This window comes from Halobacillus sp. A5, assembly GCF_024189315.1.
Classification (GTDB): Bacteria; Bacillota; Bacilli; order Bacillales; family Halobacillaceae; genus Halobacillus_A.
The window spans coordinates 403,699-461,369 of record NZ_JAIZEO010000004.1 but is presented as its reverse complement, the minus strand read 5'-3'; the positions used below and the strand labels follow the sequence as shown (position 1 = coordinate 461,369).

The 57,671-nt window shown below is 36.5% G+C and carries 54 protein-coding genes and 8 pseudogenes (1 of these 62 running past the window's edge); 40 read left to right on the top strand and 22 right to left on the bottom strand.

Going from position 1 to position 57,671, the window contains the following annotated elements; translation table 11 throughout:
* The 5 genes and pseudogenes from LF822_RS17445 to LF822_RS17430 all read right to left on the bottom strand — a co-directional run.
* Nucleotides 1-146 carry the 5' portion of an HMA2 domain-containing protein gene (locus tag LF822_RS17445; protein ID WP_253925354.1) on the bottom strand. 184 nt of this gene lie to the left of the window's left edge, so only the first 146 of its 330 coding nucleotides appear in the window; it begins with the start codon at nt 144-146; its stop codon lies beyond the left edge, outside the window.
* Nucleotides 147-1,004: 858 nt separating this feature from the next.
* Nucleotides 1,005-1,190, bottom strand: a complete 186-nt coding sequence (locus LF822_RS17440; RefSeq protein ID WP_253925353.1) for a hypothetical protein — start codon at nt 1,188-1,190, stop codon at nt 1,005-1,007.
* A gap of 98 nt (nt 1,191-1,288) precedes the next feature.
* Nucleotides 1,289-1,516 (bottom strand): annotated as a pseudogene (locus tag LF822_RS23165) (molybdopterin-dependent oxidoreductase); the annotation flags it as partial.
* Between the two features lie 70 nt (nt 1,517-1,586).
* Entirely contained in the window at nt 1,587-1,748 is a 162-nt protein-coding gene (locus LF822_RS17435) for a molybdopterin-binding protein (protein WP_253925352.1), read from the bottom strand.
* Between the two features lie 261 nt (nt 1,749-2,009).
* Nucleotides 2,010-2,366, bottom strand: coding sequence for a hypothetical protein (locus tag LF822_RS17430; protein ID WP_253925351.1), 357 nt, complete (start codon nt 2,364-2,366; stop codon nt 2,010-2,012).
* A gap of 247 nt (nt 2,367-2,613) precedes the next feature.
* Between LF822_RS17430 and LF822_RS17425 the strand changes: the two genes are divergently transcribed.
* The 6 genes from LF822_RS17425 (at nt 2,614) to LF822_RS17400 (ending at nt 8,246) form a co-directional block, all read left to right on the top strand.
* A complete protein-coding gene (locus LF822_RS17425) occupies nt 2,614-3,522 on the top strand; it encodes a S66 peptidase family protein (RefSeq protein ID WP_253925350.1) in 909 nt (302 codons plus the stop codon).
* A gap of 686 nt (nt 3,523-4,208) precedes the next feature.
* Nucleotides 4,209-4,733, top strand: coding sequence for a hypothetical protein (locus LF822_RS17420; protein ID WP_253925349.1), 525 nt, complete (start codon nt 4,209-4,211; stop codon nt 4,731-4,733).
* A 204-nt stretch (nt 4,734-4,937) separates the two neighbouring features.
* Entirely contained in the window at nt 4,938-6,734 is a 1,797-nt protein-coding gene (locus LF822_RS17415) for a M3 family oligoendopeptidase (protein WP_253925348.1), read from the top strand.
* Between the two features lie 205 nt (nt 6,735-6,939).
* On the top strand, nt 6,940-7,455 hold the full coding sequence (locus LF822_RS17410; RefSeq protein WP_253925347.1) for a hypothetical protein: 516 nt from the start codon (nt 6,940-6,942) through the stop codon (nt 7,453-7,455).
* A gap of 213 nt (nt 7,456-7,668) precedes the next feature.
* On the top strand, nt 7,669-8,079 hold the full coding sequence (locus tag LF822_RS17405; protein WP_253925346.1) for an NUDIX hydrolase: 411 nt from the start codon (nt 7,669-7,671) through the stop codon (nt 8,077-8,079).
* A 38-nt stretch (nt 8,080-8,117) separates the two neighbouring features.
* Entirely contained in the window at nt 8,118-8,246 is a 129-nt protein-coding gene (locus LF822_RS17400) for an acetyltransferase (protein WP_253925345.1), read from the top strand.
* 151 nt (nt 8,247-8,397) lie between these two features.
* Here the strand turns inward: LF822_RS17400 and LF822_RS17395 are convergent, their stop codons facing one another.
* Nucleotides 8,398-8,532, bottom strand: coding sequence for a BA3454 family stress response protein (locus tag LF822_RS17395; protein WP_253925344.1), 135 nt, complete (start codon nt 8,530-8,532; stop codon nt 8,398-8,400).
* A gap of 643 nt (nt 8,533-9,175) precedes the next feature.
* On the opposite strand from LF822_RS17395, the pseudogene LF822_RS17390 reads away from it, so the two are divergent.
* From LF822_RS17390 to LF822_RS17370, 5 genes and pseudogenes are all read left to right on the top strand, one after another.
* Nucleotides 9,176-10,005 (top strand): annotated as a pseudogene (locus tag LF822_RS17390) (GNAT family N-acetyltransferase).
* Nucleotides 10,006-10,211: 206 nt separating this feature from the next.
* Entirely contained in the window at nt 10,212-11,048 is an 837-nt protein-coding gene (locus LF822_RS17385; RefSeq protein WP_253925343.1) for an aminoglycoside 6-adenylyltransferase, read from the top strand.
* Between the two features lie 51 nt (nt 11,049-11,099).
* Nucleotides 11,100-11,540 carry an NUDIX domain-containing protein gene (locus LF822_RS17380; RefSeq protein WP_253925342.1) on the top strand — a complete coding sequence of 147 codons (441 nt, stop codon included), beginning with the start codon at nt 11,100-11,102 and terminating at the stop codon, nt 11,538-11,540.
* Nucleotides 11,541-11,611: 71 nt separating this feature from the next.
* Nucleotides 11,612-12,062, top strand: a pseudogene (locus tag LF822_RS17375) (GNAT family N-acetyltransferase).
* Between the two features lie 1,287 nt (nt 12,063-13,349).
* Nucleotides 13,350-13,811: a hypothetical protein gene (locus LF822_RS17370; protein WP_253925341.1), complete on the top strand. Its 462-nt coding sequence runs from the start codon at nt 13,350-13,352 to the stop codon at nt 13,809-13,811.
* 43 nt (nt 13,812-13,854) lie between these two features.
* On the opposite strand, the gene LF822_RS17365 is transcribed toward LF822_RS17370, so the two are convergent.
* Nucleotides 13,855-14,028, bottom strand: a complete 174-nt coding sequence (locus LF822_RS17365; protein WP_253925340.1) for a hypothetical protein — start codon at nt 14,026-14,028, stop codon at nt 13,855-13,857.
* Nucleotides 14,029-14,530: 502 nt separating this feature from the next.
* Between LF822_RS17365 and LF822_RS17360 the strand changes: the two genes are divergently transcribed.
* Together LF822_RS17360 and LF822_RS17355 are read left to right on the top strand one after the other, a co-directional pair.
* Nucleotides 14,531-14,818, top strand: coding sequence for a zincin-like metallopeptidase domain-containing protein (locus LF822_RS17360; protein WP_371925952.1), 288 nt, complete (start codon nt 14,531-14,533; stop codon nt 14,816-14,818).
* Nucleotides 14,761-15,019: pseudogene (locus tag LF822_RS17355) on the top strand (P-loop NTPase family protein); the annotation flags it as partial. The gene LF822_RS17360 and the pseudogene LF822_RS17355, both read left to right, overlap by 58 nt.
* Nucleotides 15,020-15,123: 104 nt before the next feature.
* Here the strand turns inward: LF822_RS17355 and LF822_RS17350 are convergent.
* Together LF822_RS17350 and LF822_RS17345 are read right to left on the bottom strand one after the other, a co-directional pair.
* On the bottom strand, nt 15,124-15,375 hold the full coding sequence (locus LF822_RS17350; RefSeq protein ID WP_253925338.1) for a ribosomal protein L7/L12: 252 nt from the start codon (nt 15,373-15,375) through the stop codon (nt 15,124-15,126).
* A gap of 18 nt (nt 15,376-15,393) precedes the next feature.
* Complete coding sequence (locus tag LF822_RS17345) at nt 15,394-15,840, bottom strand: hypothetical protein (RefSeq protein ID WP_253925337.1); 447 nt, start codon at nt 15,838-15,840, stop codon at nt 15,394-15,396.
* A 448-nt stretch (nt 15,841-16,288) separates the two neighbouring features.
* Between LF822_RS17345 and LF822_RS23160 the strand changes: the two genes are divergently transcribed.
* The 6 genes from LF822_RS23160 to LF822_RS17320 all read left to right on the top strand — a co-directional run bounded on the left by LF822_RS23160 (nt 16,289) and on the right by LF822_RS17320 (nt 20,690).
* On the top strand, nt 16,289-16,624 hold the full coding sequence (locus LF822_RS23160) for a Spo0E family sporulation regulatory protein-aspartic acid phosphatase (protein ID WP_371925951.1): 336 nt from the start codon (nt 16,289-16,291) through the stop codon (nt 16,622-16,624).
* Between the two features lie 103 nt (nt 16,625-16,727).
* Nucleotides 16,728-17,186, top strand: coding sequence for a hypothetical protein (locus LF822_RS17335; RefSeq protein WP_253925336.1), 459 nt, complete (start codon nt 16,728-16,730; stop codon nt 17,184-17,186).
* A 465-nt stretch (nt 17,187-17,651) separates the two neighbouring features.
* Nucleotides 17,652-17,936, top strand: coding sequence for an aminoglycoside 6-adenylyltransferase (locus LF822_RS23155; RefSeq protein WP_371925950.1), 285 nt, complete (start codon nt 17,652-17,654; stop codon nt 17,934-17,936).
* The gene (locus tag LF822_RS17330) at nt 17,900-18,535 is read left to right on the top strand and encodes an aminoglycoside 6-adenylyltransferase (RefSeq protein ID WP_371925949.1); all 636 of its coding nucleotides are present in this window, start codon (nt 17,900-17,902) and stop codon (nt 18,533-18,535) included. The genes LF822_RS23155 and LF822_RS17330 overlap by 37 nt, the downstream gene beginning before the upstream one ends.
* Before the next feature lie 344 nt (nt 18,536-18,879).
* Complete coding sequence (locus LF822_RS17325) at nt 18,880-19,260, top strand: hypothetical protein (protein WP_253925335.1); 381 nt, start codon at nt 18,880-18,882, stop codon at nt 19,258-19,260.
* 530 nt (nt 19,261-19,790) lie between these two features.
* A complete protein-coding gene (locus LF822_RS17320) occupies nt 19,791-20,690 on the top strand; it encodes a PhzF family phenazine biosynthesis isomerase (protein WP_253925334.1) in 900 nt (299 codons plus the stop codon).
* A 144-nt stretch (nt 20,691-20,834) separates the two neighbouring features.
* On the opposite strand, the pseudogene LF822_RS17315 reads toward LF822_RS17320, so the two are convergent.
* Nucleotides 20,835-21,312 (bottom strand): annotated as a pseudogene (locus tag LF822_RS17315) (ATP-binding protein).
* Nucleotides 21,313-22,063: 751 nt separating this feature from the next.
* On the opposite strand from LF822_RS17315, the pseudogene ltrA reads away from it, so the two are divergent.
* The 3 genes and pseudogenes from ltrA to LF822_RS17300 form a co-directional block, all read left to right on the top strand.
* Nucleotides 22,064-23,864 (top strand): annotated as a pseudogene (gene ltrA / locus LF822_RS17310) (group II intron reverse transcriptase/maturase).
* A gap of 481 nt (nt 23,865-24,345) precedes the next feature.
* Entirely contained in the window at nt 24,346-25,137 is a 792-nt protein-coding gene (locus tag LF822_RS17305) for a class I SAM-dependent methyltransferase (RefSeq protein ID WP_253925333.1), read from the top strand.
* A gap of 338 nt (nt 25,138-25,475) precedes the next feature.
* Nucleotides 25,476-26,024, top strand: a pseudogene (locus tag LF822_RS17300) (collagen-like triple helix repeat-containing protein); the annotation flags it as partial.
* Nucleotides 26,025-26,922: 898 nt separating this feature from the next.
* Here LF822_RS17300 and LF822_RS17295 read toward each other — a convergent pair.
* Nucleotides 26,923-27,252, bottom strand: coding sequence for a hypothetical protein (locus LF822_RS17295; RefSeq protein ID WP_253925331.1), 330 nt, complete (start codon nt 27,250-27,252; stop codon nt 26,923-26,925).
* Nucleotides 27,253-27,571: 319 nt separating this feature from the next.
* Between LF822_RS17295 and aac(6') the strand changes: the two genes are divergently transcribed.
* The 4 genes from aac(6') to LF822_RS17275 all read left to right on the top strand — a co-directional run bounded on the left by aac(6') (nt 27,572) and on the right by LF822_RS17275 (nt 29,491).
* Entirely contained in the window at nt 27,572-28,006 is a 435-nt protein-coding gene (gene aac(6'), locus LF822_RS17290) for an aminoglycoside 6'-N-acetyltransferase (RefSeq protein ID WP_253925330.1), read from the top strand.
* Nucleotides 28,007-28,100: 94 nt separating this feature from the next.
* Entirely contained in the window at nt 28,101-28,544 is a 444-nt protein-coding gene (locus LF822_RS17285) for a pyridoxamine 5'-phosphate oxidase family protein (RefSeq protein ID WP_253925329.1), read from the top strand.
* 349 nt (nt 28,545-28,893) lie between these two features.
* Nucleotides 28,894-29,061 carry a hypothetical protein gene (locus LF822_RS17280; protein ID WP_253925328.1) on the top strand — a complete coding sequence of 56 codons (168 nt, stop codon included), beginning with the start codon at nt 28,894-28,896 and terminating at the stop codon, nt 29,059-29,061.
* A gap of 130 nt (nt 29,062-29,191) precedes the next feature.
* Nucleotides 29,192-29,491 carry a hypothetical protein gene (locus LF822_RS17275; protein WP_253925327.1) on the top strand — a complete coding sequence of 100 codons (300 nt, stop codon included), beginning with the start codon at nt 29,192-29,194 and terminating at the stop codon, nt 29,489-29,491.
* Nucleotides 29,492-29,572: 81 nt separating this feature from the next.
* On the opposite strand, the gene LF822_RS17270 is transcribed toward LF822_RS17275, so the two are convergent.
* The gene (locus LF822_RS17270; protein WP_253925326.1) at nt 29,573-29,755 is read right to left on the bottom strand and encodes a hypothetical protein; all 183 of its coding nucleotides are present in this window, start codon (nt 29,753-29,755) and stop codon (nt 29,573-29,575) included.
* A 548-nt stretch (nt 29,756-30,303) separates the two neighbouring features.
* On the opposite strand from LF822_RS17270, the gene LF822_RS17265 reads away from it, so the two are divergent.
* The 3 genes from LF822_RS17265 (at nt 30,304) to LF822_RS17255 (ending at nt 32,646) form a co-directional block, all read left to right on the top strand.
* A complete protein-coding gene (locus LF822_RS17265) occupies nt 30,304-30,957 on the top strand; it encodes a class I SAM-dependent methyltransferase (protein WP_253925325.1) in 654 nt (217 codons plus the stop codon).
* A gap of 47 nt (nt 30,958-31,004) precedes the next feature.
* Entirely contained in the window at nt 31,005-31,748 is a 744-nt protein-coding gene (locus LF822_RS17260; RefSeq protein WP_253925324.1) for a DUF5694 domain-containing protein, read from the top strand.
* Nucleotides 31,749-31,875: 127 nt separating this feature from the next.
* Nucleotides 31,876-32,646 carry a phosphotransferase family protein gene (locus tag LF822_RS17255; protein ID WP_253925323.1) on the top strand — a complete coding sequence of 257 codons (771 nt, stop codon included), beginning with the start codon at nt 31,876-31,878 and terminating at the stop codon, nt 32,644-32,646.
* A gap of 153 nt (nt 32,647-32,799) precedes the next feature.
* Here LF822_RS17255 and LF822_RS17250 read toward each other — a convergent pair whose 3' ends face one another.
* The 4 genes from LF822_RS17250 to bla all read right to left on the bottom strand — a co-directional run bounded on the left by LF822_RS17250 (nt 32,800) and on the right by bla (nt 37,793).
* Nucleotides 32,800-34,002 carry an IS110 family RNA-guided transposase gene (locus tag LF822_RS17250; protein WP_253925322.1) on the bottom strand — a complete coding sequence of 401 codons (1,203 nt, stop codon included), beginning with the start codon at nt 34,000-34,002 and terminating at the stop codon, nt 32,800-32,802.
* A gap of 617 nt (nt 34,003-34,619) precedes the next feature.
* The gene (gene blaI / locus LF822_RS17245) at nt 34,620-35,003 is read right to left on the bottom strand and encodes a penicillinase repressor BlaI (protein WP_253925321.1); all 384 of its coding nucleotides are present in this window, start codon (nt 35,001-35,003) and stop codon (nt 34,620-34,622) included.
* A 21-nt stretch (nt 35,004-35,024) separates the two neighbouring features.
* Complete coding sequence (locus LF822_RS17240) at nt 35,025-36,791, bottom strand: BlaR1 family beta-lactam sensor/signal transducer (RefSeq protein WP_253925320.1); 1,767 nt, start codon at nt 36,789-36,791, stop codon at nt 35,025-35,027.
* Nucleotides 36,792-36,929: 138 nt separating this feature from the next.
* Complete coding sequence (gene bla, locus LF822_RS17235) at nt 36,930-37,793, bottom strand: class A beta-lactamase (RefSeq protein ID WP_256522313.1); 864 nt, start codon at nt 37,791-37,793, stop codon at nt 36,930-36,932.
* A gap of 858 nt (nt 37,794-38,651) precedes the next feature.
* Between bla and LF822_RS17230 the strand changes: the two genes are divergently transcribed.
* The 4 genes and pseudogenes from LF822_RS17230 to LF822_RS17215 all read left to right on the top strand — a co-directional run.
* Nucleotides 38,652-39,488: an aminoglycoside 6-adenylyltransferase gene (locus LF822_RS17230; protein WP_253925318.1), complete on the top strand. Its 837-nt coding sequence runs from the start codon at nt 38,652-38,654 to the stop codon at nt 39,486-39,488.
* Between the two features lie 64 nt (nt 39,489-39,552).
* Nucleotides 39,553-39,954: a GNAT family N-acetyltransferase gene (locus LF822_RS17225; RefSeq protein ID WP_256522258.1), complete on the top strand. Its 402-nt coding sequence runs from the start codon at nt 39,553-39,555 to the stop codon at nt 39,952-39,954.
* A gap of 127 nt (nt 39,955-40,081) precedes the next feature.
* Nucleotides 40,082-40,657 carry a uridine kinase family protein gene (locus tag LF822_RS17220; protein WP_253925473.1) on the top strand — a complete coding sequence of 192 codons (576 nt, stop codon included), beginning with the start codon at nt 40,082-40,084 and terminating at the stop codon, nt 40,655-40,657.
* Between the two features lie 21 nt (nt 40,658-40,678).
* Nucleotides 40,679-41,038: pseudogene (locus LF822_RS17215) on the top strand (HI0074 family nucleotidyltransferase substrate-binding subunit); the annotation flags it as partial.
* A 111-nt stretch (nt 41,039-41,149) separates the two neighbouring features.
* Here LF822_RS17215 and LF822_RS17210 read toward each other — a convergent pair.
* From LF822_RS17210 to LF822_RS17185, 6 genes are all read right to left on the bottom strand, one after another.
* Nucleotides 41,150-42,199 (bottom strand): FUSC family protein, encoded by a 1,050-nt coding sequence (locus tag LF822_RS17210; RefSeq protein ID WP_253925315.1) that lies wholly within the window; start codon nt 42,197-42,199, stop codon nt 41,150-41,152.
* Nucleotides 42,200-42,437: 238 nt separating this feature from the next.
* Entirely contained in the window at nt 42,438-43,565 is a 1,128-nt protein-coding gene (locus LF822_RS17205) for a toxic anion resistance protein (protein ID WP_253925314.1), read from the bottom strand.
* 70 nt (nt 43,566-43,635) lie between these two features.
* Complete coding sequence (locus LF822_RS17200; RefSeq protein ID WP_253925313.1) at nt 43,636-44,487, bottom strand: hypothetical protein; 852 nt, start codon at nt 44,485-44,487, stop codon at nt 43,636-43,638.
* Nucleotides 44,488-44,709: 222 nt separating this feature from the next.
* On the bottom strand, nt 44,710-45,663 hold the full coding sequence (locus tag LF822_RS17195) for a calcium/sodium antiporter (protein ID WP_253925312.1): 954 nt from the start codon (nt 45,661-45,663) through the stop codon (nt 44,710-44,712).
* 264 nt (nt 45,664-45,927) lie between these two features.
* Entirely contained in the window at nt 45,928-46,197 is a 270-nt protein-coding gene (locus LF822_RS17190) for a hypothetical protein (RefSeq protein ID WP_253925311.1), read from the bottom strand.
* A gap of 264 nt (nt 46,198-46,461) precedes the next feature.
* Nucleotides 46,462-47,466 carry a tRNA dihydrouridine synthase gene (locus LF822_RS17185; RefSeq protein WP_253925310.1) on the bottom strand — a complete coding sequence of 335 codons (1,005 nt, stop codon included), beginning with the start codon at nt 47,464-47,466 and terminating at the stop codon, nt 46,462-46,464.
* Between the two features lie 382 nt (nt 47,467-47,848).
* On the opposite strand from LF822_RS17185, the gene LF822_RS17180 reads away from it, so the two are divergent.
* From LF822_RS17180 to betB, 7 genes are all read left to right on the top strand, one after another.
* Nucleotides 47,849-48,364, top strand: a complete 516-nt coding sequence (locus LF822_RS17180) for a pyridoxamine 5'-phosphate oxidase family protein (RefSeq protein ID WP_253925309.1) — start codon at nt 47,849-47,851, stop codon at nt 48,362-48,364.
* 301 nt (nt 48,365-48,665) lie between these two features.
* Entirely contained in the window at nt 48,666-50,324 is a 1,659-nt protein-coding gene (nagZ, locus tag LF822_RS17175; RefSeq protein ID WP_253925308.1) for a beta-N-acetylhexosaminidase, read from the top strand.
* A 240-nt stretch (nt 50,325-50,564) separates the two neighbouring features.
* Complete coding sequence (locus LF822_RS17170) at nt 50,565-51,545, top strand: aspartate aminotransferase family protein (RefSeq protein WP_371925948.1); 981 nt, start codon at nt 50,565-50,567, stop codon at nt 51,543-51,545.
* Between the two features lie 16 nt (nt 51,546-51,561).
* Nucleotides 51,562-52,425 (top strand): MurR/RpiR family transcriptional regulator, encoded by an 864-nt coding sequence (locus LF822_RS17165; RefSeq protein WP_371925947.1) that lies wholly within the window; start codon nt 51,562-51,564, stop codon nt 52,423-52,425.
* A gap of 550 nt (nt 52,426-52,975) precedes the next feature.
* Nucleotides 52,976-54,424 carry a CDP-glycerol glycerophosphotransferase family protein gene (locus tag LF822_RS17160; RefSeq protein ID WP_253925307.1) on the top strand — a complete coding sequence of 483 codons (1,449 nt, stop codon included), beginning with the start codon at nt 52,976-52,978 and terminating at the stop codon, nt 54,422-54,424.
* A 39-nt stretch (nt 54,425-54,463) separates the two neighbouring features.
* Nucleotides 54,464-55,867: a hypothetical protein gene (locus LF822_RS17155; protein WP_253925306.1), complete on the top strand. Its 1,404-nt coding sequence runs from the start codon at nt 54,464-54,466 to the stop codon at nt 55,865-55,867.
* 288 nt (nt 55,868-56,155) lie between these two features.
* The gene (gene betB / locus LF822_RS17150) at nt 56,156-57,628 is read left to right on the top strand and encodes a betaine-aldehyde dehydrogenase (RefSeq protein WP_253925471.1); all 1,473 of its coding nucleotides are present in this window, start codon (nt 56,156-56,158) and stop codon (nt 57,626-57,628) included.
* Nucleotides 57,629-57,671: the final 43 nt, after the last annotated feature.

The window sequence follows — 57,671 nt, the reverse complement described above, 5'->3', positions numbered from 1 at the left end:
TGTGATACAATTTTGGAATTGCCTTCCCAGTAAGGAGATGAAATACGGACCCTTCCAGGTATGAAGTGCATTATTTTTATTTGGTATGTAGCTAACATTTTCTCTAATCGTTTCATAAAGATTATTTTTTTTACTTTTGTAAGCATAGCAAGCTCCTTTTCAGAAAATAAAAAAAGACACCTTGTAAGTTATGTTACTTTTAGTGGTAAATTATTACAAGTTAAATAATACCTATAACTCTCAATTTAAAAAGGACATTCTTCGGGGGTTTTCGACGAAAAAAGAAAAAACATTGCAGGAACTTTTGTGTTTTGTAGTTCTTAAGGCACAGCGTAAAAAGAGCTTTAAAAACTTATTTTTTTTAGAGAAGGAATTCGATTGTAGGCTGGTTTATAGTGGGGTTTTTACAATCAGAACACCATCTGAAAATTACTAAAATAAGCTCCCCAAAGCAATATATGTGACTGGATTTTGACTGGATGTAATTCTTGATTATTGATATCTTATTTAACCACAAGTTAATACTATCAAGTCGAGATATTGTTATATAGGTGCTACTAAATTATGTTCGTTAGTATTTAATACACCCAGGGTATGGGCGGCATGATGTGATAGTGCCCCAAACCCTTTTAACATAGGGTTTGAGAACAATTTGACTGGACTTTGACTGGTTTTTAAAATCGATTACTAAAAATTAACAGGCCTCTCAAGAGTTTATAAACTTTTGAGAGGCTTTTCTTTTATTGTAAGAGATGCATGTGGCAAAGGGCTGATTTTGAAATAATTGCTATTAAGTGACAGGGCGATTATCTCGAGATCGAAAGATTGTGTTGGTCATAAAAATTCTAGGATTAGTTTAATAAGACAATATTAAAAATGAACTTCCAAGGATATGGAAGTTCATTTTTCTACTATCAATAATGAGCTTTAATATAACTTTTTTTATTTCTACTATCAATAATGAGCTTTAATATAACTTTTTTTATTTCTAATAGCAAGCAGGGTTATTCTTCGCTTTCCGTGTCAGATCCTTCAGAACCAGAATCGCCTTCCATGTCACTGTTTTCACCAGAGTCTTGTTCTTCTGTTTGGTCCCCATTCTCCATGTCTTCCTCATCTTCACCGTCGCCACAAGCTCCCAATGTAAGTACTGAAGTCAAACCTAGAGCTAACATCCATTTTTTCAACATATAGAAAGTCTCCTTTCAAATAGGGTACACTGCATATATACCTTGTACATGTAAAGGAGGGATAAACAGAAAATAAATAATTGGTAAATTAATTAAAATTATGATTTAATCCAAGCATTTTTACTATATCCTCTTTGTTCCCAATACTCTGTATGTTCATAATCAATTAACTCTATATGGTTTAACGATTTAACTGATTTATACGCATACATGTCAAGAACAATGAGGTGTATGGGTCCTCTGTTCCGGTTTTCAATCAGTTCGCCGTCAATCAGCATCGCGACCATGACATTTTGTCCATGGCCTGTTAACTCGAAAGAGTGTGTAAACGCCGTCTTGAGAGTTTTACTTGCTTTACCTCATCATTAATTCCCGCTGATCAAGCAAATCTTTAAGTTAGATCCCTTCCCATGTAACATCATATACACTCCAGCCGGTCACACAATGAAAGTTGGAAACTTGCACATCACGCTTCAAGTTGATAAATTGCTTCCAATTCCAAGATTGCGGCTGGTCCACTATACCATCAACATCTGTAACATTAGGCATCGTAGTCACAGATCAGTGCCTGGTCCCCAATTCGCTATCTCTTTAGCTTGGTTCAGGCAATTTCTATATAGTTTTCTTCTATAATTGAAGCAAGGCTATCAGGCTTTACTTTCCTCTATATCCTCTAAGAGATGCATGTGGCAAAGGGTTGATTTTGAAATAATTGTTATTAAGTGACAGGATGATTATCTCGACATTGAGTCTTCAAGAATAGGGCAGATTTGCTGAAGACTTGATTTCGAGATATATTGAGGTGAATTGAATTTGATTTCATGCATTTTTGCATTTATACATTTTTTTCTGACTTTGTCTCTTATTATATTTTTTGATACTTTCATCAATTAAGAAAAATGTAATTGCAATTGGAAGTGCAAAGATCAAAAAAGGTGGGATTATAGCAACAGGAATTAAAATCAAAAGGTGAAATACAAACCTCAACCAGAATTTTTTCACGTAGATTTCAATAATTAATGATAATGATGCACCAAATAAAATTCCGATAGACATATATATTAAATAAATCATAAAACTTGATGAAAAGTCCCCCATGATAGGCAATACAATGGATGAGATCGTTACAAATAACATTAATGTTAACAAACTCGATTTGAATTTTCGCTTAAGCATATTTTCCTCCTGAAAACTAAGTATGTTAAAAGGTTATCAGAAAACCATCTAAAGTTCGAAGAGAGTTAGGTGGATACAGTTTAACTTAAATCCGAGGTTCTTTCTCACTGTTTTGATAATAGTTGAAACATATATTGTTTCTATTCGTTATTACGTTAATTGGGGCTATTCTTTAAGATAGTAATTCAAGTTGAAAGAGTACTATAACGACTACAAATTTCAGAAATAAAGAAAGCGAGGAAAGCTTATGATTAAACCAAGTGCTTTACAGAAGGGGGATAGGGTAGCAGTTATTGCCCCGGCCGGACCACCAGATAAAGAACACCTTATTCAAGGAAAACGTGTATTAGAAAAAATGGGTCTTGAAGTCGTCCTTGGACGCCATGTGTTCGATTTAGAAGAAGATTTTACAGCTGTCGATCAAAAGCGAGTGGCTGACTTACATGAGGCTTTTTGTGATCCTATTATCCGCGGTGTTTTTTGTGCAAATGGAGGGTTCGGAACAGCAAAAATTGCTCCTATGATCGATTACGAAAAAATACAAAGTAATCCTAAAATATTCTGGGGATATAGTGACATTACATATCTGCTAAATGCCATTCAAAAATCGACAGACCTGGTTACTTTCCACGGTCCGATGGTGGCTTCCGATCTGAATGACGAACAAAGAACAAAGGAGACAGAATCCTCTTTTTCACCTTTGTTCACAAAAGTAGGGATGACCTATGATTCTCACAAATCGGCTCTAAATACGCTAGCTCATGGTACAGGAGAAGGTCATTTAGTAGGAGGGAATTTAACATTACTAACTAATGGATTGGGTACACCTTATCAAGTAGATACACATGGGGCAATTCTACTATTAGAGGAGGTTGGAGAACCAGCGTTTCTTGTTGATTTGAAGCTTACTCATCTGCAACAGGCAGGTGTTTTCGATGAAGTCCAAGGTGTAGTCTTAGGTAACTTTCAAGTGGAATCAGATGGAGATTTGAAATTAAGAAAAGTGCTTCAAAACTTCTTCGCAAGTGCTCCTTTTCCTGTGGTTGGGAATTTTCACTTTGGTCATTGCCAGCCAAATTATGGTGTACCGATTGGGGTAAATGCAAAACTCACAACTTCTCCGCCTCAATTGGTTCTGGATTCGGGGGTAATGTAAATAATCTATAAGGTTGAACTCATGTTTAACAACTGAAATGCCTTTCATCTAAGTGATAGACTTTAAATAACCTATCTCGAATTCGAATCTTCAACAATTGGGAGCTATTGTTCAATAATGATAACCAAAGACGTTTTGAAATAACTGGAATGATATAGTTGTTATTATTTAAGTCAGTGATTTACCGCATTTATTAGCATATGAGGTGAGAATTGTTATGTGGAATATTATTTATTTTTTATTTTTGGTTGCAATCTTATTTTTCATTAATCTAATAGTGAATGAATATTTTAGTAAACACAAAAAAGCTTCTAAGAATTTGCTTGTTATTTCATTAATACAAGGGGTAATTATAAGTGGAATACTTTATGGTTTCCAATTAATCAATAACTTTACCTAACTGTTTGAGTAGATTAATGTTTCATAAAAAAGATGATTGGACACTGTGCTCTTATTATATAGTGGCCTAGCCAGTTGCTTATCTCGAAATCAAGTCTTCACGTATCTGGGGAGAATCTTAAATAAAAGATTCGCTTTTTTATATGTTTTTTTAAGGGGATTTCTAAAGATCAGCTTAAATAAAATACACAGAAATAAATATATTTAATAATGTATTGCTTTAAAGTTATAAATGTACTAGATTTTGTATGTGTTAGGAATTATTACTAATAAAAAGAGGAATGAAGTTGGAAGAGATAAATCAACGGGTTATATATTCAGTGAAAAAAGGAAATAGAAAAGCTTTCAAAAGAATTGTTAATTTCTATAAACATACAGTATATGAAATATGTATGACTGGTATCAAAGATGTGGTCTTGGCAGAAGAAGTGTCAAAAAAAGTTTTTCTTTATGTTCATTACAACATTAATCAATACGATACAAATGAAAATTTCTCGCTTTGGCTTTATCTTATTACTGTCAAGCATGCCCTTGACTATAGGAATGAAGTTAATCAGAATAAATTAAATATACAATCCGATTCTGTGTTACAAGAAAAGGTTAATATTAATGAAACTAAAGAGACGTTAAACACCCAAGAACGACTTCTTTTATTACTAAGATATAGGTTATGCATACCAATAGATGAGCTTTCCCAAATATTTGATATTCCAAAGACCATACTCAAACCAACCTTAAGAGATTTATTAGAGAAGATATCGTGGAATAATTCAAAAGTAGATAACGAGCTTTTAAATACTGGTTTTTTATGAAAAATATTTTGAAGTTGAATCTTACGCAAACTGGGGCGATTGTTCAATATGGACGGTCTCTCTTGTAATTAAAAAGTAGCCAAAAGAGGCATTGATTTTGTTAGCCAATGTTCTTTTAATTTATAAATTTTTCTTCTATGATATGTTAATATAAGAACATGCGTTTGTGTTTAGCGGTTTTAATACATATATCAGGGGGATTTTTTGGAGAGAGCCAATTATCCAAAAGTGTGGTACTTAGATAATCTTTTTCAGGGAGAAGGAAAATCAAGTCAATTTTCAGATCATATCAATCGTTTAGAGGATCTTGTACATAATCTAGAAAAATGTGTTATATCTTTAACTACTCTCCTGGATACAAATGAAGGAATTAAAGTTTTACAGGTAGTAGAAATTATCGGTAACATTCGCTTGAACCTATCGCAAGCTAATTCGTTTATCACTTGTCTTCTTGCACAAAATCCAAAGGATCAAGAAGCTGCAATTCTACGAGGAAAAGTTGCACAAATAGACTCTCGTTTTGAAAATGAATTATCTAAAGTAAAGAAAATATTATCAAATACAAAGGAAGATATATGGGGAAAGTTATTAGAAAACAAAGCATTACAAAATTATAAATTTATTCTAAACGAATGGCGGGAAAATGCAGATGGGAATTTGTCAGAAGAGGAGCTAAACTTAATTTCTGACTTAATGGTTGATGGTTACCATACTTGGGGGGATTTCTACAATGAGCTAGTAAGTAGTCTTAGCGTAAATATTAAGATTAATGGAAAACAAGAAAATCTATCTGTTGGACAAGCCATTAACTTGCGGTCACACCCTAAAGAACAAGTACGTAAGGAAGCTCATTATGCATTAGAATCTATATGGAAAGAGAAAGAAGAATTATTTGCTAAAATAATAAATCATATTGCTGGTTTTCGTTTAAAAGTAAATAATAAACGTGGGATACAAAGTGTAATAGAAGACCCTTTGAAAAAGAACAGGATGAAGGAAGAGACGCTACATACGATGTGGTCAGTAATCAGTAAATATAAACAACCATTCTCGGATTATCTGGAACGAAAAGCTGAAACGTTGGGCGATTCTCACATGAAGGCTTATAACTTTTGGGCACCGATAACAAAGAGTAAGCAAAAAATAAAATACGATGAAGCTGTTACTTTCATAACCGAACATTTTATCCAGTTTGGAAGCGAATTAGAAGGATTCGTTAGCCATGCTTTTAATAATGGCTGGATAGAGGCGGAAGATCGTCCCAATAAGTCTCCTATTCCGTTTTGTGCGGGTTTTCCCATTACGGGTGAATCTAGAATTTTTGTGACATTTACCGGAACTTTTTTAAATGTGTTAACTCTTGTTCATGAATTGGGTCATGCTTTCCATAATCACGCCATGAAGTCTGTGAGCGGTTTAAATAAACGTTATCCTTTAAGTATTGCTGAAACGGCTTCAACCTTCGCAGAAATGATTATTTTTGATGCATCTATGGAAAAGGCGAGTACAAAAGAAGAAAAAATATTTATACTGGATGAAAAATTAAAACGCAGTGTAATGAACTTTATGAATATTCATTCAAGATTCTTATTTGAGCAAAGATTTTACGAAGAACGTATGGATGGTGTGGTTTCAGCAGAACGTTTAAATCAGTTAATGGAAGAATCAATAAACGACGCGTATGATGGTTCTCTAGAACAACCTTCTATATATTCTTGGGTTTGGACACCTCATTACTACATTACCCAATCACCTTTTTACAATTTCCCTTATACTTTTGGCTATTTATTTGCATTAGGCATTTATGCAAAGGCAAAAGAGAAAGGAAAAGAGTTTGAGGAAGATTACTTAAACTTACTTCGTGATTCTGGAAGTATGACTGTGGAAGATTTAGTTATGAAACACCTAGATGAAGATATTACTTCAGAGGAATTCTGGGAAAAAGGGATGGAATTATGCGTACAAGATGTAAAAGAGTTCATTAAATTAACTGAGTCTTAAAGTGGTGGATGGTTTAAATTAAGACCGTTACTATTCTATTATCTCGATGTCGAGTATTAAACAATCTGGGGCTAATGCTTAAAAGACTGATCCTCATATCTAATCTTTCCTATGTGTTTATAAAGCCTAATAATGAAAACGTCATATGATAAAATTTAATATATTGACCACAGGTGTACTTTATATCAATCTTACGGGAGGTCTTATGTCCATCAAATTAAACTACACTACCAATACCGAAGATATAGACCCATATATAGAAAATCTCTTAAAACATAGCAAGAACGAGCGAGTAAGGAAAATTTTAATTGTTATAGTGGGAATAGTTTTACTCACATCTTCTCAGGTATTTTATAAAATTATTAACCCTGAAGCACTAGTAAGTCCATTTGCATATATTTTTTTGTATACGTTTGGTTTAGGGTTCTATTTTTTTGCAACGTTCAAACTTATAAAAAAACGAAATAAAAAAGCACTATTAAAGAAAAAGGACGATTTTATAGGTGGAAAGGAAGCCTATTTAACTGATACTTCCATCCAAGTTATTCATAAGGAAAAAACTAAAAAAGAGAATGCTTGGGATGAAGTAACTTTCTTTGTAAGGAACGACCCTTACATCTATATACACAGTAATAAATATATCTATCAAATAAAGCCAAGCAGCAAAATAGATGAAGTACAAGACAACCTTAAACAAAAAGGTGTTAGAAAAAAGGTGTAGGGCCACCCTCTACACCTTTTTTACGCCGAACAACTCAACAAGGGAATGTACCAACCACTTTTATAATATGGATACTGAATAATTTTTATATGGATTTATGTACGAATATAAAACTTATCTCGAATTCAAGTCTTCAGCAATAGGGAGCGTTTGCTGAATATAAACAATCATTATTTAGCCGGAAACAGATGTATTAAGTAGGAGTGATTTGAAGTGAAACGAGTCGACGTAGCTTACGCCTTTATCTTTAATAGAATTGAACAGAAAGTTTTGATGGTGAAGAATAAAGGTAGTGGTTGGTCTCTTCCTGGCGGTGCTGTTGAAAAAGGTGAAACATTCGAACAAGCAGCAATGCGAGAAAGTAAGGAAGAAACAAATTTAACAATAAAAACTGAAAACATAGTCGCTGTAAATGAAGCGTTTTTTGAAAGCAAGGGCCATCATGCTCTATTCATTACTTACAAAGCGAAAATTGTAGAAGGTGCTATACAAATAATACATAAAGATGAGATAGATGATATTAAGTGGATGGATATAAATACCGCAAACCAACTAATGCCTTACCATGCTGGTGGGGTAGAAAGTTTGCTTAAATCGTCTGCTCCATATACCATCCAAGGTTAAGAGCGCTTTGGGGGATCTTAATATGAACGGGTGAAAGTATGGAAATGGAAGTTAAAAGTTATACAGAAAAACCAATAAAAGCAGCTGAACTTAAGAGGCTTTATAGTGAGGCAGGTTGGTGGGAAAATAGAAAAGAAGAGGATATAGAGAATATTTTAGAACGCTAAATATCCGTTTGTGCGTGGAATGGAGATCTTCTTATAGGCTTTGCAAGGGCTGTTTCAGACGGAAAGTTTAGGGCTTATTTAGAAGATGTTGTAATACATACCAAATTTCAAAAGTCAGGTATTCATAGAAATTAATAACCAATGTTACTGTTTAATTTGCCCATTGTTTCAAGACTTGTTCTTTTGCAATTTGATATACTTCTTTTTCTGAAGTGTTTTTGTAAGCTATTACATTGGTTTGATAAATTTTTCCCTTGATTGTTACGTTGATTATATACTCGTACATTTTGTTCTTCCTCCTTCCTTTATACTTATATTGTAAATGTGATTTTTTAATTTTTAATAGATTTTACGTAAAGGTTTATTGAAATTTACTGTTCAAAGTGTAATCTTCTTATAAAGAAGTTCGTTCATTGCATAAAATAAGAACATGTTTTTATGCTTTGTACATTTCACATTCCTTTTTAGGTATCTTTACTCGGGAAATGCCAAATTTTTGATCTGGCTTTAACTGTTGATTAAGTCGAAGGCAAAAATAGTAAGAATCGACTTCGGTTACCACGTAATAAGGGGAGCCTTTAAAACAAATTACTTTATTCAAAATCTTCACCCTTTCTTCATAAGCCGAAATTATCTTATATAGGTACCTTAAGCAATTTTATGGATCCACTATTCGTTTTGATCATACTAAACATTATTAATGGAAATCTATACCTTCTACAGAACATCTATTCAAATGGCATAAAATAACAATTTTTCCTCCTCTGAGGAGTATAGAGAGACTGTCAATGTATCTGTAAAACTCGGTATAAAGTAAACTAATTATCTTGATTTCGAGTCTTAAACAAACGGGAGCAAATCTTGAAAATGGTTGCCCCGTTTCATAATTACAGTGGTTGAAAACTAACGAAGGAGTAGGAGTGTTTGAAATGATTCGCGAACTTGAGAAAACTGAATTCTATAAATGCGAAGAGTTAATAAATGATAGGGGACATTTAGAAGTTAAAGCGGTAATAGAAGGGATAAACCCAGGTCGAATATTTGTAGATCAGACCGATTTTCCTAAAACAGGACTTATTTGGTTGGGTAATAATGATGGTTTTTTCTTTATTGGAGATGAAGAAAATGAGGTATTTAATAATTATATAAATGATTTTATTGATAAGCTAATTATTCCTGAAGCAAAGGAGCTGGGGTTAAATAATTTTATAGCCATTGGTAATCATTCTGGATGGGATAAGACGATAGAGATGGTTTTTGAACATCGTCACATGCAGAAATCGAATCAAAAGGTTTATACATTGGAAAATAATAGTCATTATAGAGATAATAATGAATCTTCGATTAGTCAAGATTATAATGTGTTAAAAATTAATAAAGAGCTTTTTGAGGATAAGAAAAATTCTTTTGAAAACATAGGCTTTTTACGCTCTAAAATATCAGAATTCTGGTCTTCTCCTGAGAGTTTTTTTCAAAAGGGAATTGGTTACTGTATTGCCTACGAAAATAAGATTGTGAGTTTATGTTTTTCGGGATTTGTAGCTGAAAATGTTCACGGTATAGATATAGAAACAATAGAGGAACATCAAGGGAATAAATTAGGTCAGAAGCCCACTTCGTTGTGAAAGATTGTGCGAGTAAGGGTATGATTCCATATTGGGATTGTGAGGAGGCAAATAAACCTTCCAATATAATTGCTAAAAATATTGGATTAGAGAATTATTTAAATTATTTCGTGTACATATTTCCGATTGATTAAGGTTAATGTGCTATTCAATTGACGGTTAATTAGTATAAAAGTGCTTTAATATCTCGAAATCAAGTCTTCCTGTAAATGGGGCGAGAGCTGAAGAGACCAGATAAGATTTAGCTCTTTCTAGTTTTAGTACGCCTGGTGAAGAAGGGATAACAGGACATTTTATTGAATATTACTTACAAGAGTAAAAAGGGAGTTGATTTTAATGTGTGGGATTTGTAAGTAAACATGAGGAAAGGGATAAAAAATTACCTAAATTTCGAAAGAATTTAATGGATTCTATCGAGAAAGATTTACTTAATGATGATCATGTCTTAACCCTTTTCTATGGGGGTTCTATAGGATCACGCAATACGGATTTATATTCAGATATTGATCTAAGAATAGTGGTGAAACCAGAAGAAATAGGGACTTACATTTCTAACAAAAAAACTCGCCCTCAAATGTGGGGGAATATTCTTTTTATTGAAGATGCTCACCCTTTATCAATTTATACTGTGGTCCACTATGATAGCTTCATAAAGGTGGACACTTTTTATTATAAGCCAAAGGATATTCAGCCTTCTGTGTGGTTGAAAAATATAAAGATTGTTAAAGATCACAACTCGATCATCTCGACAGTTCAAAAACAATCACTGGAAATGACTTATGAACCCTCGCTTGATGAATTTGAAGCTTGGAGAACTAAATTCTTCGCGAATTTACATGAGGCATATAGGCGGTTAATGAGAGGAGAGTATTATTACGCTCTTAAATGTATGGATAGTTTAAGAATTTCTATAGTTGTTGGTTGGTACATGAACGCAGGGATTCAACCAAACAATTTTGGGGATTGGACTAAATATGAAGGTGGTAGAGGCTGTTTAGAAAGTTGGCAGCTATCCCTTCTTAGAAGCTGGGATTGTGGAAGGGATTCAATAGAAATCATGAATGTTATCAATAATATTGTACGGGAGTTTAAAAATGTCCATAGCTCTATTTGTAGTAGGCTAGAAATAAGCGAAAACAATGATTGGATAAATAAAATTGTAGCCATGGTTTTATAAATATTACTTCGTTTTGTAGGGGGAAGGCCATTAACTGAAAAGAGGTGTCTGATGTATCCAAGGGCAAAATCTTTAGGGTTAGTAATTAAGGAAGATCTATTATTACTAGAGGAATTTAAAGGTAAGCATTCGAATGGAGAAGGGAAATTCTTTCGACCTTTAGGAGGGACGATTGAATTTGGAGAGCAGTCAGATATAACCCTAAATAGAGAATTTATAGAAGAATTAGGGACGGAAGTACTTAATCCACGTTATATAACCTGTCTTGAAAACATATTCAAAGTAAATGGTGAAGTTGGACATGAAATCTTCCAAATCTACCTTGTAGATTTAAAAGAGCAATGGATGTATGACAAACATTATTTAGAAGTGAAAGAAGGGTCGCAAACTTCTAAAGCTTTTTGGATTCCTATGAATAAATTTCTGCATGGAGATGAATTTATTTACCCAGATGGACTCACTCAAATAATTAGACAGTACCTGTTATCTTGAATTCAAGTCTTCCAAAAAAGGGAGCGTTTCTTTAAAAAGCTTAAGGTTTTTAAGTGAAAAGGGGGAAGGATATGTATCAATATTATAATGGTCTTGTAATTAGAGAAGGTGTAAAAGGTGTTCCTGGTAAATTTGTTGAAGAATTATTTAAAGGTTGGGTAAGAGAAACCCCAAGTTGGCAAAAGGAAAAATTCACTCTCATGTTTGATAATTCTACTTGGGCATTTACCTGTTTGGGATGACGATAAAATGATTGGAATGGTAAGGGTTATTTCTGACCAAATCATGGCGGCTAATATCATGGATTTAGTTGTTTCTTCAAATTATCGAGGTAAAGGGATTGGACAGAAACTTGTTGAACTATGTGTTCAAAAACTTCCCCATGGTGATTGGTTTGCCCATACCTCTTCTAATAATTTTAGTTTTTACAAAAAATGTGGTTTTGACGTTAAAGATTTATCTCAAAATGGAACATGCGCCTATTATGGATACATACAAGCTCGAGTAGATGGGCATCGGTAATTAATAACGATTTGATAATTATCTTGAAATCAAGTCTTCCTGTATCGGGAGCAAGTCTAAAACAAAAAGGTTTGCTCCTTTTACTTGTTTTTATGGGTAAAACCTATGTGTAGAATGAGAAGTTTCAATAGAGAAGAATGAGGTATTGCCCAGTCTTTATTAAATAATCCACTGAATTTTATTTTTCTTAAAAATAGTTTTTGATAGACTTTGCGTTAAAGGAGTTGGGTTTAATGGAAACAATATCCGGCAAAATACTATATTTTATAATTGCTTGTGTAGTGTTATACGGATTCTTTAGAATCATTAGATTTATTTATAACAAATTTATACCTTATAGTTTTGCTGCAGATGTAATTGGTTTAACAATATTTGTGATTTTTTGCCTTCCTGCCTCACTTGTAATAAGTCACAAATTGTTAAAGACAGCAGGAAAATAAAAACGTTAAGATATCTAACACATTGAAGTTGTATGGTAGTTCATTATCTATTTAAAACTACTTATCATCATTTTAGAGGGTAAAGAAAGTGTCTTAAAGAAGAAGGTACAAGAGATAGTGATGGAATATTACCTTGAATTTAAATCTTCCGTTATTGGGGGCAATTCTGAAACAGAAGAATTGCCCTCTTCTTAATGTTTTGGGCAGATTAGTGGAATTGAAGTCGAGATGATTTACTTTTTGAAACTAAAACTACCCATAATGCTTATCATATTGGCCAAATTATTTTTATTAGATAGCGCAAAAGAGCTGGAAACAAAAAAAAGAATAGATCTTTAAAATACACTCCTTTTAGCTATGTCACGTGTGTTCGTAGAGTCTGGAACATTAACTAACCATGTTAAATCCTTTTTCATCTTGGTTAATACTAAAAATAAATGGTAATATATCATAAATTAGAAAGGGTTAATTTGGGGTTGAGTCAGGTGTTCTTATTGTTGTAGGTTCGCATTTTACGCTTTCGAGTCCAAATAAAAAAATATGATCTAAAAATCACCGCAAGAGATAGGAAAACGAAAAAATAATTTCCATATAAAGGATGAAAATTAATGCTATTCTTACCAATCATGTTTCAAAAAATTTAATGTTTTTATTTTCTTATAAAAACCCCCCTAACTTATTCCTTATTTACTATTTTTGTAATGTTGATAAAATTTTAATTACAATTACAATTATTAACATTATTGGAGGGGAAATTTAATATAAAAATTATTATTATAGAGACCCGAATAAAATTGATACCAGAGTACATGTATTTATGATTACGTTTAAGTGTAGGAGGGATAAAATGCGAATATCTTTAAAGAGAACAACCAAAACATTATTTTTGCTTGTATTAGCATTAGGTTTTATAGGAGTAAACAGCGTAAGTGCCGCCCCAAGTTTGCATGACAAAAAAACAATAACAACTTATATTTCTGCAGAGGAAATTCAAAGCAAATTAGACACGGAAAAAAAGGCAACATCTTTAATTGAACCGTTTAGTATTTTTGCTTCAGGTGCAGTAGGGACAAAAGCTAAAAACGCTCTACAAGGTGGAGCATATGCAGTTAGTGTCTACGGATTAGGCACAGGTATAACTGAACTGGCTGAAAAAGATATGGCTGAGTTTGAAAGACAATTAAACACAATTGAGAAAAACAACGCTAAAGGTATCTATATCAAACAACCTTATTATTTTGGTTACATAGATAAAGGAGAAAAAGGCTGGTTACCTAATGGAAGTCCTACAGCCATGGGAACTTACTAAACTATAAAAACCCTACATACATTTTAGTATGCAGGGTTTTTATTTACTGTTTATTCTTTCGTTCAATAAAGTAAAACATAAATAACAAAACAACAAAAAATAAGAGATACTTTAAAAGATTACCTGTTGTGATAGCTTCTTTAAAAGACCAATCAATTAAAGCTGTAATAAAAAATGCTATAACCGTAAAAACAATTGAATAGAGCATCACCTTCAAAACCCATTACCCCTAACTATCTATAGATTTTACCTGTTATTGTATACAAGTATTTGAAGAAGAATAAATACCACGAGAGAACCATTGTGCTCAAATGAAAAAAACTTAAAACAAAGAAAGTTTACTTATTATCTGTAGTGATAGATTTTTATCCACTGTGGGATAAAATCAATACCATAATATCATATTTAGGTAGAGTCAGGAAAATAGGAATTAACAAGTCTAAAATCTATTTTCCTGACTTTATCCCTTTATCAAGATTTTCACGTTAATTAGTGCTACATGTTTTTTGTTTTTACTCACTTTCTAACCTAACCAAAACATTGATATGCCAATGTTTATAAACTCTCCTTAAAGGTGCACTTTCTTCATAATAAAGGCTATACACTACTGGGAGTGTATAGCTTGTTGTCTATCCTGCAAGTTTTTTCGTAAAAAGTTGTTAAGACCTTAATAACTATTATGCTCCATAAAGCTTTACCATTATATCCAACTACATAATATGATGGAGCTTCAGAACTTATATCCCAATTTCAAATCTTCAATATTTCATGAAATGGTACACAGCACAGGGCATAAAGATCGACTAGATCGAGAAGGAGTGACCGGAAAAATTAGTTTTGGCAGTCAGAACTATAGCAAAGAAGAATTGATTGCCGAACTAGGAGCTTCTATGTTGTGTGGAGTGACAGGCATTGAAAATCAAACGATTGATAACAGTGCCTCGTACATTCAGATACAATCATTTTCCTCGATATCCACAGAACAATCTGTGTGTACCGAGCTATGAAAAGAATGTTAGATTATCGAAACAAAACAAGGCCCGATATGGGAGAAGGTTTCAAAGAAAGATTTAATTTAGATTTTTAAAATGGATATGGGATTATCCTAAAACTAAAAGTCCAAAAACTTTAAAAAACTAGAACAATTGCCTGATAATAAACAAGTTATCATAACGGGGTGCGAGAGTCGCACTCTGGAGTATTTTTAAATTGTAATTAAGCTAATAAAAAGGCACCAAGTTACCTAACTAAATTATTAAGTAATCTTGCTGCCTTTTAATTTTATAAGTAATTTTCGCTACCCAAAAGTAACTTATTTTTTATGTTTTTCTACATATTGTTTTGCCTGTAGGAGACTTAAACCCGTTTTTTCCCTAACAGATTTAATAACCTTAACTTCACTTTCACTATTGCTAATCATGTTTTTTACATGAGATTCTAATTCGGATTCGATATTTATGTTCTCATAGGCCATTTTATTAAGTTTCTTATTCTTACTTAGCAGAACCCAAATAATAGCTACGGCACAAACTGTGATAATTAATATTGATACTTCCGTGCCCATAACTTCATCTCCTTTCAATTATAAATTACATGCCTTTTTAACATTTGTGAATCCTGTGAGCTCTGCTACTAATGCGGCTGTTTTTTCTCCAGGTGTTGTAGCTCCAACTAGTAACTTAGCAGTCTCTTTAACGCCTCCTAATGCTTTAACATATTGTTTTATCTTAACAAGCTTTGCAATAGGTATAGCATTCATAACAAGAATTTGGGAAATCGCTAAACTACATCCCCACCAACCTTGAGTCTGCATAATTACCGAAGCTTCATCTCCTTTTTCTGAATTATAGATGTGAGAGTCAATTCCTCGGTCAGCAAAATACTGATTGATAGCTTCAGAGTTACCTGATTCTAATAATTCATCAGGAATTTCCACTATTGCCTCTAAAGATGGTGTTAAATTTTCCATTTCTTCTTCTGTAAATACACCAGTCTCCTCTTCATTTTTCGCTTTAGCAATGCTTGGCATTACCATAATAAAAATAAGTACTAATGACAAGAGTAAATTAGAAGTTTCAGTGATTCATATTCCCCTGAAATAGAATGTATTAGTAATATTACCAAAAATAACCATAAGATTCCGAACCTTTTTAAATAAAATGTAATATTTTTACAATATTTTCCTTTAACAAAGTACTTTAGTGAATAACTTATAAAGAACAAATAAATAAGCGGTCTATCCGTAGGAGATTTTTCTTTATTTTTAATGATTTATTACGTTTGATGACCGCCAATTTTATTATTCCGTTCAGGTATAATTCCTCTTTTAAAATTACTTCTATGATTTTCAGGAAGGAATTTTCTATGATCTGATTTTGTCTAGTCATGACTAGTGTTGTCTAAGCTATTTCAATTAAAACTAAATCCCTTCATAATATATTTCATGTTATTTTAAGAAAACAGGAGGATTTTATATTTTGAAGAAAGTAGAAGAAAGGCTATTGCAGTATATAAATAAAAAAAGACAGAAAATGATCAATTTAGCTTTGAAAAAGGGATTCACAAGTAAAGAGGCTGTTAAATGTAGCCAAGAGTTGGATCAGCTATTGAATTTATACGAGTCCTTTAATCAAAATTTGCACATTATGAGTAGGCAAGCAGTAAAACGCAACTACATAATCTGTTTACTTGTCTATCTTAATTACAAAAGGCGTGAAGTAGGGAGGCTGCTCTTCGCCATGTTCACCTTCCTTGCTAGAAAAATAATAGTCTGTATCACACCTATTATGAACACTACCTCTATTAGAAAGTGAACAGTATAATTTCTAATAAATATTGCAACATAGATGCTCTGAGAAACAGTCAAATTTAGAACTGTAATCCAATTATTTTATATAGGAAAGGAGAAACATATTTATGAAAAGTAGAGATGAATGGATAGAGAAAACGATACCTGACGAATCTGTCATGGGGGAACCATTCTGGACAATTATGGAGAAGTCTTCAAGTTATGAACAGGGTGTGAACGGTAATTATCTTAGAATGGAGGGTCATGTTATCCCCTTATTTTTTTCTAAGAAAATGGCAATTGAGGCCTCTAAAAGGTTAAGAAAAGAAGGAGTAGTCAGGGGAGTTTCTCAATCACATTTGAAATATCTTATTGCACTATCGGAGGAAAGAATAGGAGACATAAAACTATGTTTAATATTATTGGAAGAAACAAAAGCGATGGTAGTAGAACCCAAGTTTCTAACTGATTATTTTTTGCTTGAGCAGCATGAAAGCTTTCAAAATTCCGCCTACCAATTCAAGAGAAGAGCTTCAAAACAAACACTCAAGGAAGAATATTGGTCTTTAAACCGAAAGTTTATCTAAACACTTAATAATATATAAGCTTTTTATCGATCACAAAATATAGATCCTCAAGAAAGTTACCACTCCTTCAAAAGACCCTAAACTCGGGTCTTCTTTTTGTTAGGAGGGGAGCATGGTAAATGGTAAATTGACCAATAGGTTTATTAAATCAATAATTTTATGAAAAGCTTACTCTCTAGCGGTTATAGATAAATTTGGATCCTGAAATTGCGAAATCAAACTCTTTTGTTACTCATGTTCAATCTGAGCCCAGTATAGCTGAACTACTTATAGTAAAGAAGGATTTTAGTTTTTTATATTGAAACCATTAAGTAGAGGGCGTAATTTTTTTAGAAAGGAAAATTTGGTATGAAAAAAAGATTTAATAATATTAAGAAAAAACTTATATCATTCACGAGATCCTCCATAAGGTAGGCTATGAATCTAATCACTCAAAAAAATAAAAACCTACGGAGGGGTAATGGATTGAGAAGAGAACAAGAGATGATGAAACTAATAATTAATATAGCAAAAGAAGATGAGAGAATTCGAGCTGCTTATATGAATGGCTCACGGACAAATCCGAACGTTCCAAAAGATATCTTTCAAGATTACGATATTGTTTATGTAGTTAAAGAGACCAAACCTTTTATTGAAGATAAAGGGTGGATACACAACTTCGGAGATATTCTTATCTTCCAGGAACCTGATAAAAAAATAGTCGTAACTTTGGAATGGAAGCTAATTTTGAGCAATCTTATGGTTACTTAATGTTATTTAAGGATGGTAACCGTATCGATCTTCATATCGAAACGAAAGAGCATATGAACCATAATTATCTGAGTGACAAATTAACTGTTCCTTTGTTAGATAAGGACAACTGTTTACCGACTATTCCTGCTCCTACAGATATTGATTATCATGTAAAGAGGCCAACAGAGGCTATGTATTTAAGTTGCTGCAACAACTTTTGGTGGTGTCAACAAAATATAGCTAAAAGTATATGGCGGGAGGAGTTACCATACGCAAAGTTCATGATGGACTGTGTGGTTAGACAGGAATTGAATAAAATGGTCGAATGGTGGATTGGAACGAATACTAACTTTGAACTATCCACTGGGAAAGTGGGAAACTATTTTAATAAACAGTTACCTGAGCCATATTGGGAGCAGTATAGAGCTACTTATTCTGATGATGGTTATGAAAATTTATGGGATTCATTATTTGAATCCGGGGAGTTATTTAGGAAAATAGCAACAGATATTGCAAAAAACCTTTCGTTTAGTTATCCAACTCATGAAGATTCAAATATGACCTCATATTTGATTCAAGTAAGGGCTTTACCATCAAATGCTAAGGATATTTTCTAGTAATTAATTCACCCTGCTAAATTTGCAGGGTGAATTAATTTTATAAGTTAAAACGAAAAGAGATTATCTTGATTTCAAGTGTTCCAGATAAGGGGGCAAGAGCTGAAGATCATATTAGTGAACTTCAGCCTTTCCTTTATTCATGATCTGGTCGGGGTAGCGTCAGGAAAACGCGGATTTACAATGGTAAGAGTTTTGAGACAAGCTGTATGAGACTTAAAAAGTCCTTATCTTGCACAATTTGTGTGCCTCAATAACCTACTCTCTATTGAGATTGTGAAGTGGCACACTTAAACTAACGCAGCAGGTTAGTAAAAGAAGACTTAAATAAAGGATGGGGATATATGAAGAAAAAGATTGTGCTTGCTTTATTGATAATAAGTTTAGGTGTAAATTTGTATATATTAGGAAAATGGCTTGTGATTGAACAATGGTATGAACCTTCCTCAGAAGAAAAGGTTATTTTAAGTGAAATGGTTCTAAAAACAATTGAAAGTGAAGATTATAAGAATATAGCAGAAAAAGAGAACATCATTGCTATTGAAACAGGTATTGATAAAAATAAAGGCGGAGTATTCCCTTACTATTTTGGGGTGAGTGTCCTTACTGAAGAGCAGACCTATATTTTTTCTTGCAATAATAACCAATGTTCAACAATGGAAAATGAAGGATGGACTTATTCCATATATGAAGACGAAAGTCCGAGGCTTCCGTTTAAAAAATAAAATAGCCTAAAAGCAACTTAAGATTGTGAATAATTTCACTTAAAGTAACGGGGGACTTTACTGCGGATACGGCTGGGTAGAATTAGTTTTAAAAAACTTTTTGTAAAAAAGGCTGCAACAGCAGCCTGAGTCATTCTTTTTTATTAATGTTGAATTCTCTTATTCCATTTGATATTTCTTTTAGGATATGGTTCTTCTCTTTTGTGTTTTAACTATAGTGAGCGCAAACCAAACTATAAAAATTAGGATAGCTATGTAAAAGATGATTGGAATAAAAGCAACTATTGGGAAGAAATTAACTGCTTCATTCATATTATACCTCCTCTCTGGGAGAGTTTACCATGAATTTAGTCTACTGAACATTCCGAAGAGCATACATAACATATCTTGAATTCAAGTTTTAAAGTAAATGGGGCAATTGCTCAATAGAGAGATTTAGCTTTTTTAACTGACAAAACAGGTTTGTGGAACAATAAATTTGGAATTACAATATAAAAATTCTTTTACTAGTATTGAGGGGGGCCCGGGTTATGGAATCTATAACGGTTTATCATTATGATGCTTTTAGTAAAGAACCTAATAAGGGGAATCCTGCGGGAGTAGTTTTAAATGGTGATGAATTAACAGATATAGAAATGCAAGAGATTGCTTTTGAAGTGGGGTTTAATGAGACAGCATTTCCAGTTAAATCGCATAAAGCCGACCTTAGAATAAGATATTTCACACCTGGACATGAAATGAATTTATGCGGCCATGCAACAATGGCAACAGTTTATGCGTTAAAAAGCAGAGGGCTATTAGGAGATAAAAAAGAGTTAACCATTGAAACAAAGGCTGGTATTCTACCGATAAAGATTAACACATCTGTTGCTGATGAAATATTGATAACTATGAATCAGACTTCCCCCCAATTCAAGCAATTTACAGGTTCCAAAGAAGATTTAGCTAACTCAATTGGATTGAAAGAATCAGATCTTCATGATGATTTACCGATACTTTATGGAAGTACAGGTGCTTGGACTCTACTCATACCGATAAAACAACTGGATGTCTTTAATAAAATGGAACCAAACAATAAACAGTTCCCAGAAATTTTAAAGGAAATGCCTAATTCATCTGTTCACCCTTTTTGTGTGGAGACTTATGATTCCAATGCTGATATGCACGCGCGACACTTCTCTTCACCATATTCGGGAACAATCGAAGATGCAGTAACTGGTACAGCTTCAGGGGTGATGGGGGCTTTTTATGCAAAATACATAAAACAGAATTCTAATGAATCTATAAAACTAATAGTTGAGCAAGGTCATGAAATTGGAAAAGATGGTCGAGTTATAGTAGATGTTTCAAAAAATAGCGAATCATTTGATGTTCAAATAATTGGAAATGCTGTTTTCGTTAAAGATTTTCAAGTTTTGTTAGAAAAATAAGTTTATGAATTCTCTTACTTAAAGCAACAGGTACGTTAGTTGTAGCTTCAATATACCTCGAAATCAAGTCTTCCGCTAACTGGGTGTCAAGGACGTTTAATTTTATACAAAATCGTCGGGTTAAAATTATACAAAGCTGCCACCTTATTTGGCAGCTTTGTTTTTCATTCTAAAACTTGGCCCATAAATAGAAAACACTCTTGAATGATGAAGTAACCGATCCAATATGGCCGTCGCAATAATTCCATCGCCTAAAACCTCTCCCCACTGGCTGAACGTCTTGTTCGACGTTAGAATAATAGAGCTATTTTCATACCTACGGCTAATTACTTGAAATAAGTAATGACCACCTTGGTCTGAGATTCAAATAGCCCATTTCGTCGATGATCAAGAGAGAAGGCTTAGCGATTCCTCTCATTTTCTTATCCAATTTCCCTTGTCCATCTGCTGTCTCAAGGGACGCAACGAGTTCCTGAGCTGTCATAAAATACGTTTTCAATCCTTTGCTTATGGCTTCTAGAGCGATTGAAACCGCAAGGTGTGTTTTCCCATTGGGACAATCCAGATATTGTAGTAAAGGAAATAAAGGGAAGGTGGCAGTAGGTTCACATGGATTATACATACTAAACTAAAAATACCTTGAAACTGAGTCTTCCACTAAATGGGGCGCGCGACAAGTTCTGCTATAAGCGCTTTTCAGCGCGAAAGGCAGGGAATCTGTTGGATTAAATTTGAACTGTACAACGGAGGATGGGAATGAAGGATCCATGTTTCCCGAAACCATCCCGTTAATACTCCTGCATGCGTTGAGACGGACAGGTCTCTTGGTATGAAGCACAGGTGAAGGCGGCAGAACAAAGGCTAAAGCCATTTGCAAAGAAAAGGTATGCTTGAGGATATGTCGGACGGCTAAAACCTAGTTAAGGTGAGAATCGTTCTTTGAGATAGGAACTGACGAACTTCCGAAGGTAAGGGTCTAAAGTTACGAACGTAAGGAAACTTACGTGTCATCTTACGAGGACGTGAGTGGTGTGGAGTAAAACTGCCCCATCTGAAAGACGCTATACCGAACCAAGGCGGTATCCAGCTCACAGGCTTACAGGAAGCACCTAATTCTAGTAATGATAGCTACGTTGTATGGTACTTGGAAAGCAAGGAACGTTGAATCAAGGGCTGTCACCCGAAACGGTTGCTATAAAGCCATGCTGAAAAGCATTTATCCTTGTGAGGGTAGGGGAATGACTGATGAAACTTCTGTAATAGAAGTGGAGGAATAGCCCCAAGTCTAGAGTATGAAACGATTATTTTCCTAACGTGAATGGCACCGATCGGGTAGGAACGTGGGAACATCACTCCAAAGGAGGGATGCCACAGTGTCAACGCTGCGAAACTGGGATTATTATAATATGACGGAGACCTTTACGGATCTTTATGAAAAAGCGAGTCAGGGACATACGTTTTCTTATCTATATGAAACCATCATATCGAGAGAAAACATCCTGCTCGCCTTTCGCATGATAAAAACCAATAAAGGATCTAAAACACCAGGCACCGATGGGAAAACTATCGATGACATGAAAGAGCTCTCCGAAAATGATCTGGTAAACGAAGTCCGAACGAAACTTAGAAACTATTGCCCGAAGAAAGTTCGCAGAGAATGGATTGAAAAAGACAACGGAAAATGGAGACCTCTTGGTATTCCGTGCATCCTGGATCGAGTGATCCAACAATGCTTTAAACAAGTTCTCGAACCGATTGTAGAATCTCAATTCTTCAAACATAGCTACGGATTCAGACCTCTCCGGTCTGCTCATCATGCTATGGCAAGGATACAGTTTTTGATTAATCATAGTCAACTTCATTACGTCGTTGATGTAGATATTAAGAGTTTCTTTGATAACGTAAATCATCGTCTATTAAAGAGGCAACTCTGGAACATCGGTATTCAAGACCGTAAGGTACTAGCCTGTATCTCAAAAATGATCACTTCGGAGATTGATGGAGAAGGAGTACCCGATAAGGGTTCGCCACAAGGTGGAATTTTATCCCCTCTTCTTTCTAATGTCGTCTTAAATGATCTAGACCAATGGGTTGCCGACCAGTGGGAAGTGTTTCCCTTGAAGAAATCTTACAGTTCAGATGATGCCAGAAGGCGAGCGAGAAAACAAACGAACCTGAAAAAGGGATACCTGGTCCGGTATGCTGATGATTTTAAAATCCTATGTCGGGAAGGAAAGACAGCGCAAAGGTGGTACCATGCGGTACGTCTGTACCTCAAAGAACGTTTGAAGTTGGACATCTCACCAGAGAAGTCCCAAATTGTAAACTTAAGAAAACGAGAATCAGAGTTCTTAGGGTTCACCATTCGTGCGAATAAAAAGGGTAAGAAACGAGTGGCCCATACTGGGGTCATTTCTTCAAAAAGAGAGAAAATCAAACAGGAAGCGAAGAATGAAAGCTTCGCCTTCTGCTGAGAATATTCATCGATACAATAGTTTTGTTTTAGGACTTCACCATTACTTTAACCGAGCGACTCATGTAAACCTTGTGTTCTCACGTCTTGCTTACGATCTTAAACCATTTCTAGTGAACCGTCTTCGACCGGTTGGAAAGCTAGAACATCCTTTTAAGCCACCTCCTTTCTACAGGAAAACCTTTAGCTTAGGAACGAAAACGATCAATATCAATGGTACGTATTTGTTCCCCATCGGCAATGTGAAAACATTCCATACGATGAACTTCAGTCCAAAGCTTTCGCTTTATACAAAGACAGGAAGAGAACAGATGTACAAAAGTCTCCGCCCTGATATCCAGAAAGAAATCGGTCACTTAATGAAGTCTTCTCTACCGAAACGAAGTATCGAATATCTTGATAATCGTATTAGTCGGTATAGTATGAAGATGGGGAGATGCGAAATTACAGGCGAATATCTACACGCTTCAGATGTTCACTGTCACCACTATGTTCCAAAGAATCTTGGAGGAAGCGATCAGTTTCAAAACCTGCGTATTCTTCATAAAGATATTCATCGACTTATCCATATGAAAGATATAGAGAAAATAAAGATTTATCTTAAACAATTACCACAGAACCGATTGATTTTAGATAGAATCAATCAATACCGAAAGGTATGTGGGGTGGAAGGGATCGTTGCATCCAGTCTCGAAGAGTAACATAGGAACTTATAATTTAGTACATACCTTTAGATGGAACGCCGAATGCTGGGAAACTAGCACGTTCGGTGTGGAGCAGGGGAAAAGCCGGAGATAACCTCAAACGCTTACCTATTGCTAACGATTCTTTAATAGTGAAATCGCTATCTTCTCACTGTTTGGGGTAGATTTATTGAAGACTTGTAAAGATGATAGGAGGAAAGGTGATTCGTTGACTATACTAAAAATTATAGGACTACCTATTTTTCTTACCGGGGCGATTTTAGAACGAATAAGTGCGGTTATACTAGCTACCTTATGTTGTTACTTACAAATTTACTCTTCACGGAAGAAAAATAAAGAATAATTTCTACTTAAGATTAGCCCATTTGTTTAATTAATCTCGGCTTCAAGTCTTAATGTATATGGGGTTACTCTTAAAAAAAGGGATTGAAAACAACTAGTGCATTATTAAAAGGTTGATGCGGAAAGGAGAATTAGTTTGGGGGATTATGGAACAAACTTGTTTAAGGGTGCAGCAAGCTATTATTCAAGATACCGACCAATGTATCCAGCATCTCTAATAAGGTTTTTAGTACAGGAGTTTTCGCTTAATGGTGAACAAAACCTGCTCGATTTAGGTTGTGGTACAGGTCAACTTACAATAAGATTCTCGGATTGGACTAACAAAATAGTAGGTATAGATACAGAGCCAGAAATGATAAATGAGGCAAGACGTCTTCACCAACAGGTGAGGTTGGGGCAAATTCAGTGGTTTAATGGAACGCTAGAACAATATAAAGAATCACATAATGACCAATTCACTCTTGTGACAATAGCAAAGGCTTTTCATTGGATGGACAGAGACAGGATTTTAGAGGAGTTATACGACTTAATTGATGAAGGCGGTGGAGTGGCTATCATCGATAATTATGATCCAAATAAATCGCTAAAACCTTGGCAAGAAAAGCTGAATGAACTCATAGAAAAATGGTATGGGAAAGAACGGAGAGCTGGGAAATCCACCTACAACCATCCAGTTATTAGTCACGAAGAAGTATTATCAAATTCAAAATTTGAAGTCGAAATACACACTTTACCTACATATGAAATCAATTGGACGATTGAGTCAATTCTAGGCAACTTATACTCAACTTCATATGGGGCAAGACGGTTTCTAGGCAATAAAGTTGAGGAGTTTGAAAAGGATGTCAAGCAATCATTATTGAAGTTTTCCTCCTCTGGTGAGTTTAGAGAGAGTGTAAATTTATCTGTAAAGCTCGGTAGAAAATAAAATAATTATCTCAAATTCGAGTCTTCAACTATTTGGGGCGATTGTTCAATATGAGCAATCGCTTTTTTGTTAACGGGTAGGTTTCTTGAAGACTCAGTTTCGAGATCACTTAGGGAATTAATTAGCGTACAATTTCCTAGTTTTGTTTTCTGGCTCTCTTAATGGAGAGTGTCTTACGTCTAGACTATTGTGCAATCCAATTTTGATATGAAGACATAGCTTATAAGATATGAAATAATGGGGGTGAAAACATGTCCAAAAAAAGAAAAGTATCTAGAATGAAACTTAATGAATGTTGTCCCCCTCTTTCCAAAAAGCCAGGCTGTGACTGTCCTCCAGGTCCCCGAGGCCCTCGTGGCCCTCAAGGACCACAAGGAGAACTAGGCCCCCCAGGTCCACCTTGTTTGACTCTTTGTGACTGTTGTGTTTCTCCACTTCAGTCTGTCTTACAACAACTTGTAGGGCAAACTGTAATTCTTGCCACTATTGCAGACGCACCAAATGAACCTCCCCTCTTTTTTTTATTTACTATAACTGAAGTAGATGATTATTTAGTTACTGTTACAGACGGAGCGACATCATTTGTGGTAAATATTTCTGATGTAATAGGGGTTGGATTTTTACCACCAGGGCCCACTATTAACTTGTTGCCACCTGATGATTCTGATTGTGAATGTGATTGTCGGGAACGGCCTATTAGAGAATTGCTGGATACACTTATCGGTTCAACAGTGAACCTTTTATTAAGTAATGGTTCTATTGCAGCAGATTTTAACGTGGAACAAACAGGTCTTGGCATAGTGTTAGGTACTTCACCAATAAATGATACAATCCCTAGATTTGCGATTTCAACTTGCAAAATTGTAGCTGTAGGGGAAACGAGTTGATTAAGAGGTCTAGTCCGGATTTATAAGGTTGGTATCTTGAAGCCGAGTCTTCCGGATAAGGGAGCGATTGTTCAATATGAGCAATCGCTTTTTCGCTAACGCAGGATAATAGAAGACTTGACTTCGAGATAATAAACAGTATTGAAACTAATTTGGATTGGTCTCGTATGTGTAATAAGAGAAATGATTCTTGGAGGGTTAGATTGGAAATGAAAAAGAAAATCCTGAAGAAAGAAGAGAAAGACTAATGGCAAAACATAAAATATTAAACACACTTTCTGTCATATGTTTGATTACATGCATTGCACTTTGAATTCCAAACATAGTATTTCAAATTCCGAGTGGTGCTCACTTTAATATTTTTTACATTGCACCAGTTGGAGTGTTGTTAGCTATATTCACTAAAACGAAATGGTTAATCATATCAAATATTATTGCATTTTTTAGTTTTTATTGGCTTATGACTTTGGGATATATAATAGCAGCCATTATAGACTATTTTTTCTAAAAAAACTCTTATAAACTAACCCCTCTCCCAGACTCCCTTGGGATTCGTGTCAAGGGATTTTTTGGAGGAGGTTGAGCAATAGAGCTTTCGCCTTTATTGCATAAGCATAGGAATTCTTAGGAATTGCATGGTTTGACGGAGAAGCTTAGTTGAAAGAAATTTTCGACTAACGAGGACCATAGCAGCATTGTGGATAGGGATATTGTAACGGGCAGAAGAGTTTTCATTAATTATCCATTTATTAGGTAGGTATGTTAGGTTTAATTTAGATATACAGAAAATATTATAGTTGTTCATCAAATAGTAAGGAGGATGAGATTTTATTAGAATTATATGGTTGGCAGTTTCGTTAATTCCTATACCGTTTTTGTTTCACTACTATGAAATTTCTCATTTCCCAAATAGAGCTTCTTTTTTGTTTTTAGGGACATTGTTATTTGTTATTTTTGCAGGTCTCTTATCAATAAAAGTTAAGTTTTCTTTTGTTATTTTAACAAACACCCTCACTATATTAGTATCAGTGGTTTTGGCAACGCAGTTTATAATTCCTCCAAATGCTTCTTGGTTTAATCCTTTTGGAATGAATTTCGCTATTATATTTACTGGTGTTGTTATTTTAATCGGAGTGTTAATAATTCGATTTGTTTCAAAAACCATACTATTGGGATTGAAAAATGAATAAATTCTTTTAGCGTTAACGGGGGCAAAGCCTGGAAACAATGAGGCAAGGGCAGTTTGTATTGATCCTATTAGCTGTTATCGGTTTTGTAATTCTTTCATTTTCATATATTGAGTTTACTGGTGAAGAAGAAAGGTTTTTGTTCAATCGGAAACTCTTCTATTTCATTATGATTTTAATGCAGGAATGATCACACAAAACTACATACACTCAAGAAAAAAGAAAAAATTCTCGGTGATATCTTGATATGGAGTATTCCATAATCGGGAGCAATTCTGTATTACGAATTGATAATAAAATAAATAGAATAATCGTCAATCGAATATTTAAGTAATGTGCAGAATAATTTGGAGGTTCTATATGCTAAAAGAGGCGACAATATCAGAAGTAAAAGAAGCTGCTCACCTTGCTTTACTGCTTTGGCCAGAGCACACTTTAGAGGAATTTATACAAGAAATAACGCATCTTATTGCTCAGCCTGACGCAACGGTTATTTTAGCTTATCATAACAGTGAAGCAATTGGGTTTGCACAATGCCAACTGCGATACGATTATGTTGAAGGGACAAGTTCAAGTCCGGTAGGATATTTAGAAGGACTTTACATAAAAGAAGCCTTTCGTAAACAAGGCTTTGCTAAGAAATTAGTTAGTGCTTGTGAGAATTGGGCAAAGAAAAAAGGTTGTCATGAGTTTGCTAGTGACTGTGAATTAGAAAATGAAGAAAGCTTAGGAATGCATCTTAAATTGGGGTTTAGTGAAGCAAATCGAATTATTTGTTTTAAAAAGAGGTTATAAGATGGATGTAGATTGAGGTTTTTTCAATCAACCAGCTATTTATTGTTTATTCAAGAAATGAAGGGCTATATTGTGGTAGAGAGGAGTATGACAAATGGAGATTATAAAGGGTAAACACAGTTTTAACTTGGATGAATTTTTAGAGAAACCCTTGTTTGCACATCTTTCAACGTCTTCTACCGAAGGGCCAAGAGATTCACCAGTATGGGTTCTTTGGAAAGATAAATGTCTCTGGATTATAGGAACACATGGAGATACTTTTCCATTACGGATTAAGGAAGAACCTAGTTGCGCTATCGGAATTGTGGACTTTAATCCTAGTACAGGGAAAGTACTGCACGCAGGCTTTAGAGGAAAAGCAACTGTAGAACCATTTGATATTAACTTAGCTAAACACTTATTCACAAAGTATTTAGGACCAAATGAGAATATCTGGGATTCTAGGTTTAAAGATCAAGATCCTAATAATGTCTTCATTCGATTTGTACCTGAAACTGTAGTAGTTAGAAATCAATCGTATAAAGTCGATGAAAGTTGAGACACAAAAAGAATTCAAGGTGAAATATCTCGAAATCAAGTCTTCAGTTATTTGGGTCAAATCTTTAGTAAGGTTTATGCGGTTTCGTTAAAAAATAAGCATAATAATTAAAAGGACCCCACACTTATAGGTGGAGTCCTTAACCCAATCTGGTCATTTTCTACATGTTCTCACTAAATTGGTTAAAAACGTGAGAAAATTAGGTTATTAAAGATTGTAATACAATACTTACTTAGTGTAAACATGCTTTAAAGGATTAAAGAGTAATTAAGCTTATCTTGGTTTCAAGTCTTCATGAATTTGGGGCGATTGTTCAATAAAGACCAATTGGGAGGAAAGGAGATATAGTATGCTAGATAAAAAGATTGGATGGTGGTTTGTATTAGCCTCCGTGTTAATTATGGGAGTGATTTATTGGCTGGGTCCTGAAAAAAACATTACGGTACTTCTAGTAGGTCTTACTCCTCCAGTAATGGTTACTTTGTACACTATTTTCATCCGCCGAAAATACAAATAGCTAAGAGTAACTTTAGTAAGTAAAAAATAGGATCCAATGCAACAAAGAAAATTAATCTGTACTACCAAAGATATTCAATTTCAAATTTTAAAGAATCTGGGGCTTTAATAAAAGAGGTGGGAGATTAGAAGTGAGGACGTTATTAGAACTTTTGCGTATAATATTTATTTTTGTACTACTTGGTGGCTTAGGCTGGGCGATTATAGGAAACATTTATACAATCAATGAACCAACAGAAACCTATTCGTGGCTCGGTGCATTAGCAATATTAGTTTTATACTTTGTATTATATAGAAACAAGTTACAATTCTCTGGTTGGTATAAGGGAAAGGGAAGAAAGAAATTGCCTAAAACAGTTTCCATTACACTTATTTTTACTTCTATAATACTAATTATCGCACCATTTATTATGGGCTCATTATTAAACTAACTGGGGTTTTACTGCAGATACGGCGGGGTAGAATTAGTTTTAAAAAACTTTTTGTAAAAAAGGCTGCAACAGCAGCCTGAGTCATTCTTTTTTATTAATGTTGAATTCTCTTATTCCATTTGATATTTCTTTTAGGATATGGTTCTTCTCTTTTTGTGTTTTAACTATAGTGAGCGCAAACCAAACTATAAAAATTAGGATAGCTATGTAAAAGATGATTGGAATAAAAGCAACTATTGGGAAGAAATTAACTGCTTCATTCATATTATACCTCCTCTCTGGGAGAGTTTACCATGAATTTAGTCTACTGAACATTCCGAAGAGCATACATAACATATCTTGAATTCAAGTTTTAAATTAAATGGGGCAATTCTGAAATATAAGAATTGCCCTCTTCTTAATGTTTTGGGCAGCAGGTTAATGCAACAAAGACTTTTGTAAATGTTTTATATTACAGGGAGTGGTACCAATATGTTTAGGAAAAGCATCAGATTCCCCTTAATATTTTTTGTAGTATCAATCATTTGGCAGTTAATTGTCAATAAAGAGGTTATGTGGGTTGATTATATAGGGATATGTTTAATAATGTTCTTATTTATTCTATTTTATAATTGGTCGAAAGTACCGTATAAATGGAAGAAAGGCAAAGATGACAAATAAAAGATTTTTCAGGGATTTATTGAACTAACTGGGGCTTATCTGTAGCAAAGATAAGCCTTTTTATTTTGGGAAAAGAAAAGGATTGAGTTTCTAGATATATTTTGAAATAATTGGTAGTAATATTTAGCTACAGACATTCGGGGGGATCACTATTGATAACACAGGAGAAGTATTGGGATGAACGTTTTAAGGAAGGAGAGATTTGGGGAGATTCTCCATGCCCTTCAGTGGATATGAGCTTGCCACATTTTAGAGATCGTCACATGCATTCCATTCTTGTTCCTGGATGTGGATATGGAAGGAATAGTTTTGAATTAGCAAAAAAGGGTTTTAAGGTAAAAGGAATAGATGTCTCATCAGAAGCTATAAAGCTTGCATGCAGGAACATAAGTGCTGAAATAAAAAACATTGAATATAAAGTAGAAGACATACTTAATCCAAATGTTACTTCAGGTAATTTTGATGCCATTTATTTATCTAATGTTCTACATCTGTTTTTAAAAGATCAACGTACTTTACTTATGAATCATATGAATGAGCAATTAAAGCCAGGAGGCTTAATGATTTTTACTTGCATATCTACTGAAGATCATAAGAATTACGGGGTTGGAGAAGAGATAGAAGAAAACACTTTCTTACATAATGATAAGTCGTTGCATTTTTATAATGAAAAAGAAATTGCTCGTGAACTGCCACCTAACTTCAATGTTTTAGAGCGGACATTACATAATCAAACGGAAACAGACCCAGCTGGAAATAAAGAAGTTTTAGTTTTATGGTTCGTGGCTGCAAAGAAAGTGTCTTAAAATAGAAGGTTCAAGATGGTGTTATAACTAATTGTGGGGGGGATCAAATGAATAGAAAGCCAACTATTTTGGTGCTTGGTACGGACCATTTAGATAATCCAAATAATGGGGATATGTTTATGACCCAAACCGAAGATATCCATAGTGAACATAGACAAAGGGAAATAAAACAAGTAATAGATTGTCTTAAAGAGTTTCGTCCCACAAAAGTTGCTTTAGAAGTATTAACTGAAAATCAAAGTAAATTAAATGCGGATTACATGTCTTTTCTGAATGGTGAATTTAAATTAACTTCAAATGAACGACATCAGATCGGCTTTCAATTGGCTAAAAACATGAACCATAAAGAACTATTTGCAGTAGATTGGAACGACAGTATAGAAGGAGTTCCTGATTTAGAATGTTGGGCGGGTAAAAATAACTCAGCAATATTTAGCGAAGTAATTGAAAAAGGTAAAAAAATAACCTTGGAGTCCGAGGATTATTTTAAAAATCATACAATGCAGGAATTTTTACTTTGGCTTAATGACAAAGAAAATATGAAAGCAAATCATGAGATTTATACGAAGCTTGCTTTAATGGGTAGTAAAAGCAATCCAGTTGGTTCGATGTGGACAGCACAATATTGGTATTATCGAAATATGATTGTCTACAAGAACTTAGTAGAGTTAATAACCTCGAAAGATGATAACATTTTAGTTCTATATGGTGCGGGTCATCTCTACTTGCTTAATCAATTTTTGAAAGAAAGTAATATTTTTATTGTAGAAACAGTACAAGATTATCTTTAGCATGACTGGTGTTAGTAAATCAAATATATACGATTGTTTATAATTATCACAATATATCTCGAATTCGAGTCTTCATGTATCTGGGGCATTAGCTTAATATGATAAGAACTGAATGTAGGGGTGACATATGAACCTTGATGATATAGGGGAACCATTTGCAGTCGGTAATACAGCAACGGTTTATCTTTTTGAGAACAAAATAATAAAAGTATTCAATGATAACCTCCCTGAGACGGAATCGATAAATGAAGCATATAAACAAGAGTATGCTTATTCTTGTGGAATCCGTGTTCCAAAAGTGTTGGACGTTACTAAAATAGATGGTAAACAGGCCCTTTTGATGGAGTATATCCCTGGAAAAACAATAGGAGAACTCATATCACGTAATCCAGAACAAGAGGAGCATTATATGAGTCTTTCCATAGACATACAACAAAAGATTCATCAATGTGATGGCCACTCTATTGAACTTATGTCTACGAAATTAAATCGACAAATAAAATTCGCTCCAAATTTAAAAAATAACCTTAAAGAAATGTTAGTAGATAAGTTAGATTCCATGCCCTTTGAGAGTAGGCTTTGTCATGGAGACTATCACATATATAATGTGATCATAACTGACAATAGAGCTGCAACTATAGATTGGGTGGATGCAAGTGTTGGAAACATCCGGGCTGATGTATGTAGGACTTATCTTTTATATTCTCAGTTTTCGGGAGAGATGGCGGATATGTATTTGAATCTATATTGTAAGAAGAGCGGCCTCTCAAAAGCTGAAATCTTAGAATGGACCCCTATTATTGCCGCAGCCAGGCTTTCTGAAAGTGTTTCAACGGAAAGCTCTGATCGACTTCTGAAAATTATCAACCATTACATTGAAGCAATTAATGGTGTTTAAGAAGGTTATCTTGAACTCGAGTCTTTCAGTATAGACCAGCTATAAAATGTCAAGTAACCAGTAACCAGTAACCAGGTAGAAGCTCACTTAATAAAATTTCGCATACCAAATAAACCTCACTCGTGTAATTATTAAAACTGCAAAAAACAGTAGTTAATCATCATTGGTTTGAGGGCGAGGTACATAGGGTTTTTGATCTCTTAAAATGGCAAATATAATGTGTGTCAATTTACGAGCTACAGCCCCTACGGCAGTACCGTGAGCTTTTCCACGTTCTCGTAACTTTTGATAATAAAGGGATAGGGCAGGATCCTTAAAGCTAGCCACAAATGCCGCTTGCCATATCGCACGTCTAAGATAAGGGGAACCTCTTTTGGAAAGTTTCGTTTTAGATCCATTAAATTCACCGGATTGGTGCACGGAAGCATCCAGGCCTGCAAAGGCAACTAATTGTTTTGGATGTTCGAAACGGTCAATGGAACCAACTTCACCTAAGATGACTGCCGCCGTGACATCATTTACACCTGTTATGGTTGTTAAATAATGATGTTGTCGGTCCGAGAGCTCCTTTAATTCTTTTTCTATTTGAGCCAATTGTTTTTCAAATAGAGCGATTTGTTCCAGGAGAAGATGGATTTGCATTTTAAATGCCTCTGTACCTATGGAAATACCGAAGGTGTTTTGGGCACTTTCTTTCAGCTGTTCAGCTTTCCAACGAGCTCTTGTAATCCCGTACCGCCCCTTACTGACCCGGTAAAGGACATCGGCTAATTTGTCTGTATCAATGTCCAAGAGGTCTTCGGGTAGTGTATAGTTTAAAAGAATTTCTGTGGAAGATAATCCAAATACATCAGAAAATACTTGTTCATATTCAGGGAAAATCTGATCTAGTAGAGCAATGATTTTACACTTAACGTCTGAACTTTGGTCTACCAATGCATAACGCAGCCTCTCGAGGTGTCTAAGTTGAAGGAGGTCTTCTTGAACGAATGGAGTCGCTTCTGGAGAGTCAATTCGAATCACTTGAGCAATTAAGTACGCGTCTTTAATATCTGTTTTGGTTTTTCGAATATAAAAATTACGGAGTGCGTCCGATTGCATAGGGTTGAAAGACGTCACTTTGTATCCAAGTTGATGAAGGAAAGAAAAGAGAGATAACCAATAGTGACCCGTGGCTTCCATCCCACAAGCACAATTTTCAGGTGTTACCTGGTGTTGGTTTAAGAATGTCAGAAGCTTTTCACTACCCTTTTTGGAATTAGCAAAACGAATGGTTTTTCCAATAGGGTTCCCACTTTCATTGATTAAGCCAGCTTCATGATGACGTTTTCCAATATCAATACCAAGATAAATCATAAACGATACCACCCACATAATATTAATCAGATGAAAGGAAACCTCTTACCTTTATAGATACTCAACCTCGTTCGATATGCGGCAACTATGTACCATCCAGCTTATACGAATAGTTCTATAAAGAAAGAGGTGTCAGTCTATAGCACGAAGACAATGCTTCAAGGGAGCAGAGCGACAACCTCAATCTGATTTAACCCCATTATACCTTCGGCTAAAGGTATGATGGATTTAAAACCAGAAATAATCTGGTTAATAATAATATACGAGGGGGCGAATCCAGAAGAAATGGCCCCCTTTATTTATTCTACTTTGAACCGTTATCTTGTAGACAGATGAGGTTTCAAAAAATGAAATTATAATTCACCCTACGAATCAAAAACTTTAAAAAATATGAATATAAAGACTACACAACAATTAGGATAGCCTTGTTAATAAAACGCTTATTGCTTTTGCACTCTCCCCTATAGGTTGTTACTAATTTTTATAGAGGAACCAGTCTTCTATTTCATCCAGTAAACAAATTCCCTCACTTAAATTTCAAATGGGTTTCATCTTTCTAGATTAGATTTCAATAAAGAAGTATAAGAATGCTTCAACTTTTAAATAGGGTGATCAGTCTATTTTTTATTCTGCTTTTTATCCAGGATGGACCTTAGTTCTTTAATATCTTCTTCAGACAGGTCTTCATCCTGAATGAATTGAACGAGCATTGACTTTAATGTACCGTCATAGAAACGTTTCACAAAGGATTTTGTTTTATCACGTTGGCATTCGTTCTGGGAGTAAAATGGATAAAATGTATAAACCCTATGATTTTTATGGACGCCGATGACTTTCTTCATAGTGAGCCGATCCAACAGAGTCCGTACAGTTTTCGGATTCCAATCAGTTTGTGCCGGTAAGGAGGTAGTGATATCACTTGCTGTTTGCGGCCCTTGTTCCCAAAGCACCTTTAAGACTACCCATTCCGACTCTGAAATAGTGGGTATTTTTTTCGTCATGTGAATCCCTGCCTTTATCTTTTAATAGATGCCTTTATTGTGCAAAATAGATTTCGTAATGTCAGCAGCTATACTGCCGCTGGCCTGATTATCGTTTTCAATATTGGTAGCAAAGAAATGCGTGTTGTTTTCTCTTTCTACAAATCCAATGAACCAGCCATTCACATTTTTCCCGTTAACCGTTCCTGTACCAGTTTTGCCATAGAGGGTGGAACTTTCTTTCGTCTCCAGTTTGATGGAATCTTTCACGTAGTGAATGTTTTTCCCATCGAATCCAAATTGGTTCGCATAGAATTCTTTTAATGTCTGTACCTGTTCAATTGGTGAAATTTTCAAGGAAGATTCGAGCCAATAGTCTTCGATACCCCCTGACAGATTATGGTTACCGTACTCTATCCTTTCCGTGTACGTTTCAATATTTTTCTTTTGTACCATTTTGTCCATCTGCTGGAAATACCATGTTACTGAGTTTTCCATCGCCGCATACAAATTTTGATTCTTATTCCAGCTTTGGTAAGGATACAATTGCCCATTCCACTTCATGAAGTTGTCATTTGGTGTGATAACTTCGGACTCCAATGCAAATAATGCACTGTAAATTTTGTACGTGGAATTTGGCGAAACCCGCAATGTGCTTTTGTCTTTATTATAGATATTGTATTGCTTCTCCCTAAAATCGTACAATACAAAGCTACCTTCATATCCATTGAAAGAAGCGCTTAAATCCTCATATACTGTTTGCTCTTTGTCAAAATCAATGCGGTCCTCATAAGGCATAGCAGAAACAATCGGTATCTGACACACGACAAATCCGGCAAGAAGCATAAAAATCAGGATACTCTTCACTTTTACCAGATTTGTGTCAGATGCAAAGGATGCAATACCTTCAATCCGTTTTTTTATTTGTTTTTTTGAACTAGCGATCAGGTTAACCATTGCGAAATGCCTTGTAAGGTAAGATTTATCCGCAAACTTAATAATCGTGTTGCCATATGCTGCGTGCTGATGTTGATCCAATGTATGTAGGACAGCACTGTCACACGCGATTTCCCTGTCCAGCCGCATTTCCTTGAATGCTATCCAGATAAATGGATTAAACCAGTATAAAATTTGGAATAGGACGGTCAGGTAATTTGTGGCAGTGTCTTTCTTTTTATAGTGATGTAATTCATGAAGTAAAATGTATTTCATTTCATCCGTGGACAGCCAAACTTCAGCATGACGCGGCAGGATGATGCAGGGATTAAATATTCCGAACATCATTGGAGATTTGATGAGTTGTGATTCTGCCAACACCAGGGGATGCGATACATTCAGCCTTTGTTTGCACTGTTCGAATAATGACAGAACCTCGTTATTCGTTAGTGCACTTGCGGACTTTTTTATTTGCCAAAGTTTTATCCAGGCGTGCATGGCCAAAACAATCATCACGAACATGCCTGCTATCCATATTATGGTTAAAACAGGATCCAGAACTGTAAAATCAAACCGATGAACGGATGTTGAAAAATCGTCCATCCAATTTCCGTTATTTGATTCAGGGGTTTCGGTTGTGAAGCCGGCTTGCGCCTGATTACTGTTTTGGTTCTCATTCCCCGTGAACTTCCCTCCGAATCTTAATGATTGCGTTGGAAGATAAGGAATGAGTAAAGCGATTAATAACAGGAACCAGAGATTATATTTCCATTTGGAAGACAATTGATTCTTAAAAACCTTTCGGATCAACATAATACCAATGACCACGATAGAAGATATGAACAAGCTAACAGCTAGATGGAGAGCGGACATTTATTCATCTCCTTAATCGCTATATTACACCCTTATTATTACATGTGGCGTTTATTTATGAAGGACGGGTTTATTCCATTTTGGTGTATATAAATGGGGTGAGGGTCACACATGTCGTCCATGACATGTGTGAGTTTCTTATTTTAAAGCATCCAGCGTGATTTCGGCAGCCTTTGCAACAAGCGCATCGTCATATTCTGCATTCTTTGTATCATACCGGGACATAACTGCTATGACGATTGGTTCTCTATTCGGAGGCCACACAACGGCGATATCATTTCTTGTTCCGTAGCTGCCAGCTCCGCTTTTATCATCCACTGTCCATCCTTGAGGGGCTCCGGCACGTATCAATGTATCTCCTGTTTCATTTCCTTTCATCCATTCGATAAGCAATTCACGCTTATCATCTGGAAGAAAGTCATCAAGGGCAACTTTCTTTAGATTTGTGGCCATAGCTCTCGGTGTGCTGGTATCACGCTTATTACCCGGTGTGAATTCATTTAAATCGGTTTCGTATCGTTCGGGCTTTGTCACGTCATCACCAATGTCACGTAAGTGTTGCTTAAATTGATCAGGACCTCCGATTGCCTCAAGTAGAAGGTTCCCAGCGGTGTTGTCGCTTGTCCGGATAGCCGCCTCACTGATTTCCAACAGTGTCAGTCCGGTATCCACGTGTTTCTCGGTAACCGGTGAATAGGTAACTAAGTCATCCTCGGTGTATGTAACGGTTTTTTTAAGTTTTTCTATGTCATTTTGCTTCAGAAGGGTTGCTGAAGCAAAAACTTTAAAAGTAGAAGAGTAGGCATAATGTTCATCCGGTCTATATTCGACAGTTTGATTCGTACCTGTATCAATTGCATAGACACCTACTTGGGCATCAAATTCTGTTTCAAGCTGTGTAAATTCTTTCTTCTTATTAATCGTTTTCTCTGATTCGTTCTCCTTGTCGGATGATGCGTCGGTTTGATCGTCTGCGCATGCGGTAAGTATTGTAAGGAACAGTAAGGTTATGGATAGTGTAACTAAACGAATGGCAACTTTGTATGAATTTATATTTTTCACATGAATACCTTCTTTTATTATATTGTTGTACTCAAACTCCCACCTTTTGTTGTAAGGATTTTATACTCCCTCCACTTACTGTTTTGACTACAACTGTAATACAATATTACAGTTGTAGTCAAAAAGCTGTCAAGTCGAAATTATATATATACTATCAAATAATCTTGGGCTTTTCTTTAAAAGTAGTAAGTAGGGAAATTCTCCATTGGAATGGGGCGAGGGTGGTTAGTAAAACATACTTTCAAAAATAGTGGGATTTTTACTTTGAAAAAATAAAAGAGTACTAAGTTAGCGATTCTACAATTAAAAGCTTCACTTTTTCGCAGCTTGAATGAAAAATTATTTTCCAGATTAAAAAATTTATTCAACTATTTCTATTTTAAATGCTTTAGAGAGAGCCCCAAGAAATTCATTATTTTTGTTTACCACCAAAAACCAATCATCTACAAAGCATCCTTTAATGCCATTTGATGGTTTCCTCCCCATTATAAGAAAAAGATACTGTTGGTTGTTCGTCAAGTTTTTGTTTAGGCATTGTATCAGTTACATATGAGAAAAATTACATTAACTTAAAATGTGGTTTTACAACTGGTTCTGGAGGAGTATGGAAATCAAGTAATTAAACATTCAAATCAAGGGATACCCTGAAATCGATCTTCCGTTAAAGGGAGCAAGAGCTGAAGACCAGATAAATATGTTTTATTTCTTTCTAGTTAAATTCGCCTGATGAAGAAGGGGAAATAGGAGCTTTTATTGAATTTTATTGTACAAGAGTAAAAAGGGAGTGGATTTTAATGTGTGGGATTTGTAAGTAAACATGAGGAAAGGGATAAAAAATTACCTAAATTTCGAAAGAATTTAATGGATTCTATCGAGAAAGATTTACTTAATGATGATCATGTCTTAACCCTTTTCTATGGGGGTTCTATAGGATCACGCAATACGGATTTATATTCAGATATTGATCTAAGAATAGTGGTGAAACCAGAAGAAATAGGGACTTACATTTCTAACAAAAAAACTCGCCCTCAAATGTGGGGGAATATTCTTTTTATTGAAGATGCTCACCCTTTATCAATTTATACTGTGGTCCACTATGATAGCTTCATAAAGGTGGACACTTTTTATTATAAGCCAAAGGATATTCAGCCTTCTGTGTGGTTGAAAAATATAAAGATTGTTAAAGATCACAACTCGATCATCTCGACAGTTCAAAAACAATCACTGGAAATGACTTATGAACCCTCGCTTGATGAATTTGAAGCTTGGAGAACTAAATTCTTCGCGAATTTACATGAGGCATATAGGCGGTTAATGAGAGGAGAGTATTATTACGCTCTTAAATGTATAGATAGTTTAAGAATTTCTATAGTTGTTGGTTGGTACATGAACGCAGGGATTCAACCAAACAATTTTGGGGATTGGGCTAAATATGAAGGTGGTAGAGGCTGTTTAGAAAGTTGGCAGCTATCCCTTCTTAGAAGCTGGGATTGTGGAAGGGATTCAATAGAAATCATGAATGTTATCAATAATATTGTACGGGAGTTTAAAAATGTGCATAGCTCTATTTGTAGTAGGCTAGAAATAAACGAAAACAATGATTGGATAAATAAAATTGTAGCCAGGGTGTTATAAATTTTTTCTTCCTTATTCAATTAAAGGGGGGCTTGTTATTATTAGGAAGGCACAGACGGACGATTTGAGTGAAATCACCAGGCTTTGTATGCACTTTGGTTATGAAGTGACAGAAGAGCAAATTAATCTTCGATTGAATAAATTACTGGATAATAATAATAATGGAGTTTTTGTTTATGAGTCAGGTGAAGAAAAAGGTTATCTAGGTGGATGGGTACATATTTATGGTAAGCAATTCATTGAACTTGATTATGCTGAAATAGGTGGACTAGTTGTTGATAGTCGTTTTAGAAGACAAGGAATTGGTCCGAAATTAATGAAAAAATCTGAAGAGTGGGCAAAAGATAATGGATTTCAAGAAATAAGACTACGTTCTGGTGGCCAAAGAAACGATACCCACAAGTTTTACGAGAGGATGGGATATAAGAATATAAACTGGCAACAGTTGTACAAATTGAGATTATAAATTTAACAAATCCTTGTTCAACAATCGGGGAGTTTACTTCAATGATCAAGCTTTAATGAGGTGTTTGAAAAACCAATCCTTAAATGTGGTGATAAAGTGAGTTTCAAATCTAAAAAAGGTGAATTTCATACCTTTGAACAATTTGTTAGTTCAATTAATTCAATTCCAAAAAAAACAATTAACCTTGTTGGTTGGAATAGATGGTTGTGGTTCAGGAAAAAGTACATTTGCAAATAAATTGAAGGAAGAATGTACTAATGTAACTGTTGTACATATGGATGAATTTTATTTACCCTCCTCACAACTTATGAAAGCAGATCCAAAGCAAAAACCCATTGGTGCAGACTTTGATTGGAAGCGTGTTTTAAATCAAGTTCTTGAACCAATTAGGCAAAATCAAGAAGGATATTATCAGAGATATGATTGGGACTCAGACGAATTAGCGGAGTGGCATACTGTCCCTGTTGGAGGAATTGTAATAATTGAAGGTGTTTATTCCATTCGTAATGAATTAGCAAATAAATACGACATCACAATATGGGTTGATTGTCCAAGAAGAACGCGACTATCAAGAGGTATTGAGAGAGACGGGGAAGAGGCGCGTGATATGTGGGAAAATAATTGGATTATTTCAGAAAACATTTATGTTGAAGAACAAAAACCATATGAAAGAGCAGACCTCATTGTTAATGGAACTAAGTAATATCCTTCAGCAGCAGAAAAAGCGTTGGCTTCCTTTGAAAAGCTGACTACCCTTAAAAAACCGAATGATGTGGAAAGAGATGCAGCGATTCAACGATTTGAATTCTCTTTCGAAGCTAGTTGGAAAGCGGCGAAGCAATATTTATATGACGTAGAAGGGGTAGTTGCCGGCTCTCCGAAGAGCGTCATTCGCAGTTGCAGGGAGGTCCACCTGTTGGAGGATGAGGAGGCCGTTCTGGCTTTGGAAATGGTAAATGAGCGTAATTTGATCATCCATACCTATAATGAAGAAGTGGCCATTAAAATCCACAAAAATTTGGCCCGGTATAATAGCCTTCTCTATCAATGGGTTGAACGTATGAATGGTAAAGTGATGGAATAGTCATAAAAAGATATAGCCCTGGACGTTACCACTACGTCCAGGGCTTAGTTTATATAGGAAGTTGGCTTTATGGTTGCATGGAATAAAAAAAGCCCAAAACCTGGACTTTTTTCATTCGTATTTATGATAACGTTCTACGAGTATATCCAATTTTTCCAGTTCGTCTGATAAGTGAGAGAGGGAAGACACCAGAGCAAACAAGTAGGAATGCTTTTTCACGTCTTCTAAATCTGTGATTTTATCAGGCGTGCTCTTGGTCAGATGGGAAAGAAGCCGAATTTTCTGTTCTTCGATTTTATCATGCAGATCATCCGAGTAGGATCGCTTGATTTTACGTTCGTATTTCATAAATATTTTTTCCTCATAATTCGTTAAAGCATACAAAAATTCCTGAATATCATCTTTCAGACCGTCACTGACGTATAAAAGAGCGGAAGACTGATGTTCGAAATGGTCTATGACTTCAAGCTCCTTTTTTAAAATCATGATCATTTGTTTAAAAAGTACAAGCTTTTTCGCCCTACTGTAAGGCGCATTTTTAAACAAACGGTTGAATTCATCGCGGTAAAAACCAAAAAGTTTTTCTGCTTTATCTATGTTTTTCTCCGCGCTTTCCTTCGCTTCCCGATAGGCTTCTTTCTCTAGTTCTCCAAAAACAAGCGAGCGAAGAAGCATGGAAAGCTGCTCGCCAGTAGTTTCTATATGGGAGAGCAGTCGATCTTCATATTTAGGGGGCAAAAATATCATATTTACGAGGACTGCTGAAACGATTCCGACCATGACGGATAAAAATCGTTCCATGCCAAACTGAAACACATTCGGATCTTGTATTTCTAAGATCGCGATGGCTGTTACGACAGAAAGCCCGACGTTTTCAACCCCTAACCGTGAATTAATACCGATTAAAAGAATCACAATAATTCCTGTAACCACAGGGTGGTTCCCAAGCAGATAAAGCGTACCAAAGGCAAAGAGGGCGCCGATGACATTGGCTTGAATTTGATCGAGCAAATGTTTCCAGGACCGATAAACGGAAGGCTGGATGGCTAAAAAAGCGGCGATCGCAGCAAAACCAGTCGTAGTAAAATTAAAAGCATGACATAAGAGCAAGGTGAGGGTAACAGCGATCCCTGTTTTAAGCATGCGGGCTCCAATATTCATCTGAATCCTCCTTTACTCTAACAACTTATAAAAATGAAAAAAATGACAAGGGATCCTTCAATTCTTTCTCGTTATTATCATAAGCCAATTGTGTAAACTATTGCAAAGAGAGAGTTAGGATTATGAATTATGTGATCATGGGTTGATGAGATATTTTTAACAAGATGCTTAAAGCAAAGCTTCTGCTTCTCCTTAGTGAGGTATTGCTTAAGAGGACTGCCGAATATAAAAGAGCGCTTCAGTCACGAAGCGCTCTTTGTGTATGACTGCCGGTCTGAGATAATTTCTTCCGGACGTTTTCGTTTAAAGCATCCATCTCTTCAATGAACTGTTCACTCGAAGCGATGATCCTTTCTGACGACTGCTCTGTCGTTTTCAATGCTTCGAACACGTTATCGAAAGACTCCTGAAGAGCTTCCATACTGATCGCTGGATTCTCCATCATCTGTGTGGTCTCTTCTGCGTTTTCCCTCAGATTCCTGGAGTTCGAAAGGAGCATCTCCTCAGTCGCTTTATTGACGCCGTTCACCGTATCAATTACTTTCCGTTGATTATTCAAAGCCAGCTGAATCGAAGCGGAAACGGTAATAATATTTTTCGTCAGCGTAACCGCATTACGAATCGATTCCTTCAGTTTTTCATTATTTTTCTTAATAATATCTACAGAAGAAATACTATGGTGCAGCACACTTTTCATCTGGGTCATGTTTCTCGTACGCGTAATGATCTTCTCTTTTCCTTCTGTAAGCAGTGCAAGATCGTATTCGCCCGCAGCTTCTTTTTCTTTCAAGAGTTCAAACAGCTTCTTCCCAAGATAAATTTGCTTGTCCAGGTCATAAATACGTTTCTGGGCGTTTTCTTTAATAAGCTGCAATTCGACGCTGTCTTCTTCAAGGCGGTCTTTTCCTGCCAGCAGACTTCGGACAACCGTATCAATCTTCGAGTCGACCGTTTCATATTTCTTCATGTAGCGGTCGATTGGCTGCGTTTTGCTTAGTTTATAAAAGAATCTCTGAATACCGTTGCCTTCGGTGCGCTTCGGATCAAGGTCTGACACGATAACCTCGAGTTCATTCAACGTGTCGGGAATCTCGTTATTTCCTTTGGTCATTAGATCGTTTACCGGGCGCTTCAATGTTTCCATCGTTTCCCCGGCGACGCGCTGTTCCTTTTCTCCGAGGTCCCCGAGCTCTCTCATCACTTCTGAAAGGGAGTCGTCCCTGGATGATTTGAACCTTTCAGCGTAAGCTTCGGCCTCTTCGTTCAGTCGGTCGATATCTTCTTTTTCAATAAGAGTCATCGCTTCTCTCAGGTCCTGAGGGTTCATCTCAGCTTCTTTGTCTTTAAGGAAAGAGTTTTTACTCATGTCTATATCTCCTATCTGCGAATAGTTGGGTTCTAGAAAATCAAAACGTCGTCCGGCTGTTGATCATCTTTTACTTCTGCGAGAAGAAGCTCTGGTCTTCCTTGTTATACTTAGAAGCAATAATTCCCTTGCTTCTGGCAAAATTCTGCGCATAACTTTCTTCTTCTTTTCGCTCAAGTGTTTCGATGAACTTACGCAAATCGTACATAGTCTCCAGCAGTTCTTCTTTCCGGTTTTCCTTATTATCCTCCGACAATCGCTGAAACGATGCGATGAAGTTAGGTACGTCTTTATCCACCATTGTTTCAAGGGCGTATTGTTCTTCGATTTCGAGTTCTTCCAATCGTCTGAATTGTTTCACTGTCCGTTTCTTTAGCGATGCCCATTGCTTTTGAAGATCAGAGTGATTCTCGAGAAAAGGGAATTCCCAGCCTTCGAGAATCGCTTCTCCTGGAACTTCGGAAGTGGTTTGCTCCCCGGATTTTCCCCTGCGCTCTACGTAGGATTCAAGATAGGTATACAAAACCTTCGAAAAATCACGCAATGTGTCTCCAAGCCCTTTTCTTCTCGTGAATTCTTCTTTCAAAAACGTAGAGGAAAATGGTTTTTCTTTTTCGTCCATTTCAAAACGGCCAAGCAGCATTTGTGGCGGCTTCCCGTATACCTCGATGGTACCCTTGAACGTGTTGGAAGTTGGAATAACTGCGGTGAAAAAGACACCATTCCAAAATCCATCCAAAATATATCTCATGTTGAGCTCTACCAGTTCTTTTATAGCCAGATCGAAATAAACAGGCCGTTTTTCTTTAATAACCTGCTTCATTTCTCTCATCGTGTGAAAATCGATGTAGCGCTGGTATTCGGAGGTGTGCGGCATGAATGCTCTTTCCAAATTCTCAAGCGCAGAGTAGAGGTTTTCCATGCTTCGTCAGCCCCTTTGGAGTCCTTCCTTTTCCGCAATAAAATGTTCTCATTATACTTTAAGAATACCACAAATTGGGGTTTAATATTAAGAAATGCCTATGTACTCTTTACCAGAAAATATAAGGAGGGAAACCATTCTCATGGCTTCCCTCTAAAAAACAATTATCCATTTTCAAGTATTAGATTAAGCTTCGGCCTGTTTTTCCGTTAAATAATAATCTCAGTTTCGCAAAATGATGTAAACAAGATAAATGATGTACATGGTCATAAGGACGACACCCTCTGATTTTCCAATTTTATAATGGGTCCTTGAAAATAAAAACAATAGCAAGCTCAGTGCAATCATGATCATTACATCGATAAATATCTTTCCATTCACAGCTAGAGGCGAAATGAACGCTGAAGCCCCAAGTACAAATAAAATATTGAAAATATTGCTGCCCACTACATTCCCAAGGGCTATTCCACTTTCTTTCTTCAATGCAGCGGATATGGAAGTCACCAGCTCAGGAAGCGATGTACCGATCGCAATGATGGTTAACCCTACTAATGTATTACTCATCCCCAGATCATAGGCAATCGCTGTCCCATTGTCTACCACCAGGTCGCCGCCGAAAATAATAGCGGCTAAACCTGCTAACGTTAAACCAGTGTTTTTCCCCCACTTAATATTTGAAGGAACTGGTTCATCCATCGATTCTTTTCGACTTTTCAGGCCAACTTCAATTACATAGTACATAAAAATAGATAGAAACAATAAAAAGATGATGCCGTCACTGCGTGTCAGCAAATTTTCACTTAATCCCTGTAATTCCGTATCACTGATTAGTACGAGTAAAGCCCCGCTGGCCAGCAATACGAACGGGATTTCTTTTTTAGTTGTTTCGCTTTCAACCATTAATGGATAGAGAAAGGCTGCGATACCTACCACTAAAGTTACATTAAAGACATTACTTCCTACTACATTTCCGAGTGAGACTTCAGCATTCCCTTGCAAAGCTGCAATGATGCTGACTGTTGCCTCAGGAGAGCTTGTGCCAAAAGCTACAATCGTTAACCCTATCAAAATAGGCGGGACACGGAGCAGCCTGGCAATGTTGGAAGATCCATCAACGAATAAATCGGCTCCTTTAATTAATAAACCGAAGCCGACAATTAATAAAACATAAGCCATACTTGTTCTTCAAACTCCTTTTTAATAAACCATACCCTCTTCTGCTGCACTTGAAAAGCATAGGGATACAGGTTTTTATGCTGGTTAGCAGGTGAAGGAGACCGAAAGTGTTGAAATTAGAAAAACATGTAAGGATCTTAGAAGGCAGGATGGCTGAATATAACAAAAAGAGGAAGGTTCCCTCTTAGAACCGTTCCTCTTTTACATAGACTCATAGACTTTTTGCATAAAATGCTGATTATTATAGCAATATCGTTCAATTCTCTATTTTATCTTTGACAGCGTTTTTAATTCAAAATGGTCGGCTACGAGATCAAAGTCGTGGCTTACATTGAACAAATGCCAGTCCGAAAAGTTATTGACGCTTTCCCATACATGCTGACCGACCTTGAAGGTGTAATATTCTCCTTCTGTAAATAAGCAGTGGTGGGGAGAGTCTAACGCTTTCCTAAAAGATTCTTCATCTTTGGCTGCGTTAAGTGATGTTGGAATATTGCTGAAGATACTTCGTTTACATTTCGCCTCAAATTGCATCGTAAGCATCCCTTTCTAAATGTTATCGTGTAATATAATTCTACCCAAGAAGTCAGAAAATTATAACAATAAAATCGGACAACCTGTTTTACCTGCATTAAACTCACGTAGTAAAGCTATCAAATGAAAGACTACTTCATTTTTAGTAAAGTGGGAGTTCTGTAGCATTTACCTTATATAGGGACAGCTTGTTCTGTATTTTCTACTATCTGCCAATAAAACAAGAGAGGAAAGCGCAAGGGCTTTCCTCTCTTGTAAAAAGAATTATCTCGAAACAGAAAAACTTTTCTCTTCTGTTACTCCACCATTTTCCTCTTTAAACTCATCAAGCAGATCACGCACTTCAACGGTGGATTTTGTGCTCATCAGCTGATTCCTTAACTCACTTGCTCCCCGGAATCCGCGGACATATATCTTGAAGAAGCGGAGAAGCGGTTTGAAAAGACGCGGCTCTAGTTCTTCGGAATACTTATCATGAAGATCGAGCTGCAGGCGAAGGAGGTTGAGTAGGTCTTCGCTTGTGTGCTCTTTCTTTTCTTTTTCAAAAGCGAACGGGTTATGGAAGATTCCGCGGCCGATCATTACTCCGTCCACCCCGTATTCTTCCACGAGTTCAATTCCTTTCTGGCGGTCAGGAATATCTCCGTTAATCGTAAGAAGAGTATTAAATGCCACTTCATCACGGAGTTTCTTGATCTCGGGTATCAGCTCCCAGTGAGCTGGAACTTTACTCATTTCTTTTTTTGTACGGAGATGAATGGAGAGATTGGCGATATCCTGTTCCAGGAGATGCTTCAGCCAGTCATGCCACTCATTTACTTCCGTATAACCGAGGCGGGTCTTCACACTGACGGGCAGTCCTCCTGCTTTGGCAGCCTGGACGATTTCTGCTGCAAGGTCCGGCCGGCGGATTAGTCCGCAGCCCTTCCCTTTCGTTGCGACATTGGGGGCAGGACACCCCATGTTGATATCAATGCCTCGATATCCCATTTCTGCCATACCGATACTCATTTGGCGAAAGTATTCGGGCTTGTCTCCCCAGATGTGGGCGACGATCGGCTGTTCATCTTCCGTAAACGTCAGACGTCCCCGCAGGCTGTCTTTTCCTTCCGGATGGCAGTAGCTTTCCGTATTCGCAAACTCTGTAAAAAACACATCGGGTCTTGCTGCTTCACTAACGACATGACGAAAAACGACGTCCGTTACTGCTTCCATCGGCGCCAGAACAAAAAATGGTCGCGGCAGCTCATGCCAAAAGTTATCTTTCATAATATATCTGAACCTTTCCTTAAGGAACGCTGTCGTTCCAAAATTTAAAAGTGAAATATTCCTGTTTCTTAACTATATCCAGTTAGGATAGATTTCAACCAGTATATACTTTAATGGTATTAACCGAAAAGTGCAAGGGGAATATGGGAGGTTGTGAGCGCATAAACAGCTGGGTTGGAAAGATATAGGATAATATAGAGATGGCCATCAAGCTTTCCGATTGTATGATAATCTGGCGAAAGTAAATGACTGATGGCTGTGAAAAGTGTACTTTTGTGACTATCCGGGAAAAGGAAATAGAAGATGTAATAAATGGCAGACTGCTTAATTCTTTTGGAAAAGGAGATAAGCAACTGCTGAGAACCAGAAGGAGGAAACCTAAATGGCTGATCAAACAACAGAAAACCAGGAAACCATTAAGAAAATTAAAGACTTGATTAAAGATGAAAAGGTAGCGATGCTGACCTCGGTATCCCCGGAGGGCAAGCTGATGTCCCGGCCGATGCATACGCAGGAAGTAGAGATGGACAGGGAAGAGATCTGGTTCATTACAGAAAAAGATACAGAGAAATATAGGGATATCGAACGTAATCCTGCCGTTAACCTGGCGTATTCAGGCAAATCTTATGTATCGATCAGCGGCACTGCTGAATTTGTTCAGGATGACGCTAAGAAGAAAGAGTATTGGAATAAGATTCTCGGAAGACTGCTGAACATTTCTGCCGACGATCCGAATGTTGTACTCGTCAAAGTGACACCTGACATCGCAGAATACTGGGAGTCCGGCATAAGCGTCAAGACCGTTAAGGAATTTGTGAAAAAAATGACCAGCAGTTCTTCATTAGAAGAAGACAATGATTTAAAAGATACTGTTCATTTTAATGAAAATACGAAATAACATTTTGTCTGTGATATTCTGAGTAACTCCGTGTGAGAAATAATCAACGAAGTTTTAAATAGAGATTTCATATAATTAGATCGTAACTATACCCTGAATAATGGGCAATCGCCCTTATTCGGGGTTTTTCTGTTCGATGGGGCATTATGACTTGAATAAATGATGAAAGGGAGGTTATGAATATTAATTAATAGGTGCTGATTTAATGTATACTATATTAAAAGCAGACCGGTGATATTGAATAATTTTAGAGTGTTTTACAACTGTACGTTTTTAATCTGTAAATTGCGGAGGAATTACGATGTTCAAGCGTATGAAAATAATTATCCTGCTCCTCCTCGCTCTTGGGATGGCTTTCATTCTTATGAACTTAGCTGACGACGATAATGATAAACAACCAGAGGACTCATCACCAGATAATGAAAATGAAGAGAGTGGGGAGTCAGAAACATCTTTGGACATTATATTTGACTTGGCCAAACAAGGGGAAATCCCTGACAGCCCGATCGTGGTCGGTGAAACGACTGCCGATGATGTGCAAGAGACGTGGGGAGAACCGGAGGAAACTAATGACACGGATGCCGGGCTTTTTTTGACTTATCCCTCACATGACATTGATATCGGTATTGCGGACGATATTGTCACCGATATACGTTCGTCAAAGGAAACAGTCACGTCGTTTGATCTGGAGACAATAAAATCATTTCAAAAGCCCGATGATACGCGGTACTACGAGGACGAAGAGGATGATCAAATTATTCTTGTCTATGACCTTTCCGATGATTATGTATTGAAATGGGTGTTTCCGAACCCTGCCGATGATGCAGATAACCCAGAGGTGGATCACATTTCATTATCGAAGGAAATGAGCAGGGAAGGTAGCACCGCCGATATGAGCCTTGATGAAAAAATCGGTCAAATGATTTTCGGCGGTGTCGACGGAACGGGAATGAACGCTGACACTAGAAACATCATCAAGAAGTATCATGTTGGAGGTATCATTTTATTTAGCAGTAACATCGAAAGTGCGGATCAAACCGTCAGCTTTTTAAATGATATGAAAACGGCTAATGCTGATAACCCTTACCCATTATTGCTAGGGGTTGATGAAGAAGGCGGCAGTGTAACACGTATACCCGATCAGATGAAAAGTCTTCCGACGAGCCGTTCGATTGGGGAATTGAACGATCCGGAGGTGGCCTTCAACGCCGGCGCGATTCTCGGAGAACAGATGCAGGCACTCGGTTTCAATCTGGACTTCGCGCCTGTTCTTGATGTAACCAGAAATCCAAATAATCCTGTTATCGGCGACCGTTCGTTTGGCGATAACTCGGATATTGTAACCCGGCTTGGCATCCAGACAATGAAAGGAATACAGAGTGAAGGAGTTATTTCTGTTATTAAACATTTTCCCGGTCACGGGGATACCGGCGTGGATTCCCACTTGGAACTCCCGAAGGTCGAAAAAAGCTATGACGAGTTAAGAGAACTGGAACTTGTGCCATTTAAGAAAGCCATTTCAGAGGGGGCTGACGTGAGCATGATCGCTCATATTCTGCTTCCGCAAATTGATCAAAGCTACCCCGCATCCATGTCGAACGAGGTGATCACAGGAATGTTGCGTGAAGACTATAATTTTGATGGTGTTGTCATCACCGACGACTTGACGATGGGTGCAATTACCGATCATTATACTGTCGCTGATGCTGCTGTAGAGACCGCAAAAGCGGGCGGGGATTTATTGCTTGTTGCCCATGATCCAGATCTGGTTATTACTGTTTTTGATGAATTGAAAGCAGCTGTAGAAAATGGGGAAATAAGCGAGGACAGGATTGATGAAAGTGTCGAACGCATCACAAATTTGAAAACAAAATACCAGCTATCTGACGAAAAGACACCAGCCCCCAACTTCCGGCCAATCAATGAGAGGGTGGAAGAAATTTTGCAGAAAGTTTCTTGAGCGGAGAAAAGCTGAAGGTCATACATTCAATGATCTTCAGCTTTTTTAGTTCAGCGGTTCAGCTCATCATTTTCTGTTTAAGTAGTCATCATACGTTTCCCGGACTTGATACTCCATTGGTCCAATGACACTAATTATTACAATTGCTATTTACATCAGCTGCCTCCAGCTCTATAATGAAATGAAAAATTCATTTATATTTATATTTTGAATAATTTATTTCATAAGGGGCGATTGGTTATGGATGCAACTCGCATGGCCTATGCCTATACAGGGAAAAATAAAATAGCTAAGTTTGAAGGCCACTATCATGGTGGATTTGATCAGGTGCTGCTCAGCGTAAACCCCCCTATTGATGAAGCCGGACCTCCGCATGAACCGAATGCTGTCATTGAATCTAGTGGAGTAGATTCTTACCATGAAGAGCATACAGTGATTCTGCCATTTAACGATTTGGAGGCAGCTGCTGAGATTCTGTCAAAACGAAGAGATGAAATCGCTGCAGTTGTACTTGAGCCGGTGCAGGGAGGTTTTATACCAGCTGAACAATCATTTATGGATGGGCTGAGGAAAGTGACGGAAGAATTAGATATTCTGCTAATCTTTGATGAAGTGAAAACAGGGTTTCGACTTGGCTTAGGCGGAGCTCAGTCCTTATATGAGATCAAACCGGACATTACAGCTCTTGGAAAAGTGGTTGGCGGGGGATTCCCGGTAGGAATGGTCGGCGGCAAAAAAGAAGTCATGATGGTAAGTTCACCTAAAGCGTCTTCCGATGTGTTCGACTCAAGTCAAAGTTTAAAATCGAGTGCGAAAGATGTACTGTTTCATAGTGGAACCTATAATGGACATCCAACAATTCTGGCTGCTGGACTGGCAACAATCCACCGTTTAGAAAAGGAAATTAATAATGTATTTGCAATTACTTATCAGTTAAAAGAAGGAATTAACAAGTTGTTTGCGAAGCGTGGAGTGGCTATGAAGACAATCGGATTGGGCTCTATCTTCAATATCGTCATCACGGATCAAGAGAAAATTTTGAATTATAGACAGCTCCAGCAATCGAATTTTCATATAAGGAAAGAAATCGATTTTCGATTGTTGTGTGAAGGGATTTATACCAAACCTTTAAATCGTTATAGTCTGTCCACCGTTCATGGTGAAAAGGAGATCAACCGCACTCTTGAGGCTTATGATCGGGTGCTATCGCAGTTATTTTAATTGAGGAAGGATGGGGATGATGGGAAACGTCTACCATAATATTGCCGGTAAAAAGGCAAAGATGAGTAAGTCCCAGTTAAAGATAGCGAATTATATGCTGGAAAACCCTAATGCAGTGTCATTTTTAACAGTGGGTAAACTGGCAAAAGTTACGGGTGTAAGCGAAGCAACCGTTGTACGGTTTGCAACCTTTCTTGGATATACCGGTTATACAGAATTTCAACAGGATGTTCAAGATTCTCTCCAGCATCAATTAACCACTTCCGAAAGGTTAAAGATATCTAAACAGGTTTACGATGAGAAAGAAAAGGGCGTAGATGAAATTTTTCGTGATGATATGGAAAATATTAAAGCAACAATGGAGGGACTGAATGTAGAGGACTTTCATCATGCCGTAAATTATATACTGAATGCGAGAAAGATTTATATTCTTGCCAACCGCAGCGCGGTGTCGTTAGGTGTATTTCTTCAATATTATTTATCTATGATAGTAGATAATGTGGAGCTGCTTCATTCGGTGGAGACCGCATCTGACTCCCTTTACCAAATAAATAAAGACGATGTTGCTATAGGCATCAGCTTTGCCCGTTATACGAAAAGTACGACTGAACTTTTTTCCTATGCAAAAGACAAAGGGGCAAAGACGATTGCAATTACAGACAATTTGGTATCCCCTCTTATTCCGTATGCGGACGTTCCGCTTAAGGCAGCCAGTCAAATGCCGATATTCATTGATTCATTTGCAGCACCCTTGAGTTTAATAAACGCATTAATAACTTTTGTTAGTAGAGAGAAGCAAGAAGATGTTCACGAGAGATTAGAAGAATTGGAAGACATTTGGAGGCATTTTGATGTTTTCCAATCAAATAAATTTGAATGATCGTGTGCTGAGAAATGAATCAAGAAATGAACTCAAGATATATCAATTAGAATGCCCCCTATTGTGATGTCGTCATTACAATAGGGGGCATTACTTTTATAAAAAGTGAAGTCGATTTAGTGTTCCAAGGTGTGATAACATCCACGACTCCTAAAGTGCCATTCGTCAAGGAGAAAAGGGGATATTATTCCAGCTTTATGTTTCCCCTTTATTAATATTTTAGTTGGGAAAGGGGATGGAACTTATATCGGCGGAAGTTCACAGGTCTGTATAGTATTTCCATTATTAAAATTGAAGTAAAAGTCTTCAAGGTTATTGTTTTTCATTTCTTCCAGGGTTGCCTGGGAGTTTCTAAAGTCAACTGAAATGCCCCGTAAAAGCACCACTCTCCTCGCTGGCAAATAAATAAGTCGCAAAGTTGTCTCATCGTGAGCCTGGATTAAGGAAGTATTATTAACACTGGAAAACTGGGTGACTTGCTAAACAAATCTAGTATTGAAGAATATATATAGGTATAAGGTTTTTAAGGATAAACGACGGGAGGAAAAAGATGAATACATTTGAACGAAATATCTGGTCCTTGTACTATGAGTTTTTAGAGACTTTCAAAGTTTTAAAGTATAAAGGTTTTTCTATTCCCTACTTGTGCCATTTTCGTAGCCTTATTAGGAATAATAATAATGTATACAATAACCTGTCATCAGAGGATTTTATAAAATCTTTAATTCATGAAGTAAAAGATAAACAGTCTTTTCAAGAGCTCTTTCATGCGTATAAACGCACGCATGTAAATAAAAGTAAAAGCAAATTACCTAAAAAATCAAACCATCCTGAAAAAAAAATTGTTTTGTATGATGCAGCGAAGTTGCTCCGATTTCCAAAAGATACTATAAACAAATACTTTAAACCATCAGAAACCATTGCATTGTATGATTTTAAGCCGAAAAACAAAAAATGCAAAGTGATTAAAGGTATTCCAATAGAAGGAGTTCCTAAGCATTATTTAAATCAGTACAGGGCGAATGTAAATTCAAATATTCAAATATTAAAGACGAAAGCAGCAGAAATTATTTCCACCTTCAGTCATCACCCAATGTTCAACCATAAAAAATTTAAGCTGTATTTTGATAAGCAGATAGAGGGGATTGTTCATCGTATAGAGGAAGCTGGTAGATATTTTAGCAGAAACCCTGTTTCTTGTATTGTTTTTTCTTCTACCCACTATTATCAAAGCCGAACAATCGCGATGGTAGCAGCAGAAGTAGGAATTCCAACAATCTGTATGCAGCATGGGATTATTGCTAATGAGATTGGATATATTCCTCAAATAGCAGACGCAGAGGCGGTATATGGTGACTTTGAAGCTGAGTGGTTTAAGCAATTAGGTGTCTCGAAAAAATCTATAAAAGTTATCGGCCATCCTAGGTTCGATACCATTCATAAAAAGCCTTCTATATCAAAAAGGGCGTTAGAAAAACAGTTAGGCTTAAAACCCGGTAAGAAAATGATAGTCATGATAGTCAGGAACGATCAGCAAATTAATAAATGGAGCAAATTTATTAAATCTTTAGGTAATAAGAGAGATTATAATATTGTGGTTAGAGATTATCCACGCTTGACCCCGCACCCATTGACTACAAAATACACATATCTTTACCCATCAAAAGATTTTCAATTATATGATTTGATTCATCACAGTGATTTAGTAGTTACTTATTTATCCACTGTAGGGCTGGAGGCCATGATAGCTGGAAAACCAGTATTTATCTTATCTACCCCTTTTCCGAATTACACCGGTTACTACGATTCTCTGGGTGAATTGACGCAAACAGACCCTGTAAAACTCTCAGAATTAATCAATAAATATTTCACCGACACTAATATGAAAAAACTAGTGAATAAGAGAAGAAATCGATTTTTAGCACAAGCATATCCAGCTGTTAAACCTTCTGGTCAAAGACTCGTAGATTTAATTAATCGGTTGTCTAATGGGAAATAGCTGTGATAAACATGAATTCAATGGAGGTAATAAATAGTAATGAATAATTTTGAACGTAATTACTGGTCATCGTACTGTGATTATATTGATAAGTTTGACTCGTTAACGTATTTAGGTATTTCAATTCCTTTAGTCAGTCCCTATTATGTGCTTATACATGAGAATGCTATTAATAAACTGAACAGCAAATCTTTTAACAAATATGTAAGCACAAATATAAAACAGGAGAAAGGTATTCAATCCCATTTTGAGCAGCGCCTTTCTCCTTATAAGAAGAAAATAAATAAGCGAAAAGGAAAAATAGTATTATACGATACCGCTCTAAGAATCCCTGACCACATGCTGCAGGAGAATTTTTCACCAACGGAAACTATGATCCTTTTACAAAACACAACTACAGATGAAAATGCTCATTCAATTCCGGCCGTCCCTTTATTACAATTCTCAAATGTTAATACGAAAGCGATTGAGGCATTTCAGAAAAAAACAATTGAATGTTTAAATAAAGCAAAGTCACATCCGATCTATCGTGACGAAAAGGTTAGGAAGAGACTGATTAATCTTATTCCTAAGATCATGAAACAAATTTCTGCTGCTGTAAATTTTTTGGAAGCGACACCGGTCTCCTGCTTAGTATTAGGCACTACCAATAGTAGTGATACAAGAATTCTAGCATTAGCAGCAGCTTTAAAAGGAATACCGACGATCTGTTTGCAGCATGGAGTTCCAATGCTTGAATTTGGGTACCTTCCTAAGGTGGCAACATACTTAGCGGTATATGGGAAGTATGATATAGATTGGTATACTAAAAAAGGAGTTCCGCCAGCCTCGTTAAAAGACATAGGGCACCCCAGGTTTGACGAACTTTCCAGTAAGAAATTAATGGATAAAAAAGCCTTTCATTCTCATTTCAAATTAGGTCCAAAAAGAAAAACCGTACTTATGGTTATACACCATGAAGAAACAGAGATACCCCGTGCAATAATTGCGCAGCTGAGGAAACAAGGTACAGTCAATATCATTGTCAAACCAAGGAATGGCAGACAAAGAACGTCGGAGAAAACGGCTTTACTCCAACAGGAATTCCCTGATATCAGTTTTGCAGAGGACATGGATTTATACGATTTACTTCATAATGTAGACGCAGTCGTAAGTTATGAATCAACTATTGTGCTGGAAGCCCTGTTAGCGAATAAACCTGTTTTTATCTGGAAGTTAAAAACTTTGCTGCCAAGTTCTACGAATTATTATGGAAGGTTAAATGACTATATCTTTAATGAACCTCGTATACTGGTCAAACATTTAACAACAACCTTAGAAGGTAATGGGGACATGGATAAATGGGAAAAAAATAAAAATGACTTTCTGGCATATAAGTATTCCCCTCCATCAGGGACGTCTATTATTAAATTGAAAGCTTTAATACAATCGCTTACTATCTGAAGACTTGTCCCTTCACCCTTTTTGTCATAAAGATGCCAAACATAAGAGGCGATTTTCTATACAGGGAAATCGCTCTTTTTATTGATTCATTAGATAAAATTACTTTCAATAGCACTATTGATATTACATATGAAAGTACCTGCCACGCTCCGCTAAAACGATATTCGTAGGGAGAAGCTTTTTTGAATTTATTTTGACAGTATTTTATAGACATGTTAGTGTTAAAATTGTTAAATAAATTCTTAACAAACTTTACTTACTTCAAAATTGGAGTTGATTAAATTGAACCTGAACCTAAAATTAAAACAATACATTAATGGTAACTGGGTTGACGCAAACTCAGAGAAGACGCGTGAAATTACTAATCCATTTAACCAGGAGGTCATCGCCGTTGTACCAGAAGGTGATGAATCAGATACAAAAGAAGCAATTGCTGCAGCAAGAGAAGCGTTTGATCACGGAGAGTGGCCATCTACACCGGCAACTGAGCGCGGGGCAGTCGTAAGAAGAATTGCTGAATTGATTGAAAGGGACAAAGAAGAACTGGCTTATCTAGAATCATTAGATACTGGTAAAACAGTAGAAGAAAGCCGTGGAGATATGGATGATATCGCTGGTGTGTTTCGTTATTATGCAGAAATTGCAGATAAAGATGGCGGCGTGCTCATCGATTCTCCAGTACCAGACTCGATCAGTAAAGTGGTTCATGAACCCGTTGGAGTTTGTGGACAAATTACACCCTGGAATTATCCTTTACTTCAAGCGTCCTGGAAACTGGCTCCAGCGCTTGCAACTGGAAATACGTTAATTATGAAACCAAGTGAAATCACACCGCTTACGACTATTAAAGTATTTGAACTAATGGAAGAGGCGGGAGTACCTGCCGGTGTTGCTAACCTGGTTCTTGGTGCAGGGGATAAAGTTGGCCAAGAATTATCTGATAACACCGATGTCGATCTTATTTCTTTTACAGGCGGCATTGTAACAGGGAAGAAAATTATGCAGGCGGCAAGCGTTAATGTGAAGAAGCTTGCACTTGAACTTGGCGGGAAAAACCCGAACGTAATTTTTGCTGATGCTGATTTTGATATTGCTGTCGATCAAGCGTTGAACGGAGTATTTTTCCACGCGGGACAAATCTGTTCTGCTGGAACGAGACTGATTGTGGAAGAAAGCATTCACGATAAGTTCGTGGACGCGATTGTGGAGCGGGTGAAGAAATTCAAGCTGGGAAGCGGGTTTGATGAGGATACTCAAATGGGACCGCTGATTTCCGCTGAACACCTTGCGAAAGTAGAAAAGTATGTAGAAGCAGGAATTCAAGAGGGAGCGACGTTAGCCGTTGGCGGCAGTCGCCCTAAAGATCCGGAATTACAGAATGGATTTTTCTACCTGCCTACGATATTCACAGATTGCACAACAGATATGACCGTTGTGCAGGAGGAAGGTTTCGGGCCGGTTATTACGGTCGAGAAATTCAGTACAGAAAAAGAAGCCGTAAAGCTAGCGAATGACTCCATCTACGGACTTGCTGGCGGTGTTTTCACGAACGATATCGCAAAAGCTGAACGCTGTGCGGCGAAGATGCGCATGGGTACAGTTTGGATTAACGAATTCAACCTGTATTTCCCACACGCCCCATGGGGTGGATTTAAGCAGTCTGGTATTGGACGTGAACTGGGCCGGCTGGGTATAGAAGAATATACAGAAACAAAGCATATCTTCCAAAATCTTAAGCCTGAATCATTGAACTGGTTCTAAGCTGATCGATTTGATCTGCTGACTGGGTTTTAAATAATTCTGA

Coding starts and splice junctions, on each gene's coding strand:
- LF822_RS17440 (WP_253925353.1), bottom strand. CDS start 1,190: ATGTTGAAAAAATGGATGTTAGCTCTAGGTTTGACTTCAGTACTTACA.
- LF822_RS17430 (WP_253925351.1), bottom strand. CDS start 2,366: ATGCTTAAGCGAAAATTCAAATCGAGTTTGTTAACATTAATGTTATTT.
- LF822_RS17425 (WP_253925350.1), top strand. CDS start 2,614: ATGATTAAACCAAGTGCTTTACAGAAGGGGGATAGGGTAGCAGTTATT.
- LF822_RS17410 (WP_253925347.1), top strand. CDS start 6,940: ATGTCCATCAAATTAAACTACACTACCAATACCGAAGATATAGACCCA.
- LF822_RS17400 (WP_253925345.1), top strand. CDS start 8,118: ATGGAAATGGAAGTTAAAAGTTATACAGAAAAACCAATAAAAGCAGCT.
- LF822_RS17395 (WP_253925344.1), bottom strand. CDS start 8,532: ATGTACGAGTATATAATCAACGTAACAATCAAGGGAAAAATTTATCAA.
- LF822_RS17380 (WP_253925342.1), top strand. CDS start 11,100: ATGTATCCAAGGGCAAAATCTTTAGGGTTAGTAATTAAGGAAGATCTA.
- LF822_RS17370 (WP_253925341.1), top strand. CDS start 13,350: ATGCGAATATCTTTAAAGAGAACAACCAAAACATTATTTTTGCTTGTA.
- LF822_RS17360 (WP_371925952.1), top strand. CDS start 14,531: ATGATGGAGCTTCAGAACTTATATCCCAATTTCAAATCTTCAATATTT.
- LF822_RS17350 (WP_253925338.1), bottom strand. CDS start 15,375: ATGGGCACGGAAGTATCAATATTAATTATCACAGTTTGTGCCGTAGCT.
- LF822_RS17345 (WP_253925337.1), bottom strand. CDS start 15,840: ATGCCAAGCATTGCTAAAGCGAAAAATGAAGAGGAGACTGGTGTATTT.
- LF822_RS17335 (WP_253925336.1), top strand. CDS start 16,728: ATGAAAAGTAGAGATGAATGGATAGAGAAAACGATACCTGACGAATCT.
- LF822_RS17330 (WP_371925949.1), top strand. CDS start 17,900: ATGGAAGCTAATTTTGAGCAATCTTATGGTTACTTAATGTTATTTAAG.
- LF822_RS17325 (WP_253925335.1), top strand. CDS start 18,880: ATGAAGAAAAAGATTGTGCTTGCTTTATTGATAATAAGTTTAGGTGTA.
- LF822_RS17320 (WP_253925334.1), top strand. CDS start 19,791: ATGGAATCTATAACGGTTTATCATTATGATGCTTTTAGTAAAGAACCT.
- LF822_RS17285 (WP_253925329.1), top strand. CDS start 28,101: ATGGAGATTATAAAGGGTAAACACAGTTTTAACTTGGATGAATTTTTA.
- LF822_RS17280 (WP_253925328.1), top strand. CDS start 28,894: ATGCTAGATAAAAAGATTGGATGGTGGTTTGTATTAGCCTCCGTGTTA.
- LF822_RS17270 (WP_253925326.1), bottom strand. CDS start 29,755: ATGAATGAAGCAGTTAATTTCTTCCCAATAGTTGCTTTTATTCCAATC.
- LF822_RS17260 (WP_253925324.1), top strand. CDS start 31,005: ATGAATAGAAAGCCAACTATTTTGGTGCTTGGTACGGACCATTTAGAT.
- LF822_RS17255 (WP_253925323.1), top strand. CDS start 31,876: ATGAACCTTGATGATATAGGGGAACCATTTGCAGTCGGTAATACAGCA.
- LF822_RS17250 (WP_253925322.1), bottom strand. CDS start 34,002: ATGATTTATCTTGGTATTGATATTGGAAAACGTCATCATGAAGCTGGC.
- blaI (WP_253925321.1), bottom strand. CDS start 35,003: ATGACGAAAAAAATACCCACTATTTCAGAGTCGGAATGGGTAGTCTTA.
- LF822_RS17240 (WP_253925320.1), bottom strand. CDS start 36,791: ATGTCCGCTCTCCATCTAGCTGTTAGCTTGTTCATATCTTCTATCGTG.
- LF822_RS17210 (WP_253925315.1), bottom strand. CDS start 42,199: ATGAATATTGGAGCCCGCATGCTTAAAACAGGGATCGCTGTTACCCTC.
- LF822_RS17205 (WP_253925314.1), bottom strand. CDS start 43,565: ATGAGTAAAAACTCTTTCCTTAAAGACAAAGAAGCTGAGATGAACCCT.
- LF822_RS17200 (WP_253925313.1), bottom strand. CDS start 44,487: ATGGAAAACCTCTACTCTGCGCTTGAGAATTTGGAAAGAGCATTCATG.
- LF822_RS17195 (WP_253925312.1), bottom strand. CDS start 45,663: ATGGCTTATGTTTTATTAATTGTCGGCTTCGGTTTATTAATTAAAGGA.
- LF822_RS17190 (WP_253925311.1), bottom strand. CDS start 46,197: ATGCAATTTGAGGCGAAATGTAAACGAAGTATCTTCAGCAATATTCCA.
- LF822_RS17185 (WP_253925310.1), bottom strand. CDS start 47,466: ATGAAAGATAACTTTTGGCATGAGCTGCCGCGACCATTTTTTGTTCTG.
- LF822_RS17180 (WP_253925309.1), top strand. CDS start 47,849: ATGGCTGATCAAACAACAGAAAACCAGGAAACCATTAAGAAAATTAAA.
- nagZ (WP_253925308.1), top strand. CDS start 48,666: ATGTTCAAGCGTATGAAAATAATTATCCTGCTCCTCCTCGCTCTTGGG.
- LF822_RS17170 (WP_371925948.1), top strand. CDS start 50,565: ATGGATGCAACTCGCATGGCCTATGCCTATACAGGGAAAAATAAAATA.
- LF822_RS17165 (WP_371925947.1), top strand. CDS start 51,562: ATGATGGGAAACGTCTACCATAATATTGCCGGTAAAAAGGCAAAGATG.
- LF822_RS17160 (WP_253925307.1), top strand. CDS start 52,976: ATGAATACATTTGAACGAAATATCTGGTCCTTGTACTATGAGTTTTTA.
- LF822_RS17155 (WP_253925306.1), top strand. CDS start 54,464: ATGAATAATTTTGAACGTAATTACTGGTCATCGTACTGTGATTATATT.